Raw genomic sequence first — 57,671 nt, forward strand, 5'->3', positions numbered from 1 at the left:
AAAAAGTTTTTGCCGGTACCGTAAACCAAAAAGGAAGCTTTCAGTTTGTAGCTGACCGGGTGGGAGGGGAGACCCTTTTGTCCCAGATCATCAAGATGGTGCAGGAAGCACAGGGGAGCAAAGCGCCCGTACAAAAATTGGTGGACAGGATTGCCGGTATTTTTGTTCCCGTGGTAATGACGATTTCAGTGGTGACATTTATCACCTGGATGTTCCTGGGAGGTGAGGACGCTTTTACCCATGCACTGTTGACCGCAGTTGCCGTATTGGTAATAGCTTGTCCTTGTGCGCTGGGTTTGGCAACCCCCACAGCCATCATGGTGGGAATCGGCAAGGGGGCCGAACACAATATCCTCATCAAAGATGCGGAAAGTTTGGAGTTGGGTTACAAAGTGAATGCCATTGTTCTGGATAAAACGGGTACCATAACTGAAGGAAAGCCTGTGGTGACCGATATGGTCTTTGCGGACCATGTGACCGATCACAGGGCCCTGGAGCAAATTTTATATGCCATGGAAGGACAGTCCGAACATCCCTTGGCTGAAGCCGTGGTCTCCTTTTTAAAAAATAGAAAGGTAAATCCGGTCGAAATTTTGAACTTCAATAGTATTACAGGAAAAGGTGTTCGCGCTGAGGCATTGGATGGAACCCAATACCTTGTGGGCAATCATAAGTTGATGGTCGAAAAAGGAATCGCCATGGATGACAACCTGGGGCACATGGTCGAAGGGTTAGAGCAGGAGGCCAAAACGGTCATATACTTTGGCGGTGGAGGCAAGGTGAAGGCGATTTTGACCATTATGGATAGTATAAAGGAATCCTCAAAGGAAGCCATACGGGAAATGCAGGGGAATGGTATGGAAGTTTACATGATGACCGGTGATAACAAGATGACCGCCGAAGCCGTATCACAACAGGTGGGTATCAAAAGCTATGAAGCCGAAGTACTCCCATCAGAGAAAGCTGATTTTGTGAAAAGGCTTCAAGAAAGTGGAAAGGTGGTCGCCATGGTGGGCGATGGTATCAATGATTCGCAGGCACTTGCCCAAGCAGATGTCAGTATCGCGATGGGCAAAGGGTCCGACATTGCCATGGATGTCGCGAAAATGACCTTGATCACCTCTGATTTAAATGCCATTCCCAAAGCGTTGAAGCTCTCCCATAAGACCGTTATAGGTATAAGGCAAAATCTTTTTTGGGCCTTTATATACAATATCATTGGAATTCCTATAGCTGCAGGGCTGCTGTATCCGATCAATGGATTTTTGTTAGATCCGATGATAGCTGGTGCCGCTATGGCTTTTAGCAGTGTATCGGTCGTATTGAACAGTTTGAGGCTTAAAATGATTAAACTATAGTAATTTTCTAATTTAAAATCGATGAACATGAGTACATTACAATTCAAATCAAATATTAAGTGCAGTGGGTGTGCCAATACCGTAAAACCATTTTTGGATAAGGTGGATGGCGTGACCGATTGGTCTGTTGACTTTGCCTCCCAAGACAAATTGTTGACCGTACAGACTACAAGTGCTACGGAAGAGGAAATCACTTCTGCTGTTGAATCGGCTGGATATCATTTGACCAAGAAATAAAGGAATGTCCAGAAGAATATATTAAATGGTTCGAATAGGGTTGGGGGTTACCTTAATCCTATTCGGGTTGTATAAGTTTATTGGATTTTTCTACACAACTTCGGTATAGGCATGGTCATTGGTAGTATTGAAAACATCGTAAGATTCAGGTATCACTGCAATCAAAACCTCTAAACTTGATTGTGTCCATCATGTAAGGTGGACCAGTAATGGCTTGGCTGGAACACTGGTGGCAAAAATCTAAATCTTGTAATTTATACAGCTAGTTTAAAAATGACAATCAAAGTTCTTATTATATCTGCTTGTCGATAGGCCGAATAGATGCTTAACTTGTTTGTGATGAGCTTTTGAACTCACAAAAATTCCTTTGTCTATTTTGATTTAAAATTAAATAAAACAAGATGGTGTGGTTTGATTTTAAATATCGATATTTACGTTGTGAAAATCATTATTTCACACGAAGATGTCCTATGGGATGTCCTATTTTGGGAAAATCGACATAATATTCTGGATATTAATGGGTTAGCACCTCGTCAAGAGGTCAGTCATCCCGACTTATCTTATTTAAGTAAAATCAAAACACTGTTAATCTTATGATTTTCAGTGTTTTGTATTTTTAGGCATATCGTTTGAGTTCATTTAAAACCATATAAAAGGTGTAGAGTTCGTTGAATGAATGGGATGAAAATAAGGGAGGGCTCCATGGTTTGACCTTCAGGGGTAGTTTGTCGAACTTACTATATTTTGGGCCTTTTACTGATGATATAACAAATTGAAAATCAAAGATATATCATATCGATTGCTGCCTATTTTTGTTCTGTTTTGAAATGGACCAAAACGACTTTAAGTTTCATTTTATTTTAAAACTATACAGGTAAGGGGCTCTATGGGCTCCCCCGGTAAATAGCTTTTCATGACGGACCAAGTTTTTTGTAGCCAGCATCCTCCGTTGGAATGCGGTACGCTTGAAGGTTTCGCCCATTATCTTTTCATAGGCATTCTGCAATTCTTTCATGGTAAATTTTGTAGGAAGCAGATTCATGCCCAACAATTTTTTATCGAGATTTTCACGCAGGGTTTCAAGTGCTTTTTGGACAATTTCCTCATGGTCCATCATCAATGGGGGAAGTTCATCCAATGAATACCACTCAATACTGTCGGCCAAAGGATCAGGAATGGGATTGACTTCTTCAAAATTGATCAAGGCATAATAGGCGATGGAAATAAACCGGTCCAATAGCCATTCATGTGCCTTGATGTCCAATCCATTCATTTCCAATATTCGCTCCATGGCTTTGGAATCAAATCTATCGAGGTTTCCGAAAGTATGGAACTGCTCCAAATAAAGGTCTTCTATTCCTGTACGCTCCATAACACCTTTGGTGACAGCATCTTTGAGACTTTCGTTTCGTTTTACAAAACCTCCAGGCAAAGCGAATAAGCCGGTGTTTTGATATTCCAACACCAAAATTTTTAACTGCTTTCCATTGAAACCAAATATGACAGAATCAAATGCGATATGGGAAAGATAGTCTTCCTTTTTAGGCCCCTGTGAATGTTTGTCAGTGTTCAAAATAGATTTTTTGTAAATAAAGCATGAAAAGTCGAAAAAACAAAGTATTATTGTAACAAACTGTTACAATAACAAAGAGAACAAACGCACAATGAAGAAATTAGCTATCAACTTAATAATTTTATTAGGATTTGGCATAAGTGCTCATGCACAGAACACTAATGCCTTTCCAGTCCAAGTGAAACTGAAAAACGGGACAATTGAAGGACTTTATGATACACATTCGGGCATCCAAAAGTACTTTGGGATTCCCTTTGCAAAACCACCTGTAGGGGAACTTCGCTGGAAAGCTCCCCAACCTTTGGATACATGGGAAGGTGTTAAGGAAACCAAAGCATTCGGTCCTCGACCCATACAGGCCATGGTGTTCGGGGATATGAAATCCCGATCGGAAGGCTTGAGCGAGGATTGCCTGTACCTTAATGTATGGACACCTGCCAAGCACAGTGAAAAAAATCTTCCTGTTTTGGTCTATTTCTATGGAGGAGGAAACGTCGCTGGAGATGCATCCGAGTATAGATACGACGGTGAGAGTATGGCCAAAAAGGGCATTGTGGTGGTGACCACCAATTATCGCTTGAATATTTTCGGGAATTTAGCACACCCTGAACTGACCGCAGAGGCCCCGTACAAAGCATCCGGTAATTACGGTCAATTGGACCAGAACATGGCCCTCAAGTGGGTACAGGAAAATATTGCAGCATTTGGAGGCAATCCCGAGAAAGTGACCATTGCAGGAGAGTCTGCAGGTTCCATAGGCGTGAGTGTACAGATGGCCTCCCCCTTGTCAAAAAGCCTGATTGCAGGGGCAATAGGGGAAAGTGGAGCGGCCATTGCACCGACGATGGCCCCTGTTTCCTTGGAAGAAGCGGAGAAACAAGGGATGCAATTTCTTGAAAGCGCAGGTATAGAAAGTATATCAGCATTGAGAAAACTGAGCACACGTGAGATTTATGAAAAGTACAACGACTCCAAAAGATTTGGTTTCCCCATGGTAATTGATGGCTATCTTCTGCCCAAAACTCTACCTGAAATTTTTGCTTCGAAACAACAGGCCCAAGTGCCTTTATTGGTTGGATGGAATTCTGCAGAAATACCAGGTATGGCATTTACGCAGGGACCGATCACAAAAGAGACTTTTGTAGAAAAGGTAAGGCAAAACTATCCCAAAAAATATGAAGAATTTTTGGAACTCTACCCTCATGGTACGTCCACGGAAGTAGAATGGGCAGCGACCAATCTCGCATCCGATAACTTTATAGTTTACAGTACTTGGAAATGGTTCGATTTGCACCGTAAAAACTCAGACCAACCGGTTTATCGATATCTATACAGTAAGATACGTCCACCTTTGCGGGACCAAAGCAAAGTCTCAGGATTGGCGGGCGGAACCGTAGAAAGGGATTCCGGAGCACCTCAAATGCCCAAAGCAATCGGGGCGCCACATGCCGCAGAAATCGAATATGCTATGGGCAATTTACATCTTGTGGATGATTATGCCTGGACCGCCGATGATTATAAAGCATCCGCCACCATGCAGGAGTTCTTTGCGAACTTTATTAAAACAGGTGACCCCAATGGTGGGGAGCTTCCTACTTGGGATGCCGCCAAAGCAAATGATGGTAATCCTCCTGTAATGGTCATTGATACCAAAAGCGAATTGATCAAAGCATCGAACGATGCTCGCTATAACTTTTTAGACCAAGTTTATAAAAATTGATTCTCTTTACTGGAATAGCGATTACTGTGGTATTGCTGGCACTTATCCTTTCTAAAAAGGTAAGTGCCCTTTCCGCTTTGATTCTGGTCCCAATCATTGGTTCGTTGATGGCTGGCTTTGGTCTGGATACCGCAGATTTTGCCATACAAGGCATCAAAAATATTGCCCCGGTGGTCGCCATGTTCGTCTTTGCCATATTGTTTTTTGGTGTTTTGACCGATGCTGGGATGTTCGACCCAATCATCAATACCATCCTTAGATTGGTGGGGCGCAATCCAGTAAAGATTACCATAGGTACGGCCATTCTTTCAATGATCGTTCACTTGGACGGTTCTGGAGCGGTCACTTTTCTCATTGCCGTTCCAGCCATGTTGCCTCTTTTTGAGGAGCTCAAAATGGACAAAAGGGTATTGGCCTGTGTTGTTGCCCTTGGTGCAGGAACAATGAACCTGGTGCCCTGGGGCGGACCTACCATTCGGGCAGCTACGGCACTACAGGTCGAGATAACGGAATTGTACACTCCTGTAATGATACCCCAATTGTTCGGAATATTGTTTGTTTTGGTCATTGCATGGTATTTAGGCTCAAAAGAGGCTAAAAGACTCCAACTGGGTTCCATTGATGATGATAAAGTTGATGGCTATCAGAAAAAAGTTTCAGAAGAAGAAAAACGTATAAGAAGACCTCGATTGTTCTGGTTCAATATCTTGTTGACCATTGCAGTGATTGTATTGCTGATCAGGGGTATTGTCGCCCCTGCACTGCCATTTATGCTAGGTACCATAATTGCCTTGATGGTAAACTATCCAAACCTCAAAGATCAAGCTTCCCGGATAGATTTCCATGCAAAAGCATCCCTTTTGATGGCAAGTATCCTACTGGCAGCGGGTGTCTTTACCGGTATCATGACAGAATCCGGTATGATTGCTGAAATGGCAAGTGCAATGGCTGATGTAATTCCTGATGGTGCAGGGGAACAAATTCCGCTCATCATGGCAGTCACTAGTATGCCCTTGAGCTTTGTTTTTGACCCAGATTCCTTCTATTTTGGATTTTTGCCAGTCATATCGGAAGTGGCAGGTCAATTTAATGTAGAACCCATTAGTGTGGGTCAGGCCGCCATATTGGGGCAAATGACCACTGGGTTTCCATTGAGCCCATTGACAGCAACGACATTCTTGCTCATCGGTTTGGCGAAAGTGGATTTAGCGGAGCATCAGCGGTTTACTTTTAAATATGCATTCGGTGCGACCATTGTTATGACCATTGCATCTATATTGATAGGAACTATTCCCATATAAAGTATGATACCAGAAAAAATTATTCGCATTGGGTCGGGAGCAGGGTATTCGGGTGACCGGATAGAACCTGCTGTGGACCTGATAAAAGAGGGCAATTTGGATTATATCATATTCGAATGTCTTGCAGAGCGAACCATTGCCTTGGCACAATTGCAGAAAATGCAGGACCCTGAGCTGGGATATGACCCCTTGTTGGAAGAACGAATGAAGGCCTGCTTGGCGCATTGTGTCTCAAAAAAGGTTAAACTTATCAGCAATATGGGTGCGGCCAATCCATTGGCAGCAGCAAAGAAGACCGCAAAGATTGCCCAAGAACTTGGTCTAACCAACTTAAAAATAGCCGCCGTGTTCGGGGATGATGTTATGTCCATGTTGGATTTCAGTACACAGACCTTTTTGGAAAGCGGCGAATCCCTATCGGTTTTAGGAAATAAAATCATTTCCGCCAATGCTTATATGGGCGTTGAGGGAATTTTAATAGCATTGGAAGAAGGAGCTGATATCATATTGACAGGAAGAGTGGCCGACCCTTCCTTGTTTTTGGCTCCACTTATCCATGAATTCGCTTGGTCAATGGATGACTATCCTCTCTTGGGAAAAGGAACGGCCTTGGGACATTTAATGGAATGTGCAGGCCAGATATGTGGTGGCTATTTTGCCGATGGAGTAAAAAAACAAGTTCCGAACTTGGGCAATCTGGGGTTTCCCATTGCAGAAATAAACAACGATAGCTTATTCCATATTACCAAATTAAAGGATTCGGGTGGTATGGTGACAACTGCAACCTGTAAAGAACAATTGTTGTACGAGGTGCATGATCCTTCCGCATATTTGACGCCTGATGTGGTTGCGGACTTTTCCAATATAACATTAAAGGAGATAGAAAAGGGCAAAGTTGAAGTTTATGGTGCTTCGGGAAAGGCATTGACCGGAAAGCTGAAGGTTTCGGTGGGGTATCACGATGGTTACATGGCTGATGCGCAAATAAGTTATGGTGGGAGCTATGCATTGGAAAGGGCCCAATTGGCCATTGAAATTGTCAAGGAGCGACTTAGAACCAAGAATCTCGAAGTAGAAGATATTCTTTTTGATCTTATCGGAATCAATAGTCTTTTTAAAGAATATACTTCAGACATCTACCCTCAAGAATTACGATTGCGCATAGCGGCTAAAACCAAAACTAAGGAAACAGCCGTAAAATTGGTCAATGAAGTGGAAACACTCTATACCAATGGTCCGGCAGCAGGTGGTGGTATCTCCAAATTAGTTACGGAGGTCATAGCCATTCAATCCATTTTGATAGACAAAAAAAAGGTGGTGCCAAAAGTTGAATATTTTAAAAGTTAACCAATGAAACTTAAAGAGATTGCACATTCTCGAACAGGAGATAAAGGAGATATGGTAAATATCTCTGTGATCGCCTTTGATGAGAAGGATTATCCCATAATTCAAAAAAAGGTGACCGCCGAAAAAGTAAAGCTGTTTTTGGGTGAAACCATACAAGGCGAAATAATACGGTATGAGGTTGCTACACTGGGCGCAATCAATTTTGTAATGCACAAAGCCCTTAGGGGAGGGGTCACCCGTTCGTTGCGATTGGACAAACACGGCAAAACATTGTCCTCTATTCTGTTGGAAATGCCCATAAATACTAACGATTAAAAGCAAATTGATGAAAACATTTTTACAATTCACATTGATGATTTTCGCCTTCCATGTAATGCATGCGCAATCTGGAACGGGGAGTATTGTCATTGATTCCATTTATTCGGAGCATTTGGTGAATGATTTTGGAGAGAACCCTACCCGGAAAGTCGGGGTATACCTTCCACCTAACTATGGAACAGAAACCAAAAAATATCCGGTCATCTATTTTTTGCACGGATTTTATGGCGACCATACCATGTTGGAGCCTATGAAGGAAATTTTGGACTTTGCCATAACCACTAAACGTATTCGACCCTTTATTCTGGTGATACCCGACCAGAAAACAACTTATGAAGGTAGTTTCTATTCCAATTCAGAAATTTTTGGAAACTGGGAGGATTTCACGGTAGAGGATTTGGTTGCCTACATGGACGAGAATTATCGTACCATACCCAAAAAGGAAAGTCGTGGAATAACCGGGCATAGTATGGGCGGTTATGGAGCCTTGAATATTGCCATGAAACACCCCGATGTGTTCAATACAGTATACGCCATCAGTCCAGGAGCTCTGGCCATAGTTAGGGAATATGGACCTAACAGCGACACCTTTAAGGAACTATCTGAAATCTCCACCTATGAAGGATTGGAAAAAACCTACTTTGGAAAAGTAATGGTGGCATTTGCACGCTCATGGTCTCCGAATCCCAAAAATCCACCTTTTTATTGCGATTTTCCATTTGGATACGAAGATGGGGAATTGGTCATACACCAAGAAATACTCAAAAAATGGCACGATAATATGCCGTTTTACAATCTTGAGAATTACATAGACAACTTGAAAAGTTTAAAGGCCATCAAAATGGATTGGGGGCGTAATGCGGGTGAAAGGTTTACGCAACAATGTAAAATGTTCAGTATTAAATTGGAGAATCTAGGCATTGATCATTTTGCAGAAGAATATATCGGAACCCATGTGAACAATATTTACACGAAAGATGGCCGTATTCCACAACAGGTGTTGCCCTTTTTTGAATATTATCTGGAATTTAGATAAAGGCAATAAGTTTGTAGGTAAAATTAGGATTTCAATATTCTTTACACTTAAGTAATTCATCAAACCGATTTTTCCAAAAAGTCATCTATCATCCATTTCTGAAATTATCTACGAAAACCATTTCGAAACCCTGTTGATTAATTATGTAATTTGTAAATATCTGTAAAACAATATGTTGTGTGGTTTCTTTTGAGCGGTTCAATTCAAGCCGAAACAGTCTTGCTTTGGATTGTTTTAAATTAAAGAACACTTTTGAGCCGGGCATTTTTTATATTTAACCATATAGTTCAACAATTAACTTCCATGTATTATATAGGTATTGATTTGGGCAGTTCTTCAATAAAGATTGCACTTGTCGAAACGTCCACAGGTAAAAAAGTAACGGTCGTACAGGAACCGGAAGAGGAAATGTCCATGATGGCCATAAAACCAGGTTGGGCGGAACAAAGCCCTGAACTTTGGTGGGAATTGGTATGTAAAGGGATTAAAAGAATTTTAAAGGATCATAAGATATCGCCGGCCAATATTTCAGGGCTTGGAATTGCGTATCAAATGCATGGACTTGTTATTGTGGATACCGAAGGTACGCCACTAAGAAATTCCATTATTTGGTGTGACAGTCGTGCCGTGGAAATTGGTAATCGCGCCTACAAGGAAATGGGCGAGGAAAAGTGTGATACCAGATTATTGAACGCTCCGGGAAATTTTACCGCATCCAAATTAGCCTGGGTCCGCGAAAATGAGCCACAAGTTTTTGATAAAGTCTATAAGTTTATGCTGCCCGGCGATTATATAGGGTACAGACTGACCGGTAAAATAGCTTCAACCATATCAGGTCTGTCAGAGGGGATATTTTGGGATTTTGTGGAGAACCGGGTTTCCAAAGAAGTTCTTAATTATTATGGAATTCCAGAATCTATGGTTCCGGATACTGTAGATACCTTTGGGAACCAAGGAGAGGTGTCCAAAGAAGGCGCACAACAAAGCGGTTTATTGGAAGGTACGCCAATTTTGTATCGTTCAGGGGACCAGCCCAACAATGCACTGTCCCTTAACATTTTTGAACCGGGTGAAGTGGCTGCCACAGGCGGCACTTCGGGAGTGGTGTATGCCATAACGGACAATCTCTCGGTTAAGGAAAGCTCACGGGTCAATAACTTTGCCCATGTCAACTATCGTCCGGACACTCACACTAGAATAGGAAAGCTGCTATGTATCAATGGGTCCGGTATACAATATAGATGGCTTCTGAACAACCTGGATGTAGCCTCCTATGAAGAAATGAACGGTTTGGCATCGGAAGTAGAGATTGGTTCGGACGGACTCAGTATAATTCCGTTTGGCAACGGAGCCGAACGTATGTTGAACAACCAAGATATTGGAACCCGTATCTTGAATCTTGATCTTAATAGACACTCAAAGGCACATCTCTGTAGGGCCGCCTTGGAGGGGATTGCATTTTCCTTTGTATACGGTATGGAAATCATGAGTTCGGATGGCGCAAAGGCAAAGGTGATACGGGCAGGCAACGATAATCTATTCAGGTCGGCCATATTTGCCGGTACCATTGCCACCCTGATTCAAGAAGAAATAGAAATATACAATACAACGGGCGCCATAGGTGCGGCCAGAGCATGTACCATATATGAACATGGCCATGAAAAGTTTACATCTTATATGAACAACGACCATGTGATGACCTACAGGCCCCTTGACAACAAGGAGCTCTATCAAAAGGCATATGAGAATTGGAAAAATGAACTACAACTAATATTAAAAACTAAAAAATAATGGCACATTTAGGCAGCAAAGAATATTTCACCGGAATAGGTGATATTAAATTTGAAGGAAAGGAATCCGACAACCCTTTGGCATTTAAATTTTATAACCCGGACCAAGTGGTGGCGGGCAAAACCATGAGGGAACATTTTAAGTTTGCCATGGCTTATTGGCATACGCTATGTGGAACAGGGGGGGACCCTTTTGGGCCCGGCACCAAACAGTTTCCATGGTCTACGGATAAAGACCCAATTAAAGCAGCAAAGGATAAGGCCGATGCCGCTTTCGAATTTGTGACGAAAATGGGGTTCGATTATTATTGCTTCCATGATTTTGACCTAGTGGATGAGGCAGATTCTTTGGCCGAATCCGAAAAACGACTGTCTATCATAGTGGATTATTTGAAGGAAAAGCAATCTGCCTCTGGGGTAAAATTGCTCTGGGGAACCGCCAATTGCTTTTCAAACCCTCGTTACATGAACGGTGCAGCTTCCAATCCCAATTTTGATGTACTGGCCTATGCCGGTGCACAAGTAAAAATGGCTCTGGACACTACTATTGCACTTGGCGGTGAAAATTATGTTTTTTGGGGAGGTCGTGAAGGATACATGTCTCTATTGAACACGGATATGAAACGGGAGCAGGACAATATAGGGCGATTTTTGGGCATGGCTCGGGACTATGCACGCAAGCAAGGTTTCAAAGGAACTTTCTTTATCGAGCCAAAACCGATGGAACCCACAAAACATCAATATGACTTTGATGCTGCAACCTCTATCAATTCGATACGGGAATACGGATTAGAGGATGATTTTAAGCTCAATATTGAAGTAAACCATGCCACCTTGGCACAACATACTTTTCAACACGAACTACAGGTTGCAGCCAATGCCGGGATGCTAGGAAGTATCGATGCTAACCGTGGTGACTATCAAAATGGTTGGGATACCGATCAGTTCCCCAATAATGTGCTAGAGGTAACCGAAGCCATGTTGGTTTTCCTGAAATCTGGAGGATTGCAAGGCGGAGGTGTCAATTTTGACGCCAAAACACGAAGAAACAGTACCGATTTGGAGGATATTTTCCATGCCCACATAGGAGGCGCGGACACCTTTGCCAGGGCACTTTTGGCCGCTAACGCAATTATTGAGGAATCCTCATACGAAGAACTTTTAAGTCAAAGGTATGCATCCTTTCAAGAGGGTAAAGGAGCTGAGTTCAGCTCAGGAAAATTGGAATTTTCCGATCTTTTTAAGCATGCTCTGGAAACAGGTGAGCCAAAACAAATCAGTGGCAAACAAGAGTTGTTTGAGAACATTGTAGGGAGATTTGTCTAGTGTTCCAATAATTAAAATTCACGTTTATATTGACTGCCCATTGGATTTTTGAAATTCTTAATGGGCGGTTTATCTTTAGTTAAATTCCATTTGGAATGCTCCTGCCATAAAGGTGGTTTCGATGATATTAAATTGCTATCTTTTAGAGCTATATTTATGGTATCCATGAACAAGTTGACCCTAAAGGCCATTGCTGCCCATTTTAATGTATCTGTATCCACGGTTTCCAAAGCTATAAACGATAGCCATGAAATTAGTGAGGAGCTTAAGGTCAAAATCAGGAAATTTGCCAAACAAAACCACTATAAGCCCAATCGTGTAGCCCTCAATCTTTTAAATAGAAACACCAAGACAATTGGCGTGGTGATTCCTAATATTTTGAACTACTTTTTTGTCCAGGTCCTATTTGGTATAGAACAGGTTGCAGATGAAAGGGGATATAGTATTATTACCTGCAGTACCAATGAATCTTTAGGGAAAGAGGTTAAGATCCTGGATTTCTTATGCTCTGGGTCAGTGGACGGGGTTATTATTTCCACTGTTGCAGGAGAGGCTCAATTGTCCGAACATATTGCACATTTTCAAGAATTATTACAAAAGCAGATTCCATTGGTCATGTTTGATAGGGTAACCGAAATGATCGAGTGTGACAAAGTGGTCGTGGACGATATTGAGGCCGGTTACAAGGCCACAAAACATTTTTTGAAAACAGGGTGCCGCGCTTTGTCCATCATAAACCCCATCCCCAATTCCTCAATAGGCAGGTTAAGGATAGAAGGTTTTAAAAGAGCATTGGAGGAACAAGACATTCCTTTTGATTCAGATATGGTGGTATCGCTCGGAGCGGATGATGATCTAGAGCTAGCTATTTCACTTTCTTTGAACCTGAAAGAGCTAAATGGAATTTTGGTCTTTGATGAGATTACTACCGTTAAGGTAATGGACCTTTTGCGCTCCAAGGGCTTTTTGATACCAAAGGATATCTCTGTAATCGGGTTTACCAACGGAGAACTATCAAGATACGCCAGCCCACCAGTAACAATGATTAGTCAGCATGGGCGTTTTATCGGGGAGACCTCAGCCAATAAATTGATTGACAGGATCGAGGGAAAGGACGATAAAGCGAAGTTTGAAACTAAGACTATAAAAACAAGTCTTGTGGTAAGGCAATCCACCCTTAGTATGGAACAACAAAATTCTTGAACTATAAGCGAAGAATATTGGGATGATGGAATTTGCAAAGGCTCTGTTTATTAGGCTAGTTTACCTTTCAATAATTAGTGACAAACGTTTCATCATCAACAATAAAAATAATTCAGGTAAGGGCCATTGCCCCGAGTAAAATCTGAAGCATACTGCGTTTATTGGTAGTGTCATACATGTATGTGATATCCAGCTGAGTAATCGGTTTTTCATAAGATTGTATATGCTGTTTTGATTGCCGATATTCTCACAAAAATCAAGAGAACAATAATGCTCTCCTGAATTGTAGGGTATGATTATTGGGCTGCTTTGATATCTCCATTGGCTTATTTAGATGGATTCACATTATTTTTATAAACCTTTCCATCCTTCATTACAAAGACCACATTATCCATGGTGGAAATAAAATCATTTTCCAAGTTCCCTTTTACTGCAATAATATCCGCATATGCCATAAGACTTATTGTGCCAATGTCCATTTCCTTATTTAAGTGCATCGCGGAAATATAAGTGGCAGACTGTAGAATATCAAGGGGTTTCATGCCGGCCTCAAAATAGTTTCGCAGCATATCCTTGGATGATTTACCACGACTGACTCCCATTTTGGTATAATTATCGGAACCTGCCACAATGGGAACTCCTTTTTCAATGGCTGTCATTAACCTCTTTTTTCCTTTATTGATGTATCCACCCACCCAATCCATGCTATTGAGGTCATCACCTATTAATTTGGCGTAAGTTTCCATATAAGACCTGCTGTTTTCCGTGGGAACAAGAAAAATCTTTTTTTCAGCCATAAGTGTCAATGTAGAATCGGTTAAGTTGAATCCATGTTCAATACCATCCACACCAGCCTCTATGGCATTTCTTGCAGATTCATTGGTAATGCAGTGTGCTGTTACAGTGAGGTCATATGAATGGGCCATTTCAACTATGGCAGACATTTCTTCCACGGTCAAAAATGCTTTGTTGGGAAGGTTGTCCGCACAAATTTTAATGAGATCCACATTTTGGTTAATGTGTTCCCGAACAGCATTTTTTGCATCTTCAGAAGATTTAATGATTCTATATTCCAGATCAATAATATTTTGATGTTGATGCGTTACTCCATAAACTTGACCTCCAACCGCACTTAAAATAGGGCCGGCAGCAAAGATTCGTGGACCATCAATGGTTCCCTCATTAATTGCATCACGAAGGGCCACATCCAAATACAGTCCAGAATTGCCCAAATCCTTAATACTGGTGATTCCTTCCTCTAGATAGCTTTCTGCTCTTTTGGCTCCCCGTAAAGCCCGTAATGCATCACTTTCCATGGTAAGAGTCTGTATACTGTGACCTGCAAAATCTTCATTGGCCTCTTGGGAAAAAAGAACATGGGTATGGGCATCAATCAATCCGGGGAGAACTGTATAGTCGGACAGGTCAATTACCTTTTTGTCATTGTCCATTTTACGGAACCCTGTAATGGATTTTATTGTGGAGCCTTGAATATGAATAATCTTGTTGGGCAATAATTGATTGCTCTTACTGTCATACAAAAGGCCGGCCTTGATGTAAACATCACTTTGTTGCCCAATTGACTTGGTGTAAGGGAATAAGACAATCAGTAGGAAAATAAATAGTACTCTGGTCATGTCCATTTCAATTTAAGAAATTTTTTACGGCCATGTTGAGTTTTTCCAAATCACAGCCAAATGTATAATGTCCACATTTGGAATTTAAATCCAAAGATTGGGCATTTAACCCCTTTATAACCTCCAAATTGGCTGAGGGAGCTACCAAATGGTCCGTTCTTGAATATATGATAAACGCCTCGCCTTTGAACAGCTCGGATAGGGATGTAACCTTATGTTTGCTCAAATCTCGATCCAAACTATAATTGGAAATGGCCAGCATTTGACTGTGTAGGTCCCGAACATCATAATGTTCGGCCTCATCTTTGATTTTTTGCAAAACTTCATCGATGGATTCAGTACCACCTTCATAGTATTGAGGCGTAAGTCCCAACGCGTACTCCAACATCAAAAAAGTTTCTTCCTTTGTGCCATGCTGTATCTCCTTGTTCAGTATCTTCTTGAAGATTTCATAGTTCAGTTGGTCATAAACGGATAGTTTGGGCGAGCCCACAATTGGAATTGCCTTATCAAAAAAATCAGGGTAACTGGCCATCCATTGGTACGTTTGCATACCTCCCATGGAAATACCGGTTACAGCATACAAATGGTCCAGGCCCAAAACCTCTTTGACTAGTTTATGCTCCAGGTCCACCATGTCCCCAATTCCAAATTCCGGAAATTTGCTCCCGTCCTTTATATCTGTATTGGAAGGGGAGGAAGAAATCCCATTGCCCAACGCTTCCACAACCACAACATAGTACTTTGTAGTATCTATCATAGCTTCTTTGCCAATGTAAGGGGTAAGACTTTCACCCGTTCCAGCATACCATGTAGGGAACAATATGGCATTTTTCTTATCAAGATTGAGGGAGCCATAGGTGCTATAGCCTATGCGTGCATTTTCCAATACCTCACCGTTTCTAAGAGTATGGTTGCCAAACTCGGCAAACTTTACCTGAGCGATTATATTGGAGAATTGTAAGACCAGTAATAAAAGTATTAAGGTTGATTTTTTCATTTCTATATTATTTTTTTAGTTTTCATTAATCACATTTCCGCTTCCCAAGATATTTTTGGTTACATGTGGATTTCCTTTGTAAAATACTTTGGCACTGCCATCGATTTTCACGTCAAGTTCGTCCGTACAGCTGATTTCTACATCTCCGGAACCCATGATATCTATGGAACACTTATCGGCTAAAAATGAAAATCCGGAAATTCTGCCACTTCCTTCGTTTTCTATGCTTAGCTTATTCGATGCTCCAGAGATGCTGATATTACCAGAACCCATATTATCCAAATAAAATTCTTGGCTGTCCACGTTGGCAACTTTCAATGTGCCAGAACCTTTATTGGCAACACCGTTCAATGCTTTTGCCATAATGTCGAGATTGACATCAATATTCTTGTAATTATGTCCCGAGGTCAAGTAAATTTCCAAGATACCATCTTTGATTTCTGTTTTAACTAGGCCGATGATGTTGTCATCGGCCATTATTTTTACATTTTGGGCATTACCTTGAACAATGTTCACATTTGCTATCCCATCTACTGAAACTGCAATAAAAGCATTGAGTTCCCTATTTTCCGTAGTGAGCACACCTGAACCGGAGATATCGTCCCATGTACACGACACAAGTAATGCTGCTATCAATACTAATACTATTCCAACAGTACTATTCTTCATTTTTTATTTTGATTGATTTTCTTTACTTATATCCTTGAAAAAAAGCATCTCTTTAATTCTTTTTGAAGCCCCATCATAGAATCCAGTTTCATGTGAATAGCCCTTTGGGTTATTGAAAGTGCCAAAGATGATATCGAAAATGGGCAGGTCGGAATAATTGTACGCATGTATACCCTTGGCATGGTGCACGGTGTGGCTTTCGGGGCGTTGGATAAGATATCCCAACCATTGCGGGGTAATAATGTTACTGTGCTGAAAAATGCCCAAAAACACGGTAGTCAACAAGATAATGGTCGATGCTCCAGGAGTAAAGCCAGTAATTCCAACAAGGCAAAGACTTCCCAAAAGTGTAAAACCTGCCATGTCCATTGGGCTAAAGTAAAAGGCGCCGTACGTATCTATACGTTCTGCACTATGGTGCATTTGATGGAAAACTTTCCATAGAAAATCGCTTTTGTGAAGGCTGTAATGCCAAAGAAACAGTCCAAATTCATAAATAAGTACACCTACTACAGCACCTCCTAGATCTCCCAAGAAGGCCAAATCAAAAAGTTGGTATTTGGATATATAACCGTCCCAAATTAGAGGCAAATAACTGGATAGGTAAAAAAACACTCCGAAGGTCAGTAGTCCTCTGGTTTTCCAATTCTTGACATTTGGTAGTTCTCTGGCAGGGAACAACGCCTCCCAAATCATTAAGCTCGCATAAATCCCCAAGACAACCAAGGAGATAGGGTCCAATAAAATTTCTAGCGGTGTGGGTAAATTTTGTAGTGTCTCCATGATTATTAAATTTTAGATTTAAACTTAGCGTTGAACTCCATTTTCCTTCTCTTCTTAATGGCCCATAATCCTTCATTGGATTGATAGGCCTCAATAAATAATTGTCGTTTCATTTTTAATTGATTTTTGAAATGATGAATAAACACGGGTGTATCCCGCTGATTTTGAGAGCGCAAACCTAGCGTGACAATTTTAAATCAAAAAAAAGAGGGAGGTATATGGAGTGTACAGTGTAGGAATAAGAAGTAGACTTAATGGCCCATTAGGTAGACATTAGGTAGACAAAATGTATTTATGGTGTTGTAAAAAACTGAAAATCAGAAATCTGATTTTTATTTAAAATCCAATAAAAAATCAAACAGATCTGTCTCAGGAGACAGGTTCAACTTTTTTCTGAGCCTGTAGCGTGCTGTTTTTGTACTCTCTGGGGAGATGCCGAGGATGTTGGAAGCCTCTTTGATGGATAAATTGAGCCTGGTGAGGGCGGCAACTTTTAAGTCATTTGCACTTAAATCGGGGAATTGTAGCTTCAAGTTGGTGAAAAATTCAGGATGTACATTTTCAAAATGTTGCTTAAAGTCTTCCCAATCCTTTTCCTTGCCCTGGTTTATTTTTATGGTTCTTTCCATATCGGCCATAATTTTATTGACCTGATTTAATGTAGTTGCTTTTTTTGCCTCTTGTATTTTGTTCTGGAACTCATCCAATAGCTGATTTTTTTGAACAAAGTTCATGGCATATGAAGTAAGTTCCCGGTTTTTGGTATCCAGTTCACCCTCAAGGTCCATACCTTTGAGCTGTTGGTTTTCCAGTTCTTTTTGGGCAATAATATTTTGTTGTTCCAGCAAATGTTTTTGGTTTTTTGAACGTTGCTTCGCGCTTTTGATCAGGAAGAAAGATAATAGGGCAATGATCCAAATACCGCCGATCAATATCCATTGTATGGTTTTGCTCAATTGCTGCCTTTTGGAAAGCTGTTCCAGTTCGTTTGTTTTTTGTTCCAGTTCGTTCCTAAATTCCAAACCGGCAATTTGATGGGATTTTTTAATGGTAAAGAGAGAGTCCTTTAAATCCACATATCGGGAAAAGTAGTAAAGGGCCGAGTCGTTTTGTTGGGTCTGTCTTTTAAGCTCTGCCAAATTTTTTAAAATTGACAATTGATAATTTTTCAGGTTCATTTCATTGGCCCTGCTCAGAGCTAACTTAAAATGCATGTCGGCCAACTCATATTCTTTTTCCATGGTAAACATTCTGCCAAATTGAAGCAGGTTGCTCACCATACCATCTTTATCGTCTATTCTTCGCCCAAGAGTCAACGATTGCCTAAGATGGTAGTTGGCCTGTTCAAGGTCGCCCTGTTCCAAATATACACGGCCCAACCGATTGTGGGCCTCTGCCATGCCATATTGAAAATTGTTTTTGGTATGAATATTAAGTGCATTGCTGATATTGGTATGGGCTTTGTCCAACCGCCCGGTTTCCATTTGTAGGGTCCCCAGCTTGGTATACGCAGTGGCAACCCTGTTATCCAAATTTAGCTGACTAAATCCATTGATTGCCTCGCGGTAATTTTTAAGTGCCAACGAATCTTCATCAATATCGGCATAAACCATGCCTATATTTAATTTTATGTTGGAGACTCCCTCAAGGTCATTTAAGCCTTCATACAGTTCCAGCCCTTCATAAAGGTCAAAGAGAGCATCTTTTGACTCACCTAGGGTCCAATGTCCTACTCCTGACACCCTTTTGGCGAAAGCGGCACCCTTGGAATACTTTATTTCATCAGCCAATGCATAGGCTTGCTGGCCCAGCTTCACTGACTCCGCGGGGTCCCTTATCCATAAATCATACCCCTGTTGGGCTATGCTATCGATTATTTCTGTCTCGGGACTTGTTTGTTGGTGGTTTGGTTTGTCTTGGGAAAAGATACTGAAACTAAAAACAAGCCAAAACAACGATGCCCAGAAACAGTTTGTAATGCGAGGTTCCATTACTGGCTGATTTAGATATTATGGATTAAAAATTCTAAAATTAAAGAATTGTATTGAATTGAAAATCCAATTGATACCAAATGCCAATAGTTTTTTGATTTATCATTTCTAATGAAACCAAAACCGTAAAAATGCTTGATAGATAATGTGGACATTCCACTGCTCCCTAATTTGAAGCTACGCCTCCGACAAATAGCAAAATAAAGGCAATGACTCCCAATATGATCAAAATGGAAATAATCATTACCCAAGGAAACCTGTTTCTTTGGCTGTTTGTAGTTCTGTTTCTAAAATTGGCACCTTTTCTACCTGTGGTTGGCATAGGGGCACTATCCTTTGCTTTCCAGTTTGTTTTTTTTCCTTTTTTTTCCATGTTCCTCTTTTTTAAATGAATATGCTGCCAGTGTTACTTTTTGATTTATAGTATTTTAAATCGATGGCAATCCTTATCGTTTCTTAAAAATTAGGAGTGATCAATAGAAAACTTTGCCCTAATTAAAACGAAAATTGTCCCTATCATAGCTAATCGGCTTGGCTATAAAAGGTTCACTGCAAAAGGAAAGGGGCTAGGATGGTATTAGCTTAACGATTAAAATAACCGCAAATAGGAACAACACCAGATAAATTATCCAAAAATGTTGAAGTTTTGTTGGGTTTTTGCCGAATAGGAACTTAGTGATCGTTAGTAGGGCAGAACGGTGATTTGAAACGAATCGATAAACAAAATCACTGAAACCCCTGAACAAGGAGTTGTTTTTGTACCAAGAAATAAGAAAGCTCCATGTTGAGGTTTTTTCAAAGATTTTATAAGCTGCACCGGCACCGCTATAAATTTCACCATTTGTATCTATGAGACGTACGGCCTTTTTGAAAGCATTTTTTGGAATCTCTTCGATGGCTTGATGAATTTGTTGGTAAGGGCTATACAGGACCGATTTTTCTGTTAATTGCTCAAGCCAAGTCACCCAATATTTGCAAAAACCACATTGTCCATCCCATATCAACAAAGGTGCAGTTGGCCTGTATTTGGTATGAGAGGGAAGTTGCATATCAAAGTGTTCTCTATTCTTTACAAAAGTGGATTTGAATAAAAGGTATCGAAAAAATAGGGTATACTGGAAGATATTTTCAATAGGGTCAATATTTTAGTGTTTATGAGCAAGATTCAATCGTTGCCCTGATGGAGTTTGATAACTACTTCATTTGACTCTACTGTACTTGTTCAAGTATTCCAAAGGAGTGACCCTTGTATGTTTCTTAAAAACATCCCTAAAGGCCTTTGGATCATTGTACCCCACATCATACATAACTTCATTGACGGTTTTTCTTCCTTTTTCCAGCTCCTTTTTTGCGGCCTCTACCTTAACCCGTTGCAAGTATTCGATAACCGTGTTCGAAGTAGCTTTTTTGAACCGTCTCTCAAAAGTCCGTCGACTCACAGCAACTTTTTCGGAAAGTTCGTCCACTGTAATCTTATCCAAGTAGTTATTTTCTATGAACTCTTGTGCCTTCAAAACCTCTTTGTCGTTGTGGGATTTTTGTCCTTTAAAAATAATGAAGGGCGATTGGCTGGCACGGCTGATATCAATCTCAAAAATTTTTGATGATAAGACGGCCATTTCTCGGCCTGCAAATTTTTCGACCAAATAAAGGTTCAGGTTTAAAGATGAATAGGCGCCTCCACTGGTATACAATCCATTTGAATCGGTAATAATCTTGTCATCGATCAGGTTAACTTCTGGATACATGGCCCTAAACTCACTTGCAGCCAGCCAATGGGTGGCACAATCCCGTCCATCCAACAAACCTGTGCCGGCCAGTATAAACGCACCAATGCACAAGCTCGCCACCTCGGCACCATTGCCATATTGTTGTTTGATCCAAGGAATAAATGCTCCGTTTTTGGCAACCACTTCCTTGTAATCGCCATGAATGGCAGGGATTATGATCAAATCCGTTTTGTCTACCTCATCAATTGTGGTATCGGGTATAATGCTGAACATTCCATTGCTCAACCTTGCTTTATTATGGGTGCCCACAAGGTGTGTTGAGAACAATGGAGCTTTACCAGCTTTTTTCAAGGCATCATTGGTCATATTGAACATTTTAAAGGTAGCCTCTAAATTGCTCAGGCTGGAATCGCCTTCGGGAACAAGTATCGAGATATGTTTCATGTTATGAAAATCAATGGATTGTGGTTGACTCAAAGGTAGATCAACATCTTGTCGTAATCAACCCGTGATATTGACGTAAATGTACCTCTAAAGTACGGATTGGTACCTGTATCTTTGGTAACCTGTTGAATATTAGATAAGAATAAAGGATTGAAAGGTTGTGTTAAAGACTCGCCCATTTAAAACTGGAGAAAATTTTCAGCTCACTTTGGTCTTAAGCAAACCTTATATATCTCAACATATTAAACATAGAGAAAATGGATGATAGAGTTTTAAAAGAATATGATACAACAACATCAAAACTTGTAGGATTGCTTTCCTCATTGTCCAATGAGCAACTCAATTCAAGACCTGCAAATGGAAGCTGGACAGCGGGACAAATCGGTGATCATTTGGATAGATCTTATAATGTATCCAATATTTTGATGGGAACCACGGAGGTGACCAAGCGTGCCCCTAATCAAAAAATGGAGGAAATACGTGAACTTTTTTTAAATTTTGATATAAAAATGGACTCACCCAAAGCTGTGGAACCAACTGATAGACCGATTGACAAGAAAAACCTCCTGACCAGTTTGAAGAAGAAAATTGAATGGGTGAACCAAAACTGCAAGGATATGGACCTCTCAAAAACATGTTTGGATTTTGAAATCCCTGAATACGGTCCGTTCACCCGCTTGGAATGGATAGGCTTCAATACCGTACATACACAGCGCCATATCCATCAACTGAAACAAACCATTAAATACATTAAAGCATGATACCTAAAAAAATCTGGGCAAACCTTGGCGTGGAAAATGTGGAACGGACACAGGAATTTTATCTGGCATTGGGAATTAAGCAAAATGGAATGCCTACAAATGATTTGGTGAGCTTTCTATTTGGAGAGGATGAGTTTGTGATTCACTTTTTTGAAAAAGAAAAACTAAAGACAAGTCTTGAGGGAGAAGTGGTCGACTTGGATCAGGGCAATGAAATTATGTTCACCCTCTCCGCCGAGAGCAAGCAAGAAATCCATGATTGGTTGGATACCGTGAAAAAGTTAGGGGGGAGTATTAGATATGATCCTAGAAAAGACAGCAAAAAGTTTTATGACGAAAATGGTTTTTACGTTGGAGTTTTTGCCGATTTGGATGGGCATTTGTTCAATTTGTTTTGTAATTTGAACGGTTAACCTATTAAAATTCAAACAAATAATGATACTTCAGAAATTTAAAATAACCATTAATGCTACACCCGAAAAAGTATGGCAAATACTTTGGAACGATATCACCTATCGAAAATGGACAACTGTTTTTGCGGAAGGATCTTTCGCCGAAACCGATTGGCAGGAAGGTAGCAAGGTTCTTTTTCTCGGTCCCGAAGGAAGAGGTATGGTAAGTAGGATCAAACGGAACATACCCAATGAGCGAATGACCATAGAACATTTGGGAGTTGTTGAGGGAGGTATTGAAAACTTTGAAAGTAAGGAGGCCAATCAATGGGCAGGAGCAACAGAAGATTATACGCTAGAGTCGGTCTATGAAGGAACCCTATTGCGGGTAGAAATGGAGACAATCGAGGATTACAAGAGCTTTTTCGAGGAAACTTGGCCAAAAGCACTGGAGAAAGTAAAGGAACTAGCAGAAAAGTCATTATAAACACATATATCACATTAATTCAAAAACCTAACACAATGAAAGTAAGCCCTTATTTAAATTTTAATGGAAATGCCGAAGAAGCCTTTAATTTTTATAAGTCAGTATTTGGTGGAGATTTTACAGCATTCATGAAAATGAGCGATGCACCGGACAGCGATAAAATACCAGCAGAAGAAAAGGACCGCATCATGCATATCTCGCTTCCCATTTCTGAGGACATCACATTAATGGCGTCGGATATTTTACCTTCTATGGGCCATTCCCTGAACAATGGTAACAATGTTTACCTATCGTTGCATCCCAACAGTAAAGAAGAAGCAGACCGTTTGTTCAATGGACTTTCCCAAAATGGTGACATAGAAATGCCCATGGCCGATCAATTTTGGGGAGATTATTTCGGAAGTTTTGTAGATCAGTTTGGTGTTCATTGGATGATCAACTATAACCCTGAATTTTAGTAATCTTTCAAAAATTTACAGAAACCGCTATGCACAACAGTTATATTGAGCAATCTATAAAAATAGTGGAAGTGTTTTCTACCTCTGTGTCATCAATTGAACAAGCTGAATTCCTTTTGGATAAACTCCAAGAGGAATTCCCATGCTATGAAATCAATTTTGATCTGGAAGATTGTGATAATATTCTTCGTGTAGAGAGTGTTGGTACCAACATAGATTCCGAAATGGTTATCTTGATTATGGAAAAGCATGGGGCAAAAATCCAAATATTATGATTATTTAGTGGTCGCAATGGGTTGACCATACAAAGAAGGTGTACCCAGAGACAAAAGGAAAATAATATTGCATACATTTACACCTAAATAAGTTCTTTACTTAATTTCTTTATCAAAACGATAGGGGTTCTCGACAAGTCATTGTCGGGATTAAAAGGGAATCGTGTGTAAATCACGAGCTGACGCGCAACTGTAAGTCCGATTCCAATTTGGGATAGCATGTTTTTGCCAATTATGCCATTGTCCACCATATATAGTGGATGAGAAGGCGGCAGAAATCGAACAAGCCAGGATACCTGCCTATATCGTTCCTACTTTGTAGGATTTTGACGGTGCCTTCGCGTAAAGGGCAGGTCGAACGTTTGAAATTTACCCAAAACCTTGGGCAAATTCCACTCCAGTTCTTCTTGTTCAAGGCATTGCGAAGTTGAGCTAAGGAGCTTTTATCTAATTATTCAATTTTATAAAAGCTTTAGCAATGAAAACAAGCAATTTGGGATACCCTAGAATAGGGGCCCACCGCGAGCTGAAAAGAGCTTGCGAAAAGTATTGGTCGAACAAAATTTCTTTGGAAGACCTTATCGAAGCTGGTAAAAGTATCCGTGCGGAAAACTGGAAACTGCAACAAGAGAAAGAAATCGACCTGATTCCATCCAACGATTTTTCCTTCTACGATCAAGTTTTGGACACCACCTTAATGGTCGGAGCCATTCCAGAGCGCTACAAAAAAGCCAGAAAGTCAAACAAAAACCTTTTGGATCTCTATTTTGCAATGGCCAGAGGTTTACAAAAAGATGGAGTGGACGTCATCGCCATGGAAATGACCAAATGGTTCGATACCAATTACCATTACATTGTCCCAGAATTTACAAAAGACCAAGAATTTGAATTGGTTTCCCAAAAAATCGTGGAAGAGTTTCAGGAAGCCAAAGATCTGGGCATTCAGACAAAACCTGTGCTTCTGGGCCCAGTGACCTATTTATTGTTGGGCAAGGAAAAAGAGGAAGGCTTCCACCGTCTTGATCTTTTACCGAAATTACTTCCCGTCTATCATTCTATTTTGAAAATGCTTGCAGATGCAGGAGCAACGTGGATTCAATTTGATGAACCCATACTCTCTACAGATTTTTCTGAAAAAGAAAAAGAAGCAATCGGTAAAGTCTATAATGGAATTACAGAAGCATTTCCCAACCTAAAAATCCTATTGGCCAGTTATTTTGGCGATTATGGCGATAACCTCGATACCGTCCTAAACCTACCTGTTTGTGCCCTGCATTTGGATTTAAAAAGTGGAGCGGATGATTTGGATAAAGTTTTGGAAGCGGGAAGGCTAAATCAAATTACATCTTTGTCATTGGGTGTTATTGACGGTAGAAATATCTGGAAAAATGATTTTGAATCCTCACTACGGTTTATTCAGAAAGCCAAAGAAAAATTAGGGGAAGAACGTATCATTATTTCACCGTCCTGTTCATTGCTCCATGTTCCCAATGATTTAGATCTGGAGCAAAATGAAAAGGTTCTCTCAACCGAGGTAAAGGACTGGGTGGCATTTGCCAAACAGAAATTGGAAGAACTCCAAAGTTTGAAAATACTGGCAAATACAGACTATAAATCCCAACAGCTCTTTTTGGACAATGCCGCTTCAATGGAAAAAAGGCGTAGTTCCAAACTGATCCATAAAACCAAGGTAAAACAACGGCTCGAACATTTGGAAGCCAAGGATTACCGTAGAGAGTCCTCATTCGATAAAAGAAAAATCCTTCAGGACGAACATTTAAAATTGCCACTTTTTCCTACCACAACTATTGGTTCCTTTCCACAAACGAAAGAAGTTAGGCAAAAGAGGTCACAGTTTAAAAAAGGAGAGCTTACAGAGCAGGGGTATGTGAACTTTTTAATGGAACAAACGTTCGAGACCATTCGTTTACAAGAAAATATAGGTCTAGATGTTCCCGTTCACGGCGAATTTGAACGGAATGATATGGTAGAGTACTTCGGAGAACAGTTGGAAGGCTTTACGTTTACCCAAAACGGTTGGGTGCAGAGTTACGGTTCGCGCTGTGTAAAGCCACCTATTATTTACGGGGATGTTTCAAGACCTGTTCCCATGACTGTTTTCTGGACATCTTTTGCACAATCATTGACCAATAGACCTGTAAAGGGAATGTTAACTGGACCGGTAACCATCTTGCAATGGTCCTTTGTCCGGGATGACCAGGCACGCTCCGTGACCTGCGAACAAATTGCATTGGCCATTTTGGACGAAGTATTGGATTTGGAAAAGGAAGGCATCAGCATAATCCAAGTAGACGAACCAGCAATTCGCGAAGGCCTGCCCTTGCGTAAAAAGGACTGGGAAAAGTATTTGGACTGGGCGATAGGAGCTTTTAAACTGTCCACGAGCGGTGTGAAGGATTCTACACAGATTCATACCCACATGTGCTATTCCGAGTTCAACGACATTATTCAGAGCATTGCGGATATGGATGCCGATGTAATCACTATAGAATGCTCCCGTTCCCAAATGGAATTGTTGGATGCCTTTTCCGAGTTTGATTATCCCAACGATATTGGTCCAGGGGTGTACGACATCCATTCCCCAAGGGTTCCGTCCGAGGAGGAGATCATCAAATTATTGCAAAAAGCAGAAAATGTACTGCCTGCATCCAAATTGTGGGTAAATCCCGATTGTGGCCTAAAAACCAGAGGTTGGGAGGAAACCATCAGTGCGCTAAAGATAATGGTGTCCGCAGCCCAGCAGATGAGAGAAACTGTTGGTCAACCATCAAATTAAAACAAATCGGGGCCAATATGCGTATTGGCCCCTTAAACAAAAAGAATATGGTAAACGAAAGTAATATCCGCATTTCACCATTGCTCAGTTTCGACTTTTATTTGGAAAATTATCACAAGTTGATGCTGCAACTCAAAAAAGAAGTTGACTTGAAGCAGATGAAATCACTCTTGAGAAACGATATTGACCACAAGATTCAACAGCTTATAAAGACAGAGGATTATGATGCCTTGGTGATTACCGATTTAAACCAAGCAATAGTCTGGGTAAACGAGGGTTTTACTGAAATGACAGGATACCATAAAAAATATGCATTGGGAAAAAGACCTAGTTTTCTGCAAGGAGCCGAAACATCAAAAATGATTAAAAGGCAGATTAAAGAGCAGCTTGTGTCCCATAATTGCTACAAAGGGGCCATAGTAAATTATAGAAAGAATGGGCAAGCCTATCGTTGCCAAATCAACATCTTTCCAATCTACGGTTCTAAGGGAGACCCGACCCATTTTATTGCATTGGAAAAGGAATTGTTGGCCGCTTAAGAATCAAATCTATTGCAAATTATCTAATTCTTTAAAGTATAATTTTTACCTTCGCCGAACATGGGGTGCCCTAAATGGGCTGAGATTATACCCGGAAGTCGAGTACTTCGCACCTGATCCAGATAATGCTGGCGTAGGGAATTTGGCAAGAACTGCCCGTATTCCAGTTTGGGTACCCATGTTTTTTTAATGTTGGTTACTTAAACAATGGAATACCTTTCACAACTCGTGGTGTTACAATGGATCGGAACCCTTTTTGGAGTGGTTCAGGTTCTTTTGGCCAGACAGAACAATATCCACAACTATCTTTTCGGCATTATCGCGATTCTGATCAGCATTTGGGTGCTCTATCAATCCCAATTATATGCCGATATCTTGCTCAATATGTATTATCTGGTAATGAGCATTTATGGCTGGTTTTATTGGAAGATGGGCAAGCAACAGCAAGAGGCGCCCATTTCGTTTTCAACAAGAAAGGAGCACGGTATCGCCGTCGGTATAGTAGTGGGTTGCTTTATTTTGATGGCCTATTGGCTCGGACAACATACAGATTCCGATGTGCCATATTGGGATGCCGTGGTCTGCGCTTTTGCATGGGCCGGTATGTGGTTGATGGCCAAACGGAAGATTGAGAATTGGGTCTATCTGAATATCAGTAATATTATTTCTATCCCTTTATTGATATATAAAGAACTGTATATCTACGCTGGATTGACCGCTTTTTTGTTCACCGTTGCAATTTCTGGGTACATCAAATGGAAAAAAATAATTGATAAGAAAAACAGCGAGACCTATGCAGGAGCTTGATGCGTTGGATTTTAAAAAGCCCATTTTTAGCAAAGAAGTGTTGGAGTGGATAGCCAAAGAAAACCTTTGGAACCTTTGGGTGCCCAAGTCGTATGGAGGGCTGGAAATGTCCCTGTCCGAAGGTCTTAAAAAGCTACGGTCGGTGGCCAAAGTGGATGGGAGCCTGGGCTGGACCGTTACCTTGTGCAGTGGGGCCAACTTTTTCGTAGGTAATTTACCGAAGGAAATAGCCGAAGATATTTTTATCGATCTTAAAAAACCCGTATGTTTTGGTGGTAGTGGTGGAGTCTTTGGAACCGCTGAAAAGGATGGTAACGGATACGTTATCTCAGGGATTTGGAAATACGCAACTGGGGCACCGTACCTTACCCACTTTACCTTGAATGCGAAGATTCAAGAAAATGGAGAAGATGTTATCCAAAAGGATGGCACTCCCATGATCCGTTCCTTTTTACTTCATAAAAACCAAGTAGAAATCATAGAGGATTGGCAAACCATGGGGCTTAAGGCAACAGCCACCCATTCATTTAGGGTCGAAGAGCAGTGGGTTCATAAAAAGTATAGTTTTGTGTACAATGAAGTGCATCAGCCGCACCCAATTTTCAAGGTGAATTTTTCCTTGTTTGCAGACCTTACCTTGTGGGTCAACTATTTGGGAATGGCCGAACACTTTCTGGAAGAAGCGAAAATCATTGGCAGCTCTACAAAAGATATCAATCAACTAAAAACCTACATCGAAAAGGGTGATTCGCTTCTTGTTGATTTTGCAGCTGAAATAGAAAAAAGCATTGAACAAGGCTATACGTTTTCAGAAAAATACATCAATACTGTTCACCATGAAGCATCTAAATCCGTACAACTCCTTTCACGGGGTATTTTGGGCACGTATCCAAGTCTGGGTATTTTGGCCAGTACGGAAAATCATGTTTTAAATCATGTTTTCAGGGACTATTTTACTGCCACACAGCACCATATTTTTAGAAAGGGAACTACCGAATCGAGAATCTTCAAGGACTTGGAATAGAATCTTGGGTGACGCAACTTATTGAAATATTTCCATCTTTTACACAAACGCATTTATGGAAAAGTTAATCTCGAGTTTGCTCGTCCTTGTATTGTTGAGCCAATTTTCGGCATGTAACAATGATAATAATGATACTCCAAACCCAACAGATACTTCCATTTTAGGAAAATGGAAATTGACCGCGGCATACATTAGCTCGGGCGGACCACAATACTGGGTAGATGTGGAAGATGGTGAAGAAATTGAATTCCTTTCTGATGGTAGTTTCACTTCGACCAATTACCCAGAATGTAAAGAAGAAGGGTATATCCTGGATGGTGAAAGTCTGGTGCTGGATTATGATTGTGGAGATACGGAGCTGGTAGCCGAAAACGAAGAAGGCTTGATTACCTTCCATATCGAATTTGAAAATGACCATTTTCTTTTATCCCCAACCAGTGTTATCTGCATAGAAGGATGCAGCTACAAATATGAAAGGATGGATTAATGAGGGTTATGGGTTATGAAATTCGCAAATAACCTAGTTCTCAATCATAAAGCCTGTAATTCCTGTATCATACCATTTTAGATTGTCTAGGTATTTAGTAGATTTGGCAATAAACCAACTTCTAACTAACTCATGACCTTAAAACATCGTTCTTTTTATTTCCTATTTACATTTTTGTTGAGTTGTGCCACCTTTGCACAAGATTTTGAAGCCTTGGAATACCGTACCATAGGTCCCGCTAGGGGAGGTAGGGTAACCACAGTTACCGGAACAGCGATGTTGCCGGGTACTTTTTATTTTGGTGCCACGGGTGCCGGTGTCTGGAAAACCGAAGACTACGGAACCAGTTGGCACAATATTTCCGACGGATTTTTTAAAACACCCTCTATCGGGGCCATTGAATTGGCTGCCAACGACCCGAACATCATTTATGTGGGTACAGGTTCCGATGGTATCCGTAGCAACATCATCGAAGGTAAGGGCATGTACAAATCCATTGATGCCGGAAAAACTTGGGAACACATCGGGCTGGAAAATGCGGGCCAAATTGGTGCCGTGGAAATAGACCCGACCAATAGCAATATTGTTTGGGTAGCCGCCATAGGAAATGCCTTTAAGTCCAATAAGGAAAGAGGAATATTTAAAACGACCGATGGAGGTAAAACTTGGGAAAAGGTTTTGTTCGTTTCCGAAGAGACAGGTTTTGCCGATTTGGAACTGCTTCCCGGAAACCCAAATGTCGTCTATGCCGCTGCCTGGAAAGCAAGACGTACCCCTTGGACCATTGATTCAGGCGGGGAGAACAGTGAAGGTGGAATTTATAAATCCGTGAACGGCGGAAAGGATTGGGAGAAATTGGAGGAAGGACTTCCAACGGGACTTATCGGTAAGATTGATTTGGCCGTTTCTCCTTCCGACTCCAGAATATTGTATGCCGTAATCGAGGCCCCGGGTGAAGATAGGGGGTTGTACAAATCTGTGGACCAGGGTAAATCCTTTGAGCATGTTTCGGATGATGAAAGACTGGTCAACCGACCTTTTTATTACACCAATATTGAATTGGACCCTACCAATCCCGACATTGTTTATTCCAATGCCAATCCATTGATTAAATCAACCGATGGCGGTAAATCTTGGACACGCATGAGTGTTCCCCATGGAGACAACCACGATATTTGGCTCAATCCGGATAACCCGGACCTGTTGATTCAATGTAACGATGGTGGAGCGAATATATCCCACAACGGAGGGAAAACATGGTCCACCCAATACAACCAGCCTACGGCCGAGATTTATCAAGTGGCGGTGGATGATCAATACCCTTACTGGGTGTATGGCGCACAGCAGGATAATACAACCATAGCCATCCCAAGTATGGCGCCCACAGCAACTTCGCCCGCCAATGGAAGTATAATGATGGATGTGGGTGGATGTGAAACCGGACCTGTAATCCCGATGCCGGGCAATCATTATATCGTTTACAACAACTGTAAAGGACGCTTTAGCGTGTACAGTAAAAAAACAGGACAAAGCCGTGAGTATTCCATCGGGGCATCCAACATTTACGGGCATAATCCTAAAGATTTAAAATATAGGTTCCAACGTGTGGCACCTATCCATGTTTCCCCATTCGACCCTGAAGTGGTGTACATGGGCTCCCAATTCCTTCACAAAACAAATGATGGAGGTAAAAACTGGGAAATTATATCTCCAGACCTAACAGAGAACGACCCTGATAAACAAGTGATTTCTGGTAACCCTATTACAAGGGATATTACCGGTGAAGAATATTACAGTACGCTTTATTCCATCAGGGAATCCAAGATAAGTAAAGGCGTTATATGGACAGGGTCCAACGATGGTGTCATTTCGGTTACGAAAGATGGTGGTGCCACTTGGAAGAACGTAACGCCTAAAAAATTACCGAAGGGCGGTAGGGTAGAGTCCGTGGAACCATCACAGTTTGACCCGGCAAAGGCTTACATCGCCGTGGATCGCCATTTGTTGGGAGATACCACGCCTTACTTTTATAAAACCGATAATTACGGCGAAAGTTGGAAGTTGATAAGCACCGAATCCAACGGGATACCATCGGACCATACAGCGAGGGTATTGCGAGAGGACCCTGTACGTAAGGGACTTTTATATGCCGGTACCGAGTACGGAATGTTTGTATCCTTCGATGATGGCGCAACATGGAAAAAGTTCCAACAAAACCTTCCTGTGACACCGATTACCGATATCATTTTGTTCCGTGGAGATTTGATTTTAAGTACCATGGGACGTGGCTTTTGGATTCTGGATAAAGTTACCACCTTAACCGATGAAAACATTACACAATTGGGAGATACGCCGGTTCTGTTCAAACCTGATGATACCTATAGATATCAAACTCCATGGGGCGGTGGAGACTTTCCACAATACCCATCTACCAGTGTAATTATTGATTACTACCTGCCATCGGATATAGAGGAGGGAATCAGCTTACAGATTTTGGATGCCCAAGGAAAAGAGGTTTCGACCATCGTGAGCGATTCCACAAAATTGAAGGCCGCTACGGAGATGGTCGAGGACATGAGCCTCAGCATGACTTTTGTTTATATGAACGAGAAATTGGAAGCTAAAAAGGGACTCAATCGTTTTGAGTGGAACATGCAACAAAAAGGAGCTTGGGACCAAAACAAAAGGAGAAGGTTTGGCAACGGCCCCATGGTGCTGCCTGGAAAGTACACCGCGAAACTCACCGTAGGTGAGCAATCACTCGAGAAAAGTTTTGAAGTGCTCATGGACCCGAAGCTTGAAGAAGATGGAATTTCCTTGGCCAACATGAAGGAGCAACAGGAACTTCAGTTTAAGGTAATTGATTTATTGTCGGAAGCTCGAAAATTTCAGGATAAGGTCGAAAAGAAGATTAAGGAGCTGGAAAAGTCAAATGCGAGCGAAGCCCAGCTTCAGCCCTATAAAGATGTTTTAAAGGAGCTAAAAAACGATGAAGGAGCCTATCCCGAAGTGGTTATGGTAGCTCAAATTTCTTATTTGTACTACATCTTGAGCAGTGCGGACAAAGAACCTGGACAAGAGGAAAAAGACCGTTATCAAGAATTATTGGCCCAATTCAACGAACTTAAGGGAAAAGTTGATCTATAATTTAAAAGCCCCTTTTAAAAGGGGCTTTTTGTTTACTGCTCAGTGCAATTCTTCACAATGAAAACCATTGTTCTGTAAGAGCGTTGAAATTATTGGAGCCTTCAGGTTCTTGGTTTCGACCCTGAGTATGTTGTCGCAATCTTCGAGGTCAAAATTCCAGCAACCATTAGTATCGACCAGCCTGTTCAGCCAAGGACGAAGCTGTTTCACTTCTCCTTTTCGTTTTACGGATGTCTTAAAAACATGGACGGTCATCATAACTTAGCTTCGGTCGTAAAAAAATGGAGGTTCAATATCAAGGGCACGCAGGTAAACATAACCTTGGGCACGGTGGTGAATCTCGTTATCCACGAAATACTGTATACTGGATAAGACGGTACCCTCATACTGCCCAAAAAGTTTTATATCCTCTTGAAATCTCTCGAGGCTAATTTGGCTCCAAAGTTTATTGATTTCTTCGGTGTCCTGGTCCCATTTTTTTAAAAAATCGGCTTTGGTGCTACCGTAGTCACGGTGTTCGTCAAATTCAACGGTTTTTCCTGATACGATTTCAGTAAGTCCTGGAACTGCAATGGCAAAAAGTTCTTTGGTCATTTCAGCAAAAGGACGCATCCCTCCAATACTGTAATTAAAAAACTCTTTTTCAGGAAAGGCCTCGATAACCCTTCGGGTAAGTCTTCTGTGTCCTTGGTATTGTTCCAAAAACTGTTCAGGTGTCATTACTTGGGTCGTTGTCTGTTCATTAATGGTGTTTTCCATTTGATTGTGATTTAAAGGTTTATTGTTTCTGAAAACAAAATTAGGAGGGGGGTGTGACAGCCCCGTGTCAGTAGTAAAAATTAAATTCAAAAAAAATACTGTTGACAAGCTGCTGTCATATGTTCCAAATAATTTTGATGGAGACAATGCATATAAATGATATAATATGAGCAGGAAAACATCTTCCATCCACGGATTGAAATCCTATCTTTGGGAGATAGCTCACGCGATTATGGGAATGGACACCGTTAAACGTTTTGATAGAATAGTTGCTATTCTAATACAGTTACAGACCAAGCGGATTGTGAAGGCGCAGGAACTTGCGGACCGCTTTGAGGTGAGCCTGCGTACCATTTATAGGGACGTTAGAACCTTGGAGGCCTCCGGGGTCCCCATTATTAGTGAAGCTGGGGTTGGATATTCCATTATGGAGGGGTATCGATTGCCCCCGGTAATGTTTACGCGCGAAGAGGCGGGAAGTTTTGTGGCGGCCGAAAAATTGATGCAGCAATTCACGGATAAGTCCCTTGGTGCTTATTACGAGTCCGCGATGTTCAAGCTAAAGTCCGTTCTGCGGGGCAAGGAAAAAGACTGGGTGGAAGCATTGGAATCCCAAGTGTCCATAGTGCCCGGACAGGTCTTGTTCAATGATAAAGTACCCAATGCCCTAGAGATATTGTTCGAGAGCATTGCAGAACGGAAACAAGTGTTTTTACGATACGAATCATTACGGGAAGAAACGCCTTCGGAGCGACGCATAGAGCCTGTTGGACTTTTTAATGAAAATGGATTTTGGTATATTTTAGGGTATTGTCATCTGCGGACAGATTATCGTCATTTTAGAACGGATAGAATCCATAAAATAGCAAGAACCTCGCTTGATTTCTTACTGGAACATGGCACCATTGACGAGCACAGGAGCAAAAGGGAGGAAGTTTCCAAAACCAAGGTGAAAATATTGGTGGATAAATCCGTATCCAGGTACATCCAGGGGCAAACCAAATATTATGGATTGGTTTCCAGTGAGATAAAAGGAGACCAAGTCGAAATGACGTTTATGACTACCGATTGGAAAAACGGTTTTTCACGTTGGTACCTCATGTTTGGTGACTATGCCAAAATAATTGAACCAGAGGTGCTAAGGGAGCGGGTGGCTGAGATATTGACCAAAAGTCAAGAAAGACTTTCCCATTAAAAAGGCTCAAATATAAAAGATGGATTTATTCACGAATCAGATAGACCCCAATCAAAATATATTGCCCAAGGACGGAACCGTTAATTATTTTGGTCCCATTGTGGAGTTGGAAAAGGCTGATTTTTACTTTGACAGACTATTGAACACGATTTCTTGGGAGCATGATGAGGTACAAATGTTCGGCAAGCAAATCACGACCAAACGAAAAGTAGGTTGGTATGGGGAGGAACCTTTTGAGTATACCTATTCCAATACTACAAAAAAGGCATTGTTCTGGACTCCCGAGCTAATGGAACTTAAAAACCTTACCGAAAGCCGAACAAATGAGACCTATAATTCCTGTTTACTTAATTTATATCATTCAGGAGAAGAGGGAATGGGGTGGCACACCGACGATGAAAAGGAACTTAAACCCAACGGTGCTATTGCTTCTTTAAGTTTTGGAGCAGAACGCAAATTCGTATTTAAACACAAAACAACCAAAGAAATGGTAGAATTATGGTTGGATCATGGGAGTTTACTGGTAATGAAGGGTGAAACGCAAACACATTGGTTGCACCGTTTGCCGCCAACAAAAAAGATAGGCGCTCCAAGAATCAATTTAACATTTAGGACGATAAAATCGTAATCTACAGGTATTGGTTTCATGTAAGTCATATTTCAAAGCCCAGTTTTGTAAATTCATTGTTTAGAAGGAACTTTACCAGATAAATTAGCGAGAATGCCGATTATTTTTAGGGTTATATCCACTATGTTTCTATTGGGCTGTGTATCGGTCAATGGGCAGCAGCTATTGCCCCCTATCCAAAATTATCAGTTGCTGGATTATAAGGGAGGTACAAAAAACTGGGATGTTTCCGTCAATGAAAATGGAGAGTTGTTCGTTGCGAACAACAAAGGGCTGCTTCATTATAATGGTGAACAATGGACGTTGAACAAACTGCCCAACAATACCATAATCAGGTCCGTTAAAAGTATAGGCGACCGGGTTTACACAGGGTCTTACGAAGAATTTGGCTATTGGACCAAAAATGAGTTTGGTGAACTGGGTTACACCTCATTGACGCATCTTATTAAGGACCATACCTTTACAAGTGAAGAATTCTGGGAAATTTTTCCAGCTTCGGATGGTAGGGTAATGTTCCGTTCTTTTTCTGCAATTTATTCTTATTCAGGAGATAAGATAACAGTTGTTGATCCTCCCTTTGTGGTTTCCGATCTTATCGAATTTAATGGAAAATTGATTGTGGCCGGTGGTTCCGTAGGACTTTTTGAAGTACAGGGAGATTCGTACGAGCCATTGTTAAATCAAGATTTATTGGTAGGAAAAACCATTAACGACATAGCCATTTTTGAAGGTAACTTATTGGTGGGCACCAAACTAAGTGGATGTTTTTTATATGATGGGAAAAAGTTGCTTCCCTGGCAGACATCTATCAATGAAGAGCTCAAGGAGCACCAACTGAACAAAATAACCCTTTTAGGAGAAAACCTGCTAGGCTTCGGGACCATTAAAAATGGAATGTATCTCTATAATTCAGATTCTGGCAAATACAGAATTCTAAACCGTGAATCTGGTCTTCAGAACAATACGGTACTTTCTTCATTATTGTACAAAGACCTCCTTTGGTTGGGGCTGGACAATGGAATAGCTCGGTTGAGGCTTAATAATCCCATTACATACTTTACAGATTATACAGGATTGTTGGGCATGGTCTACGATATTGCCTGGTACAATGGTAAACTGTTTCTGGGAAGCAATACAGGGGTCTTTTATTTTGAGGGTAGCGAACTTAAGTTCGTGAACGGATCACAAGGACATGTGTGGGACCTTGACGTTATCGAGGGCGATTTGCTGTGTGGACATACAAGGGGAACATTCAAGGTGTCCGAGAACAGTTTTGAGTTGATGAGCGAGATTGCCGGTGGTTATCAGATGATAAAAGTGCCGGATAGGGGATCCACCTATGTCCAAGGAACCTATAATGGTCTGGCCATGTTCACCAAACATGATGATGGCACTTGGGAGGTGGTTAAGATAGAAGGAATGGATGAACCTGTGAAGCAATTATGCTTTGAAACACCGAACATACTCTGGACGGCGCATCCGTATAAAGGATTCTCTAGAATCCATTTTAATGAAGCCCAATACAATAAGGTCGATAGAATACAGAGGTTTAACCAGAAAGGGGCACCGAGTGAGTACAATGTAAAGCTCTATAATATTAAGAACCATATTGTGCTAAACAGTGAAGGCAATTGGTACGCATACAACCCGATTGGCGACAAAATCGAAAAATTTGAGGAATTCAAAGATTATAAAAATAAGGAACTGCTGTTTTTTGATCAAGAATATTTTTGGTTCGTTGATGATGACGAACAAAAGGCCATCATCTATACAGATTTAAAAGGAGACAGTTTAATGCTCACAGACCTGCCGTTGCGCAAGCGATTGGCACCGGATTCCCAGAACTTGGTAAAAGTAAATGACAGTACATCTTATATTACCCTAATTGATGGGTTTGCCAAAATCAATGCTCCCGGGTTAAAGGGGATATCCGGGCAAGAAGAGCTTCCGGTTCCGAGTTTGATAGTTTTAAAAGATCAAGAGAGCAAGCATTCGATAAAGGGGAACAGTATTGAAATTCCTTTTAGGCATTCCCAATCCATAACCATCGAAGTAGCATCGCCAGAATACATTTATCCTCATTATTATTATAGGTTGGAAGGGCCAAAGGAATATTCGCAATACGTGGAGAGTGGAGCCATCAATTTCCAAAACCTGCCTTATGGTGAGTATACTTTCAAAATTGCCACTTCGGGTATGGACAATACCATTTCCGAGTACAAGCAATTGAATTTCACTATATTCCCACCCTGGTATTTTTCGTGGTGGAGTCTCTTTCTTTATTTGGCATTGGCTGTTCTTGCAATTTATTTGGTGAGAAGATACAATAGGAGAAAATTGGAAAGAAAGCATAGGGAATTGGAAGAACGTTTACACCATGAACAGCAAGAGAGGATGGCCAAGATGGAAAAAGAAGAACTGGCCAAAGAAGTAAAACAAAAGCAGAATGAACTGGCCAGCACCACATTGAACATTGCACGGAAAAATGAAATGATACTGGAATTGAAGAATATGCTTGTTATGAACAAGGATAAGTTCTCCAATTCACAGCGGTACCGAACATTTATAAAAAAGCTGAACAGCTCCATAGAAGATACCGAAGATTGGAGACGTTTTGAAGTAAATTTCAAGGAATTGCACCAAGATTTCTTTGAGCGATTGTTGAAATCCTACCCGTCTTTAACCCCAAAAGATCTAAAGCTATGTGCTTACCTAAAAATGAATCTTTCTACAAAGGAAATCGCACCGTTGATGGGGATAACCGTTAGAGGGGTGGAGATACATCGATACCGTCTCCGAAAAAAACTCGATATGGATAGTTCGGACAATCTTTCCAACTTTCTCATCACCTTTTAAAACCTATAATATAAGAGCTTTAAAAGTGGTTGGCGCAGTTTTTTGACTACATCAAGACTACATCACTATGTTAATTTTTTTTACATCAAAATAAAGAGGGCATACTGCAAACGCTGTGAAACAAGGCTTTCAAAGCATTTTAAAAATGATGTATTTATTATGTATTCCAATCAGCCTGCCATCGACACACTCTTTATTAATTTAGTAAAAATCTAACTCTATTTTTGCACAATTATGAAAATTAAAAGCAAACTTTTGCTAATGTCATTTTTATTGTTTCAGGTCGTCGTTTTGGCCCAAAACAATATAACGGTTTCGGGAACGGTAACCGATGAACAAGGACAACCCTTGCCTGGAGCAAGTGTGGTACTTGAGGGTACTACAACAGGAATCCAAACGGACTTTGATGGAAACTATACCTTGGACAACGTCCCGGGAGATGGTTCATTGGTATTCAGTTATGTTGGTTTTACTTCTCAAACCATACCAATTAATAATAGAACAACAATAAACCTAACTATGCAAGAAGACACGCAAAGTCTTGATGAAGTTGTTGTGGTTGGTTATGGTACGCAGAAGAAAGCTGATTTAACAGGTTCTATTGCTACTGTGGATGCTGAGCAAATAGAAAAAACACCTTCTGCTAACCCACTTCAATCATTACAAGGTAAGGTGGCGGGTGTGCAAATTGTTACTACAGGTTCACCAGGTGCATCCCCCAACGTGCGAATCAGGGGTCTCGGAACATACGATTCTGAAGATTCAGCCGCTACTAAGGTACTGTATGTAGTTGACGGTATGTTCTATAGCAACATAGATTTCTTGAATCCCAACGACATCAAATCGATGAACGTACTCAAGGATGCTTCCTCTTCCGCCATTTATGGCGTAAGGGCTGCTAACGGTGTAATCATTATAGAGACTAAGTCTGGAGGTAAAAACAGGAAGCCAACTATTGAGTACAATGGCTATACAGGTATCCAGCGAGCCCAGAATGTTTTACAAATGGCCAATGCAGAGCAATTTGTGACCATGGCAGTTGAATCTGGATCCTCAGCAGATGTTCAATTTGTGCTAAATGCCATGCAACGCTATGGGAGAAGTCGAGTTAATCCAAACGTGCCCAATGTAAATACGGACTGGTACGATGAGATTATCCGTGATGGACTTATTCAAAACCATAGCATAAGTGTTACAGGGGGCACAGACAATGTATCCTATTCTTTAGGGACCAACTATTTCTCCCAAGAAGGTTTGCTGGATATGAACAATGAGTATGAAAGATTCAACATTCGTTCAAAACTGGATGTAGATGTTCTTGATAATTTAAAAATGGGGGTAAATACCGTTTTTAGTAATGCTACTCAGCAACAACCGGAAAATGCAGCGTGGTTCAAGGCATATTTTGCAGTTCCCATTCTTCCTGTTTTTGATGATATGAATACTGAGGCAACACCAACCCGTTACGCAAATGCGCAGGCACTGGGGTATAGGAGCACACAAAACCCTTTCCCGGATATGGATTATAACAACGATAGACTGAAGATACGTAAGTTGTTGGCCAACATCTACCTGCAAACAGACCTTATTAAAGATAAACTTACCTTCAAAACCACATATAATATTGATTTTTCTGCTCTGGAAGAACGCTATGTCAACCTGCCGTACAATATGGGCTATGGTGATCAGCGAATTTCCGATATAAACAGAAAGCAAAATAACTATTACAATCAAATTTGGGACAATGTTCTTACCTATACGGATACCTATGCCGAAGACCATAATGTGACCGTGATGGCCGGTACGTCCTTTAGGGATGAGGCATCCAACAGGTTTGAGGCCACAGGTAGGGACATTGCCGGTATAGACTACGAGACTTCCTGGTATTTGGATTTTGCAGACCCGTTGTCGTTCAACAATAATGTAGAAGAAGAAAACAAAAGGATTTATGGTCAATCTTATTTTGGTAGAGTTTCCTATAATTTTAAGAACCGCTATTTGCTCTACGGAACATTTAGGGCGGATAGGTCATCCAAGTTTACAAAACAACAATGGGGCTATTTCCCTTCTGTTGGTGCGGGTTGGGTAGTTTCCCAAGAACCTTTTATGGAAAATGTAGGTTTCTTCGATTTCTTGAAGCTAAGAGCCGCATGGGGACGTTTGGGTAACGATAATGTTCCAGCAAGTGCAGGTGCAAACACTATCTCCAACGAAACTGTGGATTTGGGCGATACCCCAAATACAGGTGTCACCGCGACCAGTACATTCACCGACCTGACATGGGAAGTAGTTGAAGAGTTGGATTTTGGTTTCAATATGAACATACTCAACAACCGTTTATCACTTGAGGCGGATTACTACATTCGAGATACCGAAGATGCCATTATGCCCGTCTACATACCTATAGCGGACAAGACAATCTCAAGAAACTCAGGTGTTATACGAAACTCTGGGGTAGAGGTGGCATTAAACTGGAGTGATGAGATTACATCCGATTTCACTTATACCATCGGAGCCAATTTTACTACGGTTAAAAATGAGGCCATCAAGATTGAAGACGAAAGAGGTTATATTGATTCAGGTTCGGCCGAGTTTAGACAAAGAACCATTGTGGGCGAACCCTTGTATGCGTTCTACGGGTACGAAACCACGGGTGTTTATCAAAATCAAGCACAAATTGATGCCGATCCTGTCGCACAAAATGCCATAGCTGACGGACAAAATATACAACCTGGCTATTTGATATTCAACGATAGGGATGGGGATGGTGCCATAACAGACCAAGATAGGACTGTTCTTGGTTCCTTTCTTCCTAAGTTCACCTATGGAGGTAACATCGGATTAAATTATAAAGACTTTGGTTTTTCCATGAATTTCTATGGTCAATCCGGAAATAAGATATTGAACAGAAAACGAGGAGAGGTCATTTTTACCAATGATACCAACATGGATGCCGATTTGGCTAAAAACCGTTGGCATGGCGAAGGTACTAGCAACAGCTATCCTTCATCCGCAGGACTTAGAAACAGTTGGAACCAACGTTTGAGCAATTTCTGGGTAGAGGACGGGGATTTCTTCAGAATCCAGAACATACAGTTGGCTTACACCCTCCGAGGGGATAAACTCAAAGGCAACATGCCCGATTTTAAATTCACATTGACCGCAGAACGTCCTCTGACCATTTTCAGCTACAACGGATTTAATCCAGAAGTATCGGATGGTGTTGATCGTCAAACTTATCCAGTTCCTGCGATTTACACCATAGGTGTTAATGTTAAACTATAAAAAGAAAATTGAGATGAAACGTAACAATTTATATAAAATAGTATTTGTCCTGATTGCGATGTTGACCATCCAATCGTGTTCCGACAAGTTCGAAGAAAGAGAAGGACAGCTCAATGCCGATGATTTGGATTACACCGCAACCGAAAACATGGTTCAAGCATTGATCGGATCCTACTATGTAATAGCCACAAGAGGGTGGGAAGAACCCTTGTTGCTTTCTGTTCGTGGAGATGATGTAAATGCAGGGGGACTTGGAGATCAACAGCCTTTTGCGGACACTGATAATTTTGTGTACGCACAAGGATATTGGATGTACAATTCCTTATGGAATGTTCACTATGGTGATATAGTCGAATTGAATACACAAATAGAGCTGATAGAAAATTTTAAGGCCTTTGCGGACGAAAGCGGAAAAGCAACTGCAGATCAATACATTGCAGAGATAAAGGTGATGAGGGCTTGGTTGCATTTTAACCTGGCAAGGGTATGGGGCGATGTATTTATCATAGAAACCACACAGCCCGATGCCGAAATCGCCAATGGAACCGCGACCAAACAGGAGATGATGCAATATATATCCGACCAAATGGACGAAGCCATTCCATTGTTGCCCGACTCCAGGCCGAATGAAAGAACTGATATCCCTGGAGGAGTTACACGCTATACTGCATACGCATTGAAAGCCATGGCCCGCATGGAGATGGAAGATTACCAAGGAATGGCAGACGCCTGTTCCGCGATAATCAACTCCAACAAGTTTTCATTATATCCTGATTTTTACAGCTTGTTCAAAAAACCCGGAGAATTGAGCGACGAGAGCCTGTTCGAACTGCAATTTTCTGATTATGGATCAAGTACTGGAGATACGTTCTATCATTTGTATGGTCCATTTGGCCCGCAAGGTTGGACACCTGCAAGGGAAAATGCCTCCGATGGATGGGGCTTTTACGAACCTAGTATGAAGTTCATCAAGTTTATGTTGGACAGGGACGAATCTGTTCGTTTGGAAACCAGTGTACTTTGGACCGATAGGGGTATCGCCGAATTGCAAACAGATCCAAATTATGCTACACTTCCCGCTTTTGTGAACAAGACCACAAGAGACGGGGATATTATAAATGATTTTGCAAGAGCATTGTTCTCTAGTGGCAAACATTACCTGCCATCGGTACAGCTCACCGATCAACGAAATGATTACGGAGGAGGAAAAAATATGATCGTAATACGCTACGCGGAAATATTGTTAATGTATGCAGAAGCTTTGACCAGAGGAGCCAGCGGTTCAGGAATGACTGCCGATCAAGCAGTAAACCTAGTTCGTGGCAGAGCAGGAATGCCTTCATTATCAGGAGTTTCTTCTGATGATGTGATGGACGAGAAATTTGCCGAACTGGGAATGGAATGGGGAATCCGCTATTATGATATGATTCGTCTGGACAATTATTCAGAGCTCAGCTATGACGGACGCACTTTTACAGCGGACAAGGAACTACTACCATATCCACAAGCACAAGTTGACGCACTTCCAACTCTTGGTGGCGGTAGCGGTAATGATTAAACTAACTAAATAAACAACACAAGATGAAATATGTAGTTAAATCCATAATAATGTTATTGGCACTATTGGTAGTGTCCTGTAACGAAGGGATAGATCCTATAACCGCAGTGGATGCCGGGGTCGATGAAACCGCTCCACAAGTCACCATAAGCACACCAGTTGCAGGAAGCGTGATTCAGGTTCCGGCCGAAACCACAAACGTGCCAATTTCGTTTCAGGTGACCGATGATATAGAGGTAGGGTCAATTAGCGTACAAATGAATGGCAGTACCATTGCCACATATAGTGGTGGGTTCACGGATTATCGCAGGGTATTTGTAAGTGATCTGGTTTATGAAGGCCTTATGGACGGTGAGCATGAGCTGACCGTTACCGCAACGGATTTGGATGGAAAATCTACTTCCGCTACAGTAAACTTTTCCAAGGAACCTCCATATTTGCCCAAATACGAGGGAGAGATACTTTATATGCCTTTCAATGGCGATTGGATAGATCTGATTTCTTTCCAAACCCCGACAGTAGTAGGTAGCCCATCGTTTGCAAGTGAAGAAGAAAGCCTAAATGGCTCTGGAGCTTATGCAGGGGCGGAGGGTGCTTATTTAACGTTGCCAACAGATGGATTGACAAATCCAGAGTTCAGTGCCATTTTCTGGGTAAAAATAAATGCCGTGCCGGACAGGGCTGGTATTTTGACCATGAGCCCACCAATGACAGATGGAACCACTAACGATAGAAACAAAGGCTTTGCCTTTTTCAGGGAAAATGCCGGTGGGGAACAAAGATTTAAGCTTACTGCAGGTTATGGTGAAGGAGCGGAATGGTTTGATGGTGGAGAAATGGCAGATGTAGATCCTGCCACTGGTGAGTGGGTCAATCTGGCATTTACTATTTCCGGTTCGGAAGCTGTTGTCTACATCAATGGACAAGTGGTAAGTCAAAACACATTTCCGGGTATCGATTGGACAGATTGCAATGTGTTGTCCATTATGTCTGGAGCACCCAACTTTACCGAGTGGAACCATCTTTCTGACCAAAGTTTGATGGACGAGCTTCGAATTTTCAATCGAGCGATCACCCAAGAAGAAATTCAAACTATTATGGCCGATGATTCGGGAGAATTGGTTTCATCTTACCCACCAACATTTGACGGCGAATTCTTCTACATGCCATTTGACGGGGATTATATGGAAATGTTCAGGGAAACTGAGGCGACCGAAGTTGGAAATCCAGGGTTTGCAGGAGAGAGCGTAGAAGGTACCGATGCTTATGCAGGGGCGGTTGATTCTTATCTAACGTTCCCAACACAGGGATTGACATCAGACAATTTTAGTGCTACCATGTGGTACAAAATGAACGTGACCGAAAACAATGCAGGTATTTTAACGGCAGGACCGGAGGATACCGAAAATGCTGGCTATCCAGAAGTTCAGAACCTTAGAACCAGCGGATTCCGTTTCTTTAGAGAAAATGTAGGTGGAATGCAACGCTTCAAGCTAAATGTAGGTGATGGAACAGCAGATGCATGGGTAGATGGCGGAGAAAATGCCGACCTAGATCCATTGGTTGCAACGGGTTGGATACACTTGGCCATTACAATTTCTGGTTCCAATGCTGTCGTTTATATTGATGGAGAACCAGTGGGGCAAAATACAATATCCGGTATCGATTGGTCCGATTGTGATTTCTTCAGTATCGGTTCCGGTGCACCAAGATTTACCGAGTGGGGCCATTTATCGGATGAAAGTCAAATAGATGAGTTGAGGTTCTTCAATAAATCACTTACCCAAGAAGAGGTACAGGAAGTCATGAACAATTAATGAGCTACTTGTTTGTAGCACATCAAAATATTTGAGTTAGTAAGTTTAGTTATTTCTATGAGGTTAATTGTATTACCATTGGCCGTTGTCACCCTACTTGTAGGGTGCAATGGCCAAAAAACTAAAGAAAAAAGCAAAGAATCAATATCTGAAAGTTATTCGGATAGTTTGGCTTATACCGATGAGGCATTGCTCGATTCGGTCCAATACCAGACCTTCAACTACTTTTGGGATGGAGCAGAACCGGTCTCAGGATTGGCTAGGGAACGAATTCACATGGATGGAGTTTACCCCAACCACGACAAGGATATTATTACCACAGGAGGTTCAGGTTTTGGACTGATGGCCATTTTGGTAGGTGTCGAAAGAGAATTCATAACCCGTGAACAGGCACTGGAACGCTACGAGCAAATTGTTGGTTTTTTGGAAAAAGCAGACCGTTTTCATGGGGCTTGGCCCCATTGGCTGTTACCATCAGGAAAAGTGACCCCTTTTAGCAAAAAAGACAATGGAGGAGATTTGGTAGAGACAGCTTTCTTGGTGCAAGGATTACTGACCGTTCAAGCCTATTTTAAGGATGGAAATGAACGTGAACAGCAATTGGCCCAAAAAATCCAAGAGCTATGGGAAGAAGTTGAGTGGGACTGGTACACCAAAAACGGTGAAGATGTGCTATACTGGCATTGGAGTCCCGAGTACCAATGGGAGATGAACTTTCCCGTAGGGGGTTACAACGAAGCCCTGATTATGTATATTTTGGCAGCAGCATCTCCCACACACCCTATCAAAAAATCAGTTTATGAAAAGGGTTGGGGAGTCGACGGACAAATCGCCAAAGATACCACATACTACGGCCTGGAAACTGAGCTCAATCATTATGAGCATAGTGATGCACCCGTTGGGCCTTTGTTTTGGGCCCATTATTCCTATTTAGGACTTAATCCTAAAGGGTTGAAGGATCAATTTGGCGATTATTGGAAACTGAACAGGAACCATGCATTGATTCACTACAAATATTGTGTGGATAACCCCAAGGGTTACAAAGGTTACGGCGAAGATTGTTGGGGGTTGACCTCTAGCTATTCCATAAATGGATATGCTGGGCACCGACCCGAAGCTGATCTGGGCGTAATTTCCCCAACCGCAGCACTTTCTTCCATGCCATATACTCCTGAAGAGAGCAAACAGTTTTTACGGTTTATGTACAAAGAACAGGATAGCCTCATAGGAAAGTACGGTCCTTATGACGCTTTTAGCCTGGAAGACGATTGGTACTTGCCACGATACTTGGCAATAGACCAAGGTCCAATTCCAGTGATGATTGAAAACTATCGAAGTGGATTGTTATGGAAATTGTTCATGGCCAATGAAGAAGTGCAAAAAGGCTTGAAGAAATTGGGTTTTGAAAGCCCCGAGATGACAAACACAGATGATTAAAAAAGCAATATACCTCTCACTTTTTTCCATCGTGATGCTGTCCTGTGGAGGCGATGACTATACCTATGTTCCCACAGAACCAGAGCTGCCGGGTAGCGGTTCCGAAGAAGAGGAAGAAGAACCTGCAATTTCGGATGAAGAGCTATTGGATTTGACCCAAGAGGAAACCTTTAAATATTTCTGGGACTATGCCGATTCCAACTCCGGTGGCGCAAGGGAAAGATATCACCCCAATGACCCTGGAAACAGCGAAGGTGTGGTAACGGCAGGCGGAACCGGATTCGGACTTATGGCTATTTTAGTGGGTATTGAAAGAGGTTTTGTTTCTCGGACAGAAGCCGTGGATCGATTGAATACCTTATTGGATTTTCTTGAAAATGCGGACCGATTTCATGGGGCTTGGCCACATTGGATGAACGGGGCTACAGGTGCCGTAATTCCATTTAGCGATTTGGATGATGGAGGTGATTTGGTAGAGACCGCATTCTTGGCGCAGGGTTTGGTTTGTATAAAGGAATATTTCAAAAATGGGACGGATGTAGAACAAGCACTGGCCCAACAGGCTGATGATCTGTGGAAAGGTGTGGAATGGGATTGGTATACACAAAATCAAAATGTACTGTATTGGCACTGGAGCCCAAATCATGATTTTGCAATCAACATGCAGCTTAAAGGGTACAACGAAGTTTTGATAACCTATGTCATGGCGGCCGCTTCACCCGATTTTACTATCGAAAAAGAAGTTTATACCAACGGTTGGGCTTCCAATGGAGGAATACAATCATCAAATACCCAATACGGTTATCCACTCTTGGTAAAGCACAACGGCGCTGAGCAATTTGGTGGGCCACTATTTTGGGCACATTATTCCTATTTGGGGCTCGACCCAAGAAACCTTTCCGATGATTATGTCAATTATTGGGACGTGAACGTGAGCCATACGATGATCAACTATGAATATTGTGTGGCGAATCCCGGATTTCATCAAGACTATGGAGCAGACTGTTGGGGACTAACTGCGAGTTACTCAAGAAACAATGATGGGAGCATAGGGTATGATGCCCATAGTCCAAATAATGACACAGGAGTAATTTCACCAACCGCAGCCATTAGTTCAATTCCTTACGCACCGGAAGAATCTTTGGCGGCAATGCATTATTTTTATAGAAATAGAGCAGATTTGTTGGGACCGGCCGGGTTTTACGATGCCTTTAGCCCAGAATACGATTGGGTGGCAGAGGCGTATTTGGCCATTGACCAAGGACCACAGATCATTATGATTGAAAACTATAGAACCGGATTGCTTTGGGACTTGTTCATGGCCAATGAAGACGTTCAGGCTGGTTTGACCAAACTTGGATTTTGATATGACAAAACGAGTATTATTTTTTCTGATGTTCCTTGCTTGTACATTGGTTTCTGCTCAATGGCAGTCTAAATATGAAGCTAAAATGTTGATTGATGGGAGCGATACCTTAAGATATCGCATTATGTATCCAAAGAATTTTAAGGAGGACGGAAGCTATCCTGTCGTCCTTTTTCTTCATGGAGCCGGAGAGCGCGGTAACGACAATGAAAGACAATTATGGAATGGAGGTAAACTGTTCGCAACGGATTATTTACAGGAAAAATATCCGGCAATCGTCATTTTTCCACAATGTCCTACGGATAGTTATTGGGCCAGTGTGGATGTTGACAGAAGTTCGTACCCCATTAACCTGGATTTTAAGTATAGTGACGGTCCAACAAAACCCATGCAAATGGTTATGGACCTGCTCGAGACCACCATTCAACAACCTTATTCCAAAGATGACCAGATTTACCTGATGGGATTGTCCATGGGAGGTATGGGCACATTTGAATTATTGAATAGAAAACCGGATACCTTCGCAGCGGCAGTGCCGATATGTGGTGGAGGTGAACCAGGGTCGGTTGCCAATTACGCCAAAAACACTCCGTTATGGGTGTTTCATGGGGCACAGGACAATGTGGTACATCCATTGAAATCCATGGAAATGGTCTCAGCACTTTTAAAAGCTGGGGTATATCCAAAATTTACAATGTACGATTTTGCCAATCACAATAGTTGGGACCCTGCTTTTGCTGAGCCTGATTTATTGCCTTGGTTGTTTTCTCATGTCAAAAAGCCAATTCAGGCAATATCAGAATAAGAATCAAATATCAAAACAACCTGATCATGTACTATAAAAAACTCCTGCTCGCACTAATGGGATTTGCCGTTATGGGTGCAAACGCCCAAAAACGGATTCCTCAAGTAGAAGAGTTACTGAACAAAATGACCATTGAAGAAAAAATAGGTCAGTTGAATTTATTGACGCCCGGTGGCGGTGTTGCTACTGGTGAAGTCGTAAGTAAAGATGTAGGATCTAAGATTAAAAATGGTCAAGTAGGAGGCCTTTTTGGGGTAGCCGGTCCTGATAGGGTGAGGCAAGCACAAGAAATTGCAGTGAACGATAGCCGATTAGGTATTCCACTGTTGATAGGTTCCGATGTAATCCATGGCTACAAAACAACATATCCTATCCCGTTGGGGCTATCATCCAGTTGGGACATGGATTTGGTAGAGCAAGCAGCTCAAATGGCCGCTAGGGAAGCCACCGCAGATGGTATCAACTGGAATTTTTCTCCAATGGTGGATATTGCACGCGACCCACGTTGGGGACGTATCTCCGAAGGGGCGGGCGAGGATCCTTATCTGGGCTCAAAAATAGGGGTTGCGATGGTCAAGGGATATCAGGGAGATGATTTGGCTGCTTCCCATACCATGTTGGCCTGTGTAAAACATTTTGCGCTTTACGGTGCTGCCGAGGCCGGTAGGGATTATCATTCAGTGGATATGAGTAAGATCAAAATGTTCAACCAGTACCTGCCACCGTACAAAGCGGCCATTGATGCAGGAGCGGCCAGTGTGATGAGTTCTTTCAATGATGTGGACGGTGTGCCCGCCACAGGAAATAAATGGCTGTTGACCGATTTGCTACGTGATCAATGGGGGTTTGAAGGTTTCGTGGTATCCGATTATACCTCATTAAACGAAATGATTCCACATGGCTTGGGAGATCTTCAAGCAGTTTCTGCATTGGCGTTGAAGGCAGGATTGGATATGGATATGGTGGGTGAGGGCTTTTTGACCACTTTAAAGAAATCCTTGGATGAAGGCAAAGTGACCGAAGCGGATATTACCAACGCCTGCCGAAGAGTATTGGAGGCCAAATACATTTCCGGACTTTTTGATGACCCCTACAAATACTTGGATTCCAAGCGTCCTAAAAAGGATATACTTACCGATGCGAACAGGGCATTGGCCCGCAAATTGGCAACCCGGTCCTTCGTATTGCTAAAAAATCACAATAACATACTTCCCCTAAAAAAGCAAGGCAAGATTGCATTGGTAGGCCCGTTGGCCGATAGCAGGGAAAATATGCTCGGAACTTGGGCGCCGACAGGGGATTTTAATTTGGCCGTGACCATTTTGGAGGGATTCAAAAACGTGGCACCAAACGCTAGTATTGATTACGCCAAAGGTGCCAATATCTCAGATGATGCAGATTTTGCCAAAAATGTAAATTCACTTGGGGAAAGAATCGTAATCGATACGCGCTCGCCTGAAGCAATGCTCCAAGAAGCTGTTGAATTGGCAAAAACTTCGGATGTGGTCGTTGCAGTGGTCGGTGAGGCGACCGAAATGAGTGGAGAGTCATCCAGTCGTACCGATATTTCCATTCCAGAAAGTCAAAAGAAACTGATAAATGCATTAGTGGAGACCGGGAAACCGGTTGCCTTGGTTTTGATGAGCGGCAGACCGTTAACGATTCCAGAAGAATTTGATATGCCTGTTTCCATCTTGCAGGTTTGGCATCCAGGAGTGGAAGCCGGTAATGCTATTGCCGATGTGGTTTTTGGTGATTATAATCCATCGGGGAAGTTGACCGCTACGTGGCCAGTAAATGTGGGGCAAATACCAATCTATCATAGTGCAAAGGTCACTGGTAGGCCTGCGCCGGAAAGTGGCGAATTTCAAAAATTCCGCTCCAATTATCTGGATGCGCCCAATGCACCACTCTTACCTTTTGGGTATGGGTTAAGCTATACCACATTTGAGTTTGGGAATCTCAAATTGAATAAAAAAGAAATCGCTCAGGATGAATCAGTTTCAGCTACCGTAACGGTTAAAAATGCAGGGGATTACGATGGGGAAGAAGTCGTGCAATTGTATTTGAGGGATCTGGTCAGAAGCATTACACCACCAAAGCGTCAATTGAAAGGTTTTCAGAAAGTCATGCTTAAGAAAGGGGAGAGCAAGGAAGTAACGATTACCCTTTCGGCAGACGATTTAAAATTCTACAACGCCCAGCTTGAATTTGTATCAGAACCAGGTGAATTCGAAGTGTTTGTTGGAACCAATTCAGATGCCGAGCTTTCGGAAACCTTTGTACTTAAACAATAGAATATGGTTAAAGAAAGCAAAGCATAATATCTAAAATCTATATAAATAACAGAAAAGCCCGATAAAAACAAATCGGGCTTTTTTATATACCATGGTCAGTGTTTAGTATATCCTATTTTTTTAACTACTCGTCTGCGCCATCTGCTTTGGCCCTGTCGATAGTGTATTGGGCTACTTCACGACCTTGGTCCGTTCCAACCGTGGCATCAAAACTCCAATGAATGCCGCCATATACACGTGAGATGGCCGCTTCTTCGGCCCACGCCCTGACTGTAGCTGCTTCGTTGGGGAACACATAGGCCAAAACCTCCGAGGCAGCAGCGGAAAAAACACTGTGGCCAGATGTATAACTAGGGAAGTTGGGAGTTCCGGCGATAGTTTCAAAACCTTCGATCAATTGAATGGGTCTTGGGTAGTGGTAATAATATTTCGCGTCCCAACAACTGATACCTGCGTCCATTATGGCCATATTCATATAAGCCAGTGTTCTAGTGGTCTGCAATGGGTTGAGTTTGTATTCTACCATAAACTCGTTGGCAATACGGTTCCAATGCCCTGGAGGAGTGTAGGTTCCCAAACCGTCTTGCCAGAAATTGGCAATCCTTCTTTTTTCATCGGTCATGTTTTTGGCATGATCCTTTAAAAGTTCCACATCATCCAAAAATTCTTGTGAATCCAATTGTGGAGGTGGAATCGGGCGCACACTTTCCACATCATCAATGCTCCACATGGTTACCTTACTAAACAACGGTGTAAGCCCTACGGGCCGCACTGGTATTTCCAGATTGTCCCAGGCCCAACCAAATCGGTCATAGGCAGCTTGTTTGATGGAATCGGATACGGCCTTCGGTGTTTGAGCGTTCTTCATTCCATCGTTGGATGCCCTTGTCAACGCCGTTTCTGACACGGCATCACCTATTTCCAGCCCTGCGGTAATATCGCTCATAACGTTGCCACCGGACAGCAACAGACTTTCAAGATGTTCCTCTTCCATTTTTTGAAGGTATTCCACTTCCAAAGGAAACATGGCCGAAAGAATGTTTCTGGATGCCCTTGCAACTACGGCACCATCGGAAGGATAAGATGGAAGATTATTTTCTTCATAAGCATAGTCAATGGTTTCATCCAGTTGAAAAGGAGCTGGCCGATTGTATTCATATTTGTAGTGCCATGCCGAAATAAGTCCATCAAATTGTGCCACGGACATATAGGCCAAAGCTCTACAGGCATATGGTGGGTGCGCAAAAGGAAATGCAGGTGGGCCCTCTGGATTGGATGGGTTTGGCAAAGTATAGGTACCATCAGCATTGGGTCCGGGAATCAAATTGTATTTGGCAATGAGTTCCAACGCAATTTCATTCCATCGAATCGCCGGGTTGTTGGTCCAATATTTTATAGCTTTTCTTTGATCGGAAGTCATGGTTGACATAGCCTCTTTCAATTCTTGAATTTCACTCAAATATTCCTGTGAATCAGTCGCCATGGGGACTGCAATGTCTATAGCATCGCCGGAAGATTGGAGCACAGGAACCCAATTCCCGCCATTTGTATTAAGTTCGGCGTAGGTATACCCTTCATACGGAAGGTATTGTGGTGTGTCCTTTTCACAGGATATTAGGCTGATAACCAATGCGGTCAAAAGCAGTATGGTAATATTATTGCGCATTTTCTTCATCAGTTTGTTTTTTGATTACGTTGAATTGATAAGTCAGTCCAAACCCGGTATTGCTCATTTTTGGTGCGTTTCTTCCATCAATTACTCGGTTATGATAGGCCACGACGCCCAATCCTTTAATGGATTTAAAATAGTATTGGGCCGAGAATCCCAATCTGTCAACTTCAACTTTGTTGGTAGGTTGGGCCGCATTATAGGCCCTAATGTCATCACCACTGGTGGAGGTGAGGCTGGAGTAGCTCAGTTCCAGCTTTAAGGAGGTGTCGAACAACCATTTTCCAAGAATGGTTTCATAGGTCCATGCATTGGGCACGTCCATCCAAGCGGTATAATAGCTCCCATCATTATAATAATAATCGCGCTCTGCCTCGGTATATCCTCTCCAAAGGTGTGCTGCAGAGGCACGGAAATAAAGTTGATTTTTAAATTCATATTGAGCTATTGCCCTCAGGGAAAACTCCGGCGCTCCTGCACCAATGCTATAGGGCCTGTAATCGGAAAGATAGTTGGTAAAGGGAGTGCTGAACCCTGCGGTTCCCAAAAAGGAAATCCGACCAGGTCCCCATTCCGTTCGAACGGGTCTGTATTTCAAGGCAAAACCAATGTCCTGAAACCCTCTGGCCCCGGTAAAAAAGCCTCCGTTAGGTTCTGAAGATTCGGTGCTGATAAAGGGTAGGCTCACATAAAAATTAAGGTTGTCCAAAATACCTATGGCAGCCATGGGCAGAACCATATTTCGGTCAACAGTAGCTATGGTCTCATTGGAACGTAGATCGGAACCCTCCCAATATCTATCAAAAGTGCCCATGTCATAGGAGAAAAGAACGCAGATGTTTTTGGAAGGCATCATAAGCCCATCGGATGGAGTTTGCGCACATAGAGCTTCGGATGTAATGATGGCTATCACTATCCCCAATAGCTGCATTGTCCTTCCTAGTTTTTTGTCCCAATCGGGAAAGAAGGAATGTAATTGTTGGTGTAATATCATAATTTGAATTGGATGGATTGCACGTTAGGCAATACTGGTTGTGATTGATAATGGTTGTTTGTAAAAGATTTGCAGGCTAAAGTAGACCTCTGTACGACTAATGAAGACTAAGGGATTACCAAAAAATATTATGAAAAGGGTAAAACGGTTGTTGAACGATTAATTTGGATTAAGGAAATATAAATTCCACTTTATTTTTCTGATAGTTATCATGTTATGGAGTGGAACAGACCTACGAAGCGTTAAAATAAAGATATGATAACATCTATACTTCAGAAATTGGATAGCTTGCATATCTTTAATATAATTTGATGACCCTATACCAATGCAAAAATTAGTACTCTTTTTAGTTGCAATACTTTCTGTTTCAATTGCTAAAAGTCAAACCATTGACATTATCTCCTACAATATCCGATACGATAATCCAGATGATGCTCCCAATAATTGGGACAACCGAAAAGACTTTCTCATTTCGCAACTCAATTTTTACAATCCTGATGTATTTGGTATTCAAGAGGGATTGATTCATCAGGTAAAGGAGATAGATGAGGGACTGAAGGATTACGCTTATTTTGGTGTGGGTCGTGACCATGGCGATGAAAGAGGTGAGCACACAGCAGTTTTCTACAATAAGGAAAGAGTCAAATTACTTGAAGAATCTACATTTTGGTTATCCTCAACTCCCGAAGAACCATCCAAAGGATGGGATGCTGCCTTACCAAGGACATGTACGTACGGGATTTTTCAGAATAAGGGAGATGGGACAAAGTTTATGGTCTTTAACACCCATTTTGATCATGTGGGAGTAAAGGCTCGTGAAGAAAGTTCCAAGCTCATTCTCCAAAAAATAAAAGAATTGAACACGGAGCATTACCCGGTAGTGGTCACAGGAGATTTTAATCTGGAAAGTGACAGCCCAGGTGTTCAGGTTATCCTTACTGAAATGAAAGATACCCATGTGGCGGCGGGCGAAAATGCATTTGGGCCAGATGGAACTTTTAATGGTTTTAAATTCAATAAACCGGTTAAGAATAGAATAGACTACATATTTGTTTCCAATGAATTTGAGGTTTTAAAAAGTGCCATTTTGAGTGATTCCAAGGATACACGATACCCATCCGACCATTTACCAGTTTTTGCCCGGTTGAAGTATTGAAATCAAGACTTTTAAACCATCTATCATTATCCGGTTTTTTGACTTGTGGAACCAATAATGCCGCCCAGTTATTTATATCCATTTTAATTAACCTCAAAAAACCTAAAAACAATGTTAATTTTTAGGGATGTTGTAAGGGAGTTTCCAGAAATGTTCCAAGAAATATTTAACTTCAAAGGAATTAATCAACTATATGGCAACTTATACACTTAACATCAACGGAACAAAACAAGAGGTTGATGTGGATCCATCCACTCCAATGCTCTGGGTTTTACGAGATCACTTAAATTTAGTTGGAACAAAATACGGATGCGGAATCGCACAATGCGGTGCTTGTACCATTCATTTGAATGGCACGGCTACTCGAGCCTGTATGTTGACGGTCTCATCTGTAGGAGACCAAGAAATCACCACTATAGAGGGGTTGTCAGAAGAAGGTGACCATCCCGTACAAAAAGCTTGGTTGGAAGTGGACGTACCTCAATGCGGGTATTGTCAAGCAGGTCAAATCATGACTGCTTCTGCTCTTCTGGAGAAAAACCCCAACCCAACTGACGAGGAAATTGAAATGGCCATGAACGGTAATATCTGCCGCTGTGGAACGTACACAAGAATCAAAAAAGCCGTAAAACTCGCGGCTAAATCATAACCCATAAAACTAGTAGAATGACACTTGTAAAGACTAAAATAGGGCGACGTGCCTTTATTCGGAATACAGGATTAGCTAGTGGAGGGCTTGTGATAGGCTTTAGCTGGTTGGCTTCTTGTAAAATGACTCCCGAGCAGGTAAATAATTTACCCAAAGAATGGTTCGACCTGAACGGCTTTCTAAAAGTAGGCGATAACGGTTTGGTGACCATAATGTCACCAAACCCAGAAATTGGTCAGAACGTGAAAACATCCATGCCCATGATCGTGGCCGAAGAATTGGACATTGCATGGAAAGATGTAATTGTGGAGCAAGCACCACTGAATACGGACATCTTCACTCGCCAATTGGCGGGAGGAAGCCAATCTATCCGACAAGGGTGGGAAAGCCTGCGTATGGCCGGTGCCACCGCAAAGCAAATGTTGAAAGAGGCCGCCGCTCAAGCATGGAACGTTTCAGCAGATGAGATTACAACCAAAGATGGTGTGTTGACCCACGAAGCCAGTGGAAATTCAGCTGGTTATGGTGAAATGGCCTCCGCTGCCACAAGTATCGAAGTGCCCGAAGAGGTGCAATTGAAAGACAATGGAACTTTTTCCATAATTGGAACAGACAAGAAAAACGTGGATGGGCCCAAATTAGTTACAGGGAAACCATTGTTTGGTCTCGATGTCTATAAAGAAGGAATGTTGACCGCCATGATCGTGCATCCGCCAGCATTCGGTATGAAATATAAAGGCATGAACGCCGATGCGGTTAAGTCCATGCCCGGAATCAAAGATGTTTTCCATTTTGAAGTATATCCCGAAGGCATAGAGAAGCAATGGTCCGATCAAGGTGGAATTTCCGAATTGGTTGCCATTGTTGGGAACAGCACTTGGGAATGTATGCAAGCTAAAAAGGCACTTGAGGTGGAATGGGAGCAGGATTCAACGGCGGAAAGTACATCCTATCATGAAGAAGAACTGACCGCATTACTGGAAAAGCCAACAGAAACACCAGCAAGAAAAGATGGTGATGTGAACGCGGCATTCGCCAAAGCGGCCAAAATTGTGGAAAGCACATACTCGGCACCTTATTTGGCACACAATACCATGGAGCCGATGAACTTCTTTGCGCATGTTACACCAGAGAAAGCCGAATTGCTGGGACCTATACAAACACCTGAATTTACCGAAAAAACAGTAGCTGCGCGTTTGGGAATGCCAGTAGAAAAAATAGATATTATGATGACCCGTATGGGAGGTGGTTTTGGTCGCCGACTCTATGGGCCATTTGTGATAGAAGCAGCCGTGATTTCCCAAAAAATGAATGCTCCTGTTAAACTGGTGTACTCAAGGGAGGATGATATGACGCAAGGTACTTATAGGCCATCATACAAAGTTAAGTTCAAAGCAGGGCTCGATGATAAGGGCAATTTGATTGCCTGGCATGTCAGGGGAGCCGGTACCAACGATGATTTGATTTTTGAAAACCGATTCCCGGCAGGTGCAGTGGACAATTATCTGGCCGAAAAACATAGTTTACAGACCAATGTTACCACAGGTGCTTGGAGAGCGCCCCGTTCCAATTTTATTGCGGGGGCAGAACAAGCTTTTATAGATGAGGTGGCCGAAGCTGCGGGCAAAGACCCATTGGATTTCAGATTGGAACTATTTGATAGGGCCATAAACAATCCAGTTGGTGACCCGGAAAGCAACGATTACGACCCTGCACGATATGCTGGAGTGCTTAAATTGGTCAAAGAGAAAGCCAATTGGGGAACCGATACAGGAAAAGCCAGAGGTGTGGCGGCTTACTATTGCCATAACTCTTATGTGGCTCAAGTAATAGAACTGGAAGATGGCGGAGATATACCTAGGGTAGATAATATTTGGTGTGCGGTGGATTGTGGAATCGTAATCAACCCATTGGCGGCCAAAAACCAGATAGAAGGTGGTATGATCGATGGAATAGGTCACTCTACTTACAGTGCCATGACATTTAAGGATGGTAAGCCAGAGCAATCCAATTTTGATACCTATCGACTTATCCGTCATTCAGAGGCTCCAAAAAATATCGAGGTTCATTTTGTAGACAATGGAATTGATCCAACAGGTCTGGGAGAACCATCCTTGCCGCCTGCAATAGCAGCATTGTCCAATGCTTTGTATAAGGCGACAGGAAGACGTTATTACAAGCAGCCGTTCATTAATGACAAGCCACCATTGGTAGGTTGATGTAGACGAGCATTAAATAATATTTTAAGATGGCCCGTAATTTCCAAATTACTGGCCATTTTTATTTTGGAATGATATAAAATAAATCTCATTGTGTTGTAAAGTACATATAATCAATTAGTTATACGTATTAAAAAAATATCCAAAAAAAGTTGCAGTATTGGATTTTTATTTATGTTTGCCCCCATAAAATGAATCCGACCAATTAGGGTTCATTGCCTATAAGCTTTGAAGAATTTTTTCATGTTCGGGCTTTTGGGGATAAGAAAGTCTACCCAAAAAGCCGTCTTAAGATCAAGACACCGAATACACGGGCTGACTTTCGAAGAACTACATCATTATAA

The 57,671-nt window shown here is 41.8% G+C and carries 47 protein-coding genes and 1 riboswitch; of the genes, 34 read left to right on the forward strand and 13 right to left on the reverse strand.

The annotated features are described in order from the left end of the window. Both J0656_RS08280 and J0656_RS08285 read left to right on the forward strand, forming a co-directional pair. Positions 1-1,358: heavy metal translocating P-type ATPase (locus tag J0656_RS08280; protein WP_207032834.1), on the forward strand; the 1,358-nt coding region annotated here is incomplete at its 5' end. Between the two features lie 27 nt (positions 1,359-1,385). After that, positions 1,386-1,595, forward strand: coding sequence for a heavy-metal-associated domain-containing protein (locus tag J0656_RS08285; RefSeq protein ID WP_051947607.1), 210 nt, complete (start codon positions 1,386-1,388; stop codon positions 1,593-1,595). An 850-nt stretch (positions 1,596-2,445) separates the two neighbouring features. Here J0656_RS08285 and J0656_RS08290 read toward each other — a convergent pair. After that, positions 2,446-3,168 (reverse strand): NUDIX hydrolase, encoded by a 723-nt coding sequence (locus tag J0656_RS08290; protein WP_207032835.1) that lies wholly within the window; start codon positions 3,166-3,168, stop codon positions 2,446-2,448. 91 nt (positions 3,169-3,259) lie between these two features. Between J0656_RS08290 and J0656_RS08295 the strand changes: the two genes are divergently transcribed. The 8 genes from J0656_RS08295 (at position 3,260) to J0656_RS08330 (ending at position 13,209) form a co-directional block, all read left to right on the forward strand. Continuing rightward, positions 3,260-4,888: a carboxylesterase/lipase family protein gene (locus J0656_RS08295; RefSeq protein WP_207032836.1), complete on the forward strand. Its 1,629-nt coding sequence runs from the start codon at positions 3,260-3,262 to the stop codon at positions 4,886-4,888. Then, the gene (locus J0656_RS08300) at positions 4,885-6,189 is read left to right on the forward strand and encodes a CitMHS family transporter (RefSeq protein WP_237688893.1); all 1,305 of its coding nucleotides are present in this window, start codon (positions 4,885-4,887) and stop codon (positions 6,187-6,189) included. The genes J0656_RS08295 and J0656_RS08300 overlap by 4 nt, the downstream gene beginning before the upstream one ends. A gap of 3 nt (positions 6,190-6,192) precedes the next feature. Further along, a complete protein-coding gene (locus J0656_RS08305; RefSeq protein ID WP_207032838.1) occupies positions 6,193-7,536 on the forward strand; it encodes an acyclic terpene utilization AtuA family protein in 1,344 nt (447 codons plus the stop codon). 3 nt (positions 7,537-7,539) lie between these two features. Then, a complete protein-coding gene (locus J0656_RS08310) occupies positions 7,540-7,851 on the forward strand; it encodes an AtuA-related protein (protein ID WP_207032840.1) in 312 nt (103 codons plus the stop codon). Between the two features lie 10 nt (positions 7,852-7,861). After that, positions 7,862-8,890: an alpha/beta hydrolase gene (locus tag J0656_RS08315; RefSeq protein ID WP_207032842.1), complete on the forward strand. Its 1,029-nt coding sequence runs from the start codon at positions 7,862-7,864 to the stop codon at positions 8,888-8,890. Between the two features lie 303 nt (positions 8,891-9,193). Then, entirely contained in the window at positions 9,194-10,681 is a 1,488-nt protein-coding gene (locus tag J0656_RS08320) for a xylulokinase (protein WP_207032843.1), read from the forward strand. Beyond that, entirely contained in the window at positions 10,681-12,006 is a 1,326-nt protein-coding gene (gene xylA / locus J0656_RS08325) for a xylose isomerase (RefSeq protein WP_207032844.1), read from the forward strand. The genes J0656_RS08320 and xylA overlap by 1 nt, the downstream gene beginning before the upstream one ends. Positions 12,007-12,171: 165 nt before the next feature. Then, the gene (locus tag J0656_RS08330) at positions 12,172-13,209 is read left to right on the forward strand and encodes a LacI family DNA-binding transcriptional regulator (protein WP_207032845.1); all 1,038 of its coding nucleotides are present in this window, start codon (positions 12,172-12,174) and stop codon (positions 13,207-13,209) included. A 326-nt stretch (positions 13,210-13,535) separates the two neighbouring features. On the opposite strand, the gene J0656_RS08335 is transcribed toward J0656_RS08330, so the two are convergent. The 8 genes from J0656_RS08335 to J0656_RS08370 all read right to left on the reverse strand — a co-directional run bounded on the left by J0656_RS08335 (position 13,536) and on the right by J0656_RS08370 (position 21,463). Continuing rightward, on the reverse strand, positions 13,536-14,846 hold the full coding sequence (locus tag J0656_RS08335) for a metal-dependent hydrolase family protein (protein WP_207032846.1): 1,311 nt from the start codon (positions 14,844-14,846) through the stop codon (positions 13,536-13,538). 7 nt (positions 14,847-14,853) lie between these two features. Next, a complete protein-coding gene (locus J0656_RS08340) occupies positions 14,854-15,846 on the reverse strand; it encodes an alpha/beta fold hydrolase (RefSeq protein WP_207032847.1) in 993 nt (330 codons plus the stop codon). A gap of 15 nt (positions 15,847-15,861) precedes the next feature. Then, entirely contained in the window at positions 15,862-16,515 is a 654-nt protein-coding gene (locus J0656_RS08345; protein WP_207032848.1) for a GIN domain-containing protein, read from the reverse strand. A 3-nt stretch (positions 16,516-16,518) separates the two neighbouring features. Next, on the reverse strand, positions 16,519-17,298 hold the full coding sequence (locus tag J0656_RS08350) for a sterol desaturase family protein (protein WP_207032849.1): 780 nt from the start codon (positions 17,296-17,298) through the stop codon (positions 16,519-16,521). A gap of 332 nt (positions 17,299-17,630) precedes the next feature. Beyond that, the gene (locus J0656_RS08355) at positions 17,631-19,289 is read right to left on the reverse strand and encodes a tetratricopeptide repeat protein (protein WP_207032850.1); all 1,659 of its coding nucleotides are present in this window, start codon (positions 19,287-19,289) and stop codon (positions 17,631-17,633) included. A gap of 166 nt (positions 19,290-19,455) precedes the next feature. Next, positions 19,456-19,662, reverse strand: a complete 207-nt coding sequence (locus J0656_RS08360) for a hypothetical protein (RefSeq protein ID WP_207032851.1) — start codon at positions 19,660-19,662, stop codon at positions 19,456-19,458. 193 nt (positions 19,663-19,855) lie between these two features. Beyond that, the gene (locus tag J0656_RS08365; protein WP_207032852.1) at positions 19,856-20,293 is read right to left on the reverse strand and encodes a thiol-disulfide oxidoreductase DCC family protein; all 438 of its coding nucleotides are present in this window, start codon (positions 20,291-20,293) and stop codon (positions 19,856-19,858) included. Positions 20,294-20,488: 195 nt separating this feature from the next. Next, positions 20,489-21,463 carry a GlxA family transcriptional regulator gene (locus tag J0656_RS08370; protein ID WP_207032853.1) on the reverse strand — a complete coding sequence of 325 codons (975 nt, stop codon included), beginning with the start codon at positions 21,461-21,463 and terminating at the stop codon, positions 20,489-20,491. A 257-nt stretch (positions 21,464-21,720) separates the two neighbouring features. Here J0656_RS08370 and J0656_RS08375 point away from each other — a divergent pair, with 257 nt between their 5' ends. The 11 genes from J0656_RS08375 to J0656_RS08425 all read left to right on the forward strand — a co-directional run bounded on the left by J0656_RS08375 (position 21,721) and on the right by J0656_RS08425 (position 32,637). Continuing rightward, entirely contained in the window at positions 21,721-22,224 is a 504-nt protein-coding gene (locus tag J0656_RS08375; RefSeq protein ID WP_207032855.1) for a DinB family protein, read from the forward strand. Then, positions 22,221-22,637 carry a VOC family protein gene (locus J0656_RS08380; RefSeq protein ID WP_207032856.1) on the forward strand — a complete coding sequence of 139 codons (417 nt, stop codon included), beginning with the start codon at positions 22,221-22,223 and terminating at the stop codon, positions 22,635-22,637. The genes J0656_RS08375 and J0656_RS08380 overlap by 4 nt, the downstream gene beginning before the upstream one ends. Positions 22,638-22,659: 22 nt before the next feature. Beyond that, positions 22,660-23,103, forward strand: coding sequence for an SRPBCC family protein (locus J0656_RS08385; protein ID WP_207032857.1), 444 nt, complete (start codon positions 22,660-22,662; stop codon positions 23,101-23,103). A gap of 35 nt (positions 23,104-23,138) precedes the next feature. Continuing rightward, entirely contained in the window at positions 23,139-23,561 is a 423-nt protein-coding gene (locus J0656_RS08390; RefSeq protein ID WP_207032858.1) for a VOC family protein, read from the forward strand. A 29-nt stretch (positions 23,562-23,590) separates the two neighbouring features. Continuing rightward, a complete protein-coding gene (locus J0656_RS08395; RefSeq protein ID WP_237688894.1) occupies positions 23,591-23,836 on the forward strand; it encodes a hypothetical protein in 246 nt (81 codons plus the stop codon). Positions 23,837-23,943: 107 nt separating this feature from the next. Further along, positions 23,944-24,154: riboswitch (cobalamin riboswitch) on the forward strand. Between the two features lie 160 nt (positions 24,155-24,314). Continuing rightward, on the forward strand, positions 24,315-26,633 hold the full coding sequence (gene metE / locus J0656_RS08400; RefSeq protein ID WP_207032859.1) for a 5-methyltetrahydropteroyltriglutamate--homocysteine S-methyltransferase: 2,319 nt from the start codon (positions 24,315-24,317) through the stop codon (positions 26,631-26,633). Between the two features lie 47 nt (positions 26,634-26,680). Continuing rightward, positions 26,681-27,172, forward strand: a complete 492-nt coding sequence (locus J0656_RS08405; RefSeq protein WP_207032860.1) for a PAS domain-containing protein — start codon at positions 26,681-26,683, stop codon at positions 27,170-27,172. Between the two features lie 207 nt (positions 27,173-27,379). Continuing rightward, the gene (pnuC, locus tag J0656_RS08410; RefSeq protein WP_207032861.1) at positions 27,380-27,979 is read left to right on the forward strand and encodes a nicotinamide riboside transporter PnuC; all 600 of its coding nucleotides are present in this window, start codon (positions 27,380-27,382) and stop codon (positions 27,977-27,979) included. Beyond that, the gene (locus tag J0656_RS08415) at positions 27,966-29,003 is read left to right on the forward strand and encodes an acyl-CoA dehydrogenase family protein (protein WP_207032862.1); all 1,038 of its coding nucleotides are present in this window, start codon (positions 27,966-27,968) and stop codon (positions 29,001-29,003) included. Before pnuC ends, J0656_RS08415 begins: the two co-directional genes overlap by 14 nt. Before the next feature lie 55 nt (positions 29,004-29,058). Then, the gene (locus J0656_RS08420) at positions 29,059-29,490 is read left to right on the forward strand and encodes a hypothetical protein (RefSeq protein WP_207032863.1); all 432 of its coding nucleotides are present in this window, start codon (positions 29,059-29,061) and stop codon (positions 29,488-29,490) included. A 132-nt stretch (positions 29,491-29,622) separates the two neighbouring features. Further along, positions 29,623-32,637, forward strand: a complete 3,015-nt coding sequence (locus J0656_RS08425) for a WD40/YVTN/BNR-like repeat-containing protein (RefSeq protein WP_207032864.1) — start codon at positions 29,623-29,625, stop codon at positions 32,635-32,637. Positions 32,638-32,676: 39 nt separating this feature from the next. Here J0656_RS08425 and J0656_RS08430 read toward each other — a convergent pair whose 3' ends face one another. Further along, complete coding sequence (locus J0656_RS08430; RefSeq protein WP_108244518.1) at positions 32,677-32,895, reverse strand: hypothetical protein; 219 nt, start codon at positions 32,893-32,895, stop codon at positions 32,677-32,679. A 3-nt stretch (positions 32,896-32,898) separates the two neighbouring features. After that, complete coding sequence (locus J0656_RS08435) at positions 32,899-33,396, reverse strand: DinB family protein (protein ID WP_207032866.1); 498 nt, start codon at positions 33,394-33,396, stop codon at positions 32,899-32,901. A 232-nt stretch (positions 33,397-33,628) separates the two neighbouring features. Between J0656_RS08435 and J0656_RS08440 the strand changes: the two genes are divergently transcribed. The 10 genes from J0656_RS08440 to bglX all read left to right on the forward strand — a co-directional run bounded on the left by J0656_RS08440 (position 33,629) and on the right by bglX (position 50,640). Beyond that, positions 33,629-34,591, forward strand: coding sequence for a helix-turn-helix transcriptional regulator (locus J0656_RS08440; RefSeq protein WP_237688907.1), 963 nt, complete (start codon positions 33,629-33,631; stop codon positions 34,589-34,591). Positions 34,592-34,610: 19 nt separating this feature from the next. Further along, complete coding sequence (locus tag J0656_RS08445) at positions 34,611-35,219, forward strand: alpha-ketoglutarate-dependent dioxygenase AlkB family protein (protein ID WP_207032868.1); 609 nt, start codon at positions 34,611-34,613, stop codon at positions 35,217-35,219. A gap of 93 nt (positions 35,220-35,312) precedes the next feature. Then, complete coding sequence (locus tag J0656_RS08450) at positions 35,313-38,075, forward strand: helix-turn-helix and ligand-binding sensor domain-containing protein (RefSeq protein WP_207032869.1); 2,763 nt, start codon at positions 35,313-35,315, stop codon at positions 38,073-38,075. Positions 38,076-38,336: 261 nt separating this feature from the next. Beyond that, entirely contained in the window at positions 38,337-41,360 is a 3,024-nt protein-coding gene (locus tag J0656_RS08455; protein ID WP_417946756.1) for a SusC/RagA family TonB-linked outer membrane protein, read from the forward strand. Positions 41,361-41,373: 13 nt separating this feature from the next. Then, complete coding sequence (locus J0656_RS08460; protein ID WP_207032871.1) at positions 41,374-42,918, forward strand: RagB/SusD family nutrient uptake outer membrane protein; 1,545 nt, start codon at positions 41,374-41,376, stop codon at positions 42,916-42,918. A gap of 23 nt (positions 42,919-42,941) precedes the next feature. Then, the gene (locus tag J0656_RS08465; protein WP_207032872.1) at positions 42,942-44,735 is read left to right on the forward strand and encodes a LamG-like jellyroll fold domain-containing protein; all 1,794 of its coding nucleotides are present in this window, start codon (positions 42,942-42,944) and stop codon (positions 44,733-44,735) included. A 57-nt stretch (positions 44,736-44,792) separates the two neighbouring features. After that, positions 44,793-46,172, forward strand: coding sequence for a glucoamylase family protein (locus J0656_RS08470; protein ID WP_207032873.1), 1,380 nt, complete (start codon positions 44,793-44,795; stop codon positions 46,170-46,172). Further along, positions 46,165-47,538: a glucoamylase family protein gene (locus J0656_RS08475; RefSeq protein WP_207032874.1), complete on the forward strand. Its 1,374-nt coding sequence runs from the start codon at positions 46,165-46,167 to the stop codon at positions 47,536-47,538. The genes J0656_RS08470 and J0656_RS08475 overlap by 8 nt, the downstream gene beginning before the upstream one ends. Position 47,539: 1 nt before the next feature. Further along, complete coding sequence (locus J0656_RS08480; RefSeq protein ID WP_207032875.1) at positions 47,540-48,343, forward strand: carboxylesterase family protein; 804 nt, start codon at positions 47,540-47,542, stop codon at positions 48,341-48,343. A 26-nt stretch (positions 48,344-48,369) separates the two neighbouring features. Then, positions 48,370-50,640 (forward strand): beta-glucosidase BglX, encoded by a 2,271-nt coding sequence (gene bglX, locus J0656_RS08485; protein ID WP_207032876.1) that lies wholly within the window; start codon positions 48,370-48,372, stop codon positions 50,638-50,640. 124 nt (positions 50,641-50,764) lie between these two features. Here bglX and J0656_RS08490 read toward each other — a convergent pair whose 3' ends face one another. Together J0656_RS08490 and J0656_RS08495 are read right to left on the reverse strand one after the other, a co-directional pair. Beyond that, the gene (locus tag J0656_RS08490) at positions 50,765-52,315 is read right to left on the reverse strand and encodes a vanadium-dependent haloperoxidase (RefSeq protein WP_237688895.1); all 1,551 of its coding nucleotides are present in this window, start codon (positions 52,313-52,315) and stop codon (positions 50,765-50,767) included. Further along, positions 52,296-53,303 carry a transporter gene (locus J0656_RS08495; RefSeq protein WP_207032878.1) on the reverse strand — a complete coding sequence of 336 codons (1,008 nt, stop codon included), beginning with the start codon at positions 53,301-53,303 and terminating at the stop codon, positions 52,296-52,298. The genes J0656_RS08490 and J0656_RS08495 overlap by 20 nt, the downstream gene beginning before the upstream one ends. A gap of 325 nt (positions 53,304-53,628) precedes the next feature. On the opposite strand from J0656_RS08495, the gene J0656_RS08500 reads away from it, so the two are divergent. The 3 genes from J0656_RS08500 (at position 53,629) to J0656_RS08510 (ending at position 57,327) form a co-directional block, all read left to right on the forward strand. Beyond that, on the forward strand, positions 53,629-54,459 hold the full coding sequence (locus J0656_RS08500; protein ID WP_207032879.1) for an endonuclease/exonuclease/phosphatase family protein: 831 nt from the start codon (positions 53,629-53,631) through the stop codon (positions 54,457-54,459). 193 nt (positions 54,460-54,652) lie between these two features. Continuing rightward, positions 54,653-55,108: a (2Fe-2S)-binding protein gene (locus J0656_RS08505; protein ID WP_207032880.1), complete on the forward strand. Its 456-nt coding sequence runs from the start codon at positions 54,653-54,655 to the stop codon at positions 55,106-55,108. Between the two features lie 17 nt (positions 55,109-55,125). Then, positions 55,126-57,327 (forward strand): xanthine dehydrogenase family protein molybdopterin-binding subunit, encoded by a 2,202-nt coding sequence (locus J0656_RS08510; protein ID WP_207032881.1) that lies wholly within the window; start codon positions 55,126-55,128, stop codon positions 57,325-57,327. Positions 57,328-57,671: the final 344 nt, after the last annotated feature.

It is taken from the genome of Flagellimonas aurea (assembly GCF_017313785.1).
Taxonomy (GTDB): Bacteria; Bacteroidota; Bacteroidia; order Flavobacteriales; family Flavobacteriaceae; genus Flagellimonas; species Flagellimonas aurea.

Coding starts and splice junctions, on each gene's coding strand:
- J0656_RS08355 (WP_207032850.1), bottom strand. CDS start 19,289: ATGGAACCTCGCATTACAAACTGTTTCTGGGCATCGTTGTTTTGGCTT.
- J0656_RS08490 (WP_237688895.1), bottom strand. CDS start 52,315: ATGAAGAAAATGCGCAATAATATTACCATACTGCTTTTGACCGCATTG.
- xylA (WP_207032844.1), top strand. CDS start 10,681: ATGGCACATTTAGGCAGCAAAGAATATTTCACCGGAATAGGTGATATT.
- J0656_RS08480 (WP_207032875.1), top strand. CDS start 47,540: ATGACAAAACGAGTATTATTTTTTCTGATGTTCCTTGCTTGTACATTG.
- J0656_RS08335 (WP_207032846.1), bottom strand. CDS start 14,846: ATGACCAGAGTACTATTTATTTTCCTACTGATTGTCTTATTCCCTTAC.
- J0656_RS08445 (WP_207032868.1), top strand. CDS start 34,611: ATGGATTTATTCACGAATCAGATAGACCCCAATCAAAATATATTGCCC.
- J0656_RS08430 (WP_108244518.1), bottom strand. CDS start 32,895: ATGATGACCGTCCATGTTTTTAAGACATCCGTAAAACGAAAAGGAGAA.
- J0656_RS08375 (WP_207032855.1), top strand. CDS start 21,721: ATGGATGATAGAGTTTTAAAAGAATATGATACAACAACATCAAAACTT.
- J0656_RS08285 (WP_051947607.1), top strand. CDS start 1,386: ATGAGTACATTACAATTCAAATCAAATATTAAGTGCAGTGGGTGTGCC.
- J0656_RS08345 (WP_207032848.1), bottom strand. CDS start 16,515: ATGAAGAATAGTACTGTTGGAATAGTATTAGTATTGATAGCAGCATTA.
- J0656_RS08380 (WP_207032856.1), top strand. CDS start 22,221: ATGATACCTAAAAAAATCTGGGCAAACCTTGGCGTGGAAAATGTGGAA.
- J0656_RS08460 (WP_207032871.1), top strand. CDS start 41,374: ATGAAACGTAACAATTTATATAAAATAGTATTTGTCCTGATTGCGATG.
- J0656_RS08370 (WP_207032853.1), bottom strand. CDS start 21,463: ATGAAACATATCTCGATACTTGTTCCCGAAGGCGATTCCAGCCTGAGC.
- J0656_RS08435 (WP_207032866.1), bottom strand. CDS start 33,396: ATGGAAAACACCATTAATGAACAGACAACGACCCAAGTAATGACACCT.
- J0656_RS08415 (WP_207032862.1), top strand. CDS start 27,966: ATGCAGGAGCTTGATGCGTTGGATTTTAAAAAGCCCATTTTTAGCAAA.
- J0656_RS08390 (WP_207032858.1), top strand. CDS start 23,139: ATGAAAGTAAGCCCTTATTTAAATTTTAATGGAAATGCCGAAGAAGCC.
- J0656_RS08340 (WP_207032847.1), bottom strand. CDS start 15,846: ATGAAAAAATCAACCTTAATACTTTTATTACTGGTCTTACAATTCTCC.
- J0656_RS08475 (WP_207032874.1), top strand. CDS start 46,165: ATGATTAAAAAAGCAATATACCTCTCACTTTTTTCCATCGTGATGCTG.
- J0656_RS08500 (WP_207032879.1), top strand. CDS start 53,629: ATGCAAAAATTAGTACTCTTTTTAGTTGCAATACTTTCTGTTTCAATT.
- J0656_RS08395 (WP_237688894.1), top strand. CDS start 23,591: ATGCACAACAGTTATATTGAGCAATCTATAAAAATAGTGGAAGTGTTT.
- J0656_RS08425 (WP_207032864.1), top strand. CDS start 29,623: ATGACCTTAAAACATCGTTCTTTTTATTTCCTATTTACATTTTTGTTG.
- J0656_RS08455 (WP_417946756.1), top strand. CDS start 38,337: ATGTCATTTTTATTGTTTCAGGTCGTCGTTTTGGCCCAAAACAATATA.
- J0656_RS08405 (WP_207032860.1), top strand. CDS start 26,681: ATGGTAAACGAAAGTAATATCCGCATTTCACCATTGCTCAGTTTCGAC.
- J0656_RS08350 (WP_207032849.1), bottom strand. CDS start 17,298: ATGGAGACACTACAAAATTTACCCACACCGCTAGAAATTTTATTGGAC.
- J0656_RS08305 (WP_207032838.1), top strand. CDS start 6,193: ATGATACCAGAAAAAATTATTCGCATTGGGTCGGGAGCAGGGTATTCG.
- J0656_RS08505 (WP_207032880.1), top strand. CDS start 54,653: ATGGCAACTTATACACTTAACATCAACGGAACAAAACAAGAGGTTGAT.
- J0656_RS08510 (WP_207032881.1), top strand. CDS start 55,126: ATGACACTTGTAAAGACTAAAATAGGGCGACGTGCCTTTATTCGGAAT.
- J0656_RS08315 (WP_207032842.1), top strand. CDS start 7,862: ATGAAAACATTTTTACAATTCACATTGATGATTTTCGCCTTCCATGTA.
- J0656_RS08465 (WP_207032872.1), top strand. CDS start 42,942: ATGAAATATGTAGTTAAATCCATAATAATGTTATTGGCACTATTGGTA.
- J0656_RS08330 (WP_207032845.1), top strand. CDS start 12,172: ATGAACAAGTTGACCCTAAAGGCCATTGCTGCCCATTTTAATGTATCT.
- J0656_RS08385 (WP_207032857.1), top strand. CDS start 22,660: ATGATACTTCAGAAATTTAAAATAACCATTAATGCTACACCCGAAAAA.
- J0656_RS08295 (WP_207032836.1), top strand. CDS start 3,260: ATGAAGAAATTAGCTATCAACTTAATAATTTTATTAGGATTTGGCATA.
- J0656_RS08310 (WP_207032840.1), top strand. CDS start 7,540: ATGAAACTTAAAGAGATTGCACATTCTCGAACAGGAGATAAAGGAGAT.
- bglX (WP_207032876.1), top strand. CDS start 48,370: ATGTACTATAAAAAACTCCTGCTCGCACTAATGGGATTTGCCGTTATG.
- J0656_RS08470 (WP_207032873.1), top strand. CDS start 44,793: ATGAGGTTAATTGTATTACCATTGGCCGTTGTCACCCTACTTGTAGGG.
- J0656_RS08320 (WP_207032843.1), top strand. CDS start 9,194: ATGTATTATATAGGTATTGATTTGGGCAGTTCTTCAATAAAGATTGCA.
- J0656_RS08360 (WP_207032851.1), bottom strand. CDS start 19,662: ATGGAAAAAAAAGGAAAAAAAACAAACTGGAAAGCAAAGGATAGTGCC.
- pnuC (WP_207032861.1), top strand. CDS start 27,380: ATGGAATACCTTTCACAACTCGTGGTGTTACAATGGATCGGAACCCTT.
- J0656_RS08495 (WP_207032878.1), bottom strand. CDS start 53,303: ATGATATTACACCAACAATTACATTCCTTCTTTCCCGATTGGGACAAA.
- J0656_RS08450 (WP_207032869.1), top strand. CDS start 35,313: ATGCCGATTATTTTTAGGGTTATATCCACTATGTTTCTATTGGGCTGT.
- J0656_RS08440 (WP_237688907.1), top strand. CDS start 33,629: ATGGGAATGGACACCGTTAAACGTTTTGATAGAATAGTTGCTATTCTA.
- metE (WP_207032859.1), top strand. CDS start 24,315: ATGAAAACAAGCAATTTGGGATACCCTAGAATAGGGGCCCACCGCGAG.
- J0656_RS08420 (WP_207032863.1), top strand. CDS start 29,059: ATGGAAAAGTTAATCTCGAGTTTGCTCGTCCTTGTATTGTTGAGCCAA.